Here is a 57524-nt window from a genome sequence, read left to right on the forward strand (position 1 = left end):
TGAGTACCAACCAAGTTTTTGCCGCGGTTTTCCTCAATGATTTCATTTATTTTTTCCTTTGAAATATCATATAGGGCAACAGAATACCCTTTGCTCTCAAAATTAAGTGCGAGGCTTTTTCCCATAACCCCCACACCAACAACTCCAATTTGTTGCTTTGGCATATCTCATCGTTCCTTTCTATGCATGTTACTCTGTCTATATTATAGTATATATACCTAAAGTGACACTTTAATCAAATAATCCATCTTATTCATTTCAATATACTCGCCAAGATACGTGCAAAAGGTCATATAGACACGGCACATCGCCATCATGTTAAAAAATACAGGGAAACTTCCATTCTTATCAATCAATTATGAAAAATCACATTAAACAACTTCCGTATCCCACTTATGATCTTGCTCTACAAACACAATACCTAATTCATGGTGTCCGTCTGCATATAATGCAGTTTGAGCAAGGCGAAGCTCCCCATTTGTATCAAGCACTTCCAATTTACAAAATGCCCCTGTCGTCTTAGACTGAAGTGCATCGTAAAATTCCTCTGCAGTTTTAGGAATGATACCATTCACTTTCGTAATAACCTCTCCAGGCTTCAAGTTTAGTTCTGTACCGACTGTATTCGGAATCGTGCCTAATACAATCAATCCATCATCACGCACTGCAAAGTACGCTGGACTCGTTTCATCAGCAATCCGCTCTCTCATTGCAATCGTAAAGCGTCCAAGCATTGCAACTCCCATTGCAACAATAGCTAAAACAGGCCACCAATAACTAACTACACCTAAAATAAGAACAAGAGTCGCTAGTCCAAATATACGTCTTCCTGTAAACAGCAATGCTTCTGTCGGTTCCTCACTTCTAATTGTTCGCATAAAGCCAAGTAAAAACGGAACAAGGAATAAGGAATACGTTTGTGAACCAACAGAAACGACTGGCCACCACGAAACAAACTGCGTAACAGCATCTCCAGGAACAAGAATAAAAATTGGAACGAGCCACAAACGCTTTGATTCATGTAATCCAATATTTAAACCGCGCTTTCCTTTTCGCATTTTTGGCGTTGAATATCGTACTGCATTTCTCGAAATTAATAGCCCTTCAACAACTAGCATCACGCCAAGTAAAATGGCAAGCGATACAATCGTATTTTCCTCTCCTTCCCCAAACTGTAGGAAAGAGATTGGTAGCTTAGAAGATAATAAAGCTGCTACAATCGCTATACCAAATGTATAAGCAGCAGATAAATATCTATACCCAGCAGTTAGTCCAAATACAAGTGTCCAAATTAAAATCATCCATATACTTGCTTGCGACAGAACTAACCCAGCTCCAACTGTTATGATGGATACAATAAATCCATATGCAACTCCTGCAAATAGGGATGTCCGTAATTCAAACCAAATATCATATACTTTAAAAGAAAAATCTTTTCGTTCTCGTAATATACGTAAGTATCCAACAAAAATGCTACTTATCAAAAACACATAGACAGCAGGGTGTAAGAAAAAACGCCCAACTGCTCGCATTATCTCAAAAGACCAAGCCTCCACGAACTGCTTCACCACCATTTATATCATTCTTTCTTTTTATCTTATCATAAAGTGAAACTTTAATCAGTGGGGTTTTCTTCAACATCCGTGTTCTTTTCTGGTATTACATTACAAATACATACAAAAAAATACAGGCAATAATATGCCTGTATTTTTTCTTACTTCGCCATTAATTTTAATGCAGCCTGCAGTTGCATGTCGTTTTCACCAGAGCGGATCTTTTCAATAATTTTATTTTGAAGGGCTTCAGCTGTCTTTTTATCAAGTTGGCCCGTTACTTCCATTTCATTTGCATTTTGGAAAGCTTTTAAAGCCGACTCAGTTTCTTTACTGAAGTATCCATCCTCACGCCCAGGAACATATCCTAAACTTTTCAACATTTCTTGTGCATGTTTTACTTGCACGTCATTCGCATTATAAGAAAGTGTTTTCTCAATTTGAATTGGTGTTGCATGATAATAATCTGGCTGTTTTACTTCCACAGTTGGGGCAATTCCTTTCTTATGAATCCAATTGCCATCTGGTGTTAGCCATTTAAACATTGTCAGCTTAATGTTACTGCCATCTTTAAATGGAACAGCTTGCTGAACAGTCCCTTTTCCAAACGTTGTTTCACCAATTAAATCATATCCTTCTCCTTCTTTTAATGCACCTGCTAAAATTTCAGAAGCAGAAGCACTTCCTTTATCAATTAATACTGAAATCGGATATGGTTTTCTCTCTTTTAATTCAGTTGAGAATTTCTTTTTCTCACCATTTCGCTGTTCAACTTGTAACATCGGTTTCTTATCGGTCATAATTGATCCTAATATCTCTTCTACACTATTTAAGTAGCCTCCAGGATTACCACGTACATCAATAATTAACCCTTTAATATCTTTCTTCTCAAGCTCTTTTAATTGATCTTTAAATTCTTTTGCTGTATTTTCAGAGAATGATGTAATTTGGATATAGCCAATATCCTTTTCATTCTCTTTCTTTACAGAACTAAAGACGGTAAAGATTGGAATCTTTTCACGTTTAATTTTAAATTCGATTGGATCAGCTACGCCAGGCCTTTTGATTTCAAGGGCAACGGTCGTTCCTTTCTTACCACGAATCTTTAAGACCGCTTCTTCACGTGATAAATCTTTTACACTGTTTCCATCTACTGATAAAATTTGATCATTTGGCTTAATGCCTGCTTTTTCTGCTGGTGATCCTTTAATAGGAGATACAATAATCAGTTTTCCATCCGTTTTGTTCACCTCAGCACCGATGCCTTCAAGCTCCGGATCAAGTGATTGTTCAAATTGCTTCGCCGTTTCTTTATCCATATACGTGGAATAAGGGTCCTTCAGCGTAGACAACATGCCTTGTATTGCACCTTCAACAAGCTTCTCATCCTTCACCTCTTCCACATAACGTGAATCAATCAGTGCATACGCCTCATTAATTTTAGCTAAATCTCCTTGCACTTTGCCAGCATTATCACTTGTTATCGTTTGCGCCACATATGATGGATTGATTCCAAACATATACATACCTGCAAACATTCCGCCAGCACCAATTAAAAATGCAACAACCATTCCAATAATCGCAACTCTACGTTTCAATGCGGAATTCCCCTTTCCAAAACACACAGGTGGTGTAGCAAAAGGCATCACACATTGTGTGATGCCTTTACCTATTTCTACTATATGATAAGCTTGTACGTATTATGTTTGCAACTTTTTATACTTTTAAGAAGCGACGAATTGACATTACGCTTCCCCACATACCAATTAATGCACCAATTAACACTAATAAACCGGACAATTGGAATACGAATGGGCTATATGGAAGCAATTCGAAAATCGTTCCTCCAAGCTCTTTGTTAAACATACCTTGAAGCGAATTATAAGTAGATACAATTACGATAATCGGAAGAATTGAACCGATTACCCCTAAGAATAAACCTTCTAGTAAGAACGGCCAACGAATAAACCAGTTTGTCGCACCTACAAGTTTCATAATTTCAATCTCTGTGCTTCGCGCATAAATTGTAATTTTGATTGTGTTAGAGATTAAGAACATTGCTGTAAATAATAGACCAGCGATTAACAGGATCCCAATATTACGGCCTGTGTTCACTGTATCAAATAGTTTTTCAACTTGGCCTTTACCATATTGAACTGTACTTACAAATTGCATTTTCTCAATTTTTTTCGCAATTGCAGCTGTATCTGTTGGTTCTTTCGCTTTTACAATAAATACGTTTTTAAGTGGATTATCTTGCTCAAATAGCTCGAACGTTTTCCCGCTGTCACCTAAGCTTTTAATCAAACGTTTTAACTCTTCTTCTTTAGAAGAATATTTAACAGAATCTACCTTTGCAATTCCACTAAGATCTTTTTCTAATTTCTTTTGATCCTCTTCTTTCGCTGCTGGATCAACGTGTACACGAATCTCTACATCTTGCTCCACTTTCGTTGCGAAGTGATTCATATTCATAATCGCTGTTAAAAAGACACCTACAAGTAATAATGTAACAGTTACTGCACTTACAGAAGCAAACGTCATCCATCCGTTACGGGATAGATTTTTTACACCTTCTCGTAAATGTCGACTAAGGGTTTTATTCTTCATATCCATATCCTCCCTCAATCTCATCTCGAACAATTTTTCCGCCTTCAATCGCAATTACACGATGACGGATTGTATTTACGATATCTGCATTATGCGTCGCCATAACAATTGTTGTACCACGCTCGTTAATACGTTTAAAGATATTCATAATATCAAGTGCTGTCTCAATATCTAAGTTTCCTGTTGGCTCATCGGCAATTACAACTTTGGGCCTGTTTACAATTGCTCTTGCAATCGCCACACGCTGTTGTTCTCCACCAGAAAGCTCATTTGGAAGTGCATCTGCACGATCATCAAGACCTACAAGACCTAATACTTCCGTAACACGCTCACGAATCACATCAGGTTCTTCCTCAATTACCTCTAAAGCAAACGCTACATTCTCATATACTGTTAATTTAGGTAATAATTTAAAGTCTTGGAAGATTACGCCTAGCTGACGACGAAAATATGGTACATCTCGCTCTGCTAACGTTTCAATTACAAGTCCATTCACATTGATAGATCCTGTCGATGGTTTTTCTTCACGATACATCATCTTAATAAATGTAGATTTCCCGGCTCCACTCGGTCCAACTACGTATACAAATTCACCTTGCTTAATGTTAACTGTGAGTCCATCGATGGCTTTCATACCATTTGGATACTCCTTATAAACATTCGTCATTTTTATCATTATTTATCACCCAATACTTAATGATTTTTTTCGACATACTTTCTCTGCCTATCTGAACATGAAAGTAAAAGTCTTCACTCTTACTCACACCCTGTTGTACTACAAACCAATAGATGTACTTCTGTTGTTTCAAAGAACAGTGAAAACATTCCAGTCTATCACTGCTGCTTATGTACATGTTTCAACAAAATTCTACAACCTACATTGTAACATCATTCGGTTTCCAATTCGGATACATTTTTGTTACAGTTATGTTACAACGGGACAAGGAACAAGAAAAAACAATCATCTATAGCTTCTTCTTACCAATAAAAGATTCATCCCCTACTACTTTATACCAATCTATAATGTTTTATAAATATTACCTATATAAACTTATACTCTAGCTTTTCATAAAGTGAGTGTAAAAACCAGTTAAAATTAAAGGTGACTTTCCTTCTTCCTCATGTTCTGAGCGAGCTGCTTCCGCTTTTCTTTTGTCCAGCTACAGCGGCTAGAATAGTCGGTGCCTTCGCTTCTTCCTACTAGGCAAACTGCGCCTCTTCGTCTGAAGCTCCATCCCCCTCCTATTCTGAAAGAGCCGCTTCCGCTTTTCTTTTGTCCAGCTACAGCGGCTAAAATAGTCGGTGCCTTCGCTTCTTCCTACTAGGCAAACTACGCCTCCTCGTCTGAAGCTCCATCCTCCTCCTATTCTGAACGAGCCGCTTTCGCTTTTCTTATTTATGCTCTGCTAGCCATTCTGATACTTTTTTTGCATCCTCACCTTGAATAATTCCTGGAGACATCATGCCGCGTCCTTTTTCAATAATTCCTTCAATAGCCGCTGCATCATATTTGCCGCCTACTTTTCGTAAATCTGGTCCAGTCGCACCTGATAAATCATTTGCATGACAACCTGCACAGCTTTTTTTGTAAATCTGTTCAGCACTATCTGTACTTGCAGATTGATTAGAAGACTTACTTTCTTCTTTCTTTCCACATGCTCCTACAGTAAGAGCTAATGATGTTCCTAACGCAATAGCCAACAATTTCTTTTTCACTTATATCGCTCCCCGTTATTGATGTCCTTTTCATTATGGATGCAGCTATACTTTTACACAGCCCTCACTAGCCATTATAATAATTTTCCTCTTACAGAAAAACCAACCTATAGAGGATATTTTTTACAAAATGGATGAGAATCCTACTGATACAAAGCTTCCAGCAATTGTTTCAATTCTGTGAACAAATACAAATTACTGCAAAGCACCTTTTTCTAAAAAACAGAATAAAAAAATCCTATATAATTTCCTCATCAATTACAGCTCAGTTCTTTTATTTTCTTCTTTTTACAAAACAATATGCGACCTTGTATGATAAAACCAAGCTCATCAAAAAGAGAAGTTGTCATCCAACTTCTCTTCCTCCTTCTCTCACCAATACAGACAAAGTATACCTCTTTATAACCCCTTATTTCTTCACCAGTACGCCAACATCCGTTGGCTTTTTTCTTAAGAAATACGGGAGCGTAAATATGCATCAATAAATGGATCAATTTCTCCATCCATAACGGCCTGCACATTACCAACTTCTGTATTTGTACGATGATCTTTTACTAAAGAGTATGGGTGGAATACGTAAGAACGAATTTGGCTACCCCAGCCAATTTCTTTTTGTTCCCCACGAATTTCATCTAACTCAGCTTGCTGTTCTTCTAATTTCTTTTGATATAATTTCGCTTTTAACATTTTCATCGCATGCTCACGGTTTTTAATTTGTGAACGTTCTGATTGACATGTTACAACTGTATTTGTTGGCGTATGCGTGATACGGACTGCAGAATCCGTCGTATTAACGTGCTGTCCACCTGCACCACTTGCGCGATACGTATCTATTTTCAAATCTTCTGTACGCACTTCAATTTCAACTTCGTCATTGAATTCAGGTACAACTTCACAAGATACAAACGATGTATGACGGCGGCCTGAAGAATCGAACGGCGAAATACGTACAAGACGATGCACACCCTTCTCAGCTTTCAAATAGCCATATGCGTTATGCCCTTTAATTAATAGTGTAACGCTCTTGATCCCAGCTTCATCACCTGGTAGATAATCAACCGTCTCCACTTTAAATCCGCGCTTTTCAGCCCATCTTGTGTACATACGTAATAGCATAGAACCCCAGTCTTGTGACTCTGTTCCACCTGCACCTGGATGCAGTTCTAAAATAGCATTATTTTTATCATACGGATCACTTAATAATAACTGAAGCTCATACTCATTCATTTCTTGAATTAAAGATTTCACTTCAGACTCTAGCTCTTCATGTAAATCCTCATCATATTCTTCTTTTAAAAGTTCATGAGTTACTTCTAAGTTTTCAAATGTTTCATCTAACTGTCGAAACTTCCCAACCATATCTTTTAGTGCATTCGCTTCATTAATAACTGTTTGTGCACCTTGTTGGTCATCCCAAAAGCCAGCGCCCATCATTGTTTCTTCTAAATCTGCAATACGTTTTTCCTTTACAGGGAGGTCAAAGAGACCCCCTAAAAGCCGCTAATCTCTTAGCCAATTTCTCTAATTCTTGCCTAATTTCTACTAATTCCATGCTCTTCACCTCTATGTAATTGCTCTCGCTTTTTATATAAAACAAGGGAAACTCTCTCCGCTTATTACAGAGAGAGTCTATCCCTTCTTATTATATGGATATTCTTAAAAATTTTCCATTTCGGAAGTGAATCTTTACTTGCTGAACAGCTCCAGCAGCTAGAATGTTCGGTGGCTTCGCGCCTTCCTCCGAGGCAAAAAACGCCTCTACGTCTGAAGCTCCATCCCCCTCACACTCTAAGCGAGCCGCCTCCACTTTTCTTTTGATCCAGTTCTGCCTCCTAGCCCCTCATGTCTAAAAACCTTCCGCACAAGAAAGTACAAATCACTTTTTGTGCGAAAGAACCTTAGCCAACAGGGCTAAACAGTCGGCGCCACTTTTCCTTATTTCCCAATACCACAGCAGTTTTTATATTTTTTGCCACTGCCACATTTGCATAGGTCGTTACGTCCGATTTGGTCACCCTTTGTGACTGGTTTCTTTTTCGCTTCTTCACCGTCATCTTTTGGATGAACTGCCTCACCTTGAGCTACTTCTTGGCGCTCTAGGTTTTGCTCGATTTCTGCTTTCATAATGTAACGAGAAATCTCTTCTTCAATGGCAGCAATCATTGATTCAAACATAGCGAATCCTTCCATTTGGTATTCACGCAGTGGATCAATTTGACCGTAAGCACGTAAATGAATACCTTCACGAAGATGATCCATCGCATCGATATGATCCATCCATTTCGTATCAACAACTCGGAATACAACAACCTTTTCAAATTCACGCATTTGTTCTTCTGGTAAAATCTTTTCTCTTTCATCATATCGCTCGATTAGCTTCGCGATGATTGGTTCACTCATTTCCTCTGGTGCAAGGCGGCGTAATTCCTCTTCTTTTACATCGCCTTCCATAAGAAGGTTTGTATTTAAATAGTCAATCAGACCTTTTATGTTCCAATCTTCTTCAATTTCCTCTTGCGTATGAAGAGCAACGGCACGGTCTACAGTAGATTTCATCATTCCTTCGATAATGCCTCGTAAGTTTTCAGATTCCATTACTTCTTGACGTTGTTTATAAATCACTTCACGTTGTTGGCGAAGTACATCGTCATATTGCAGAAGTTGTTTACGTGCATCATAGTTGTTTCCTTCTACACGTTTTTGTGCAGATTCTACAGCACGAGAAACCATTTTACTTTCAATTGGTTGTGAATCATCCATACCAAGTCGATCCATCATTGTTTTCATATTATCAGAACCAAAGCGGCGCATTAGTTCATCTTCCATTGATAAGTAGAACTGCGTCACACCAGGGTCCCCTTGACGACCAGAACGACCACGTAACTGATTATCAATACGACGACTTTCATGACGTTCTGTACCGATAACCGCTAGGCCACCAGCTTCTTTTACACCTTCGCCTAGTTTAATATCCGTACCACGACCAGCCATGTTTGTTGCAATCGTGACAGATCCTTTGAATCCTGCTTCTGTAATAATATCTGCTTCACGCGCATGGTTTTTCGCATTCAAGACGTTATGACGTACACCTTTACGTGTTAACATATTTGAAATCAACTCAGATGTTTCAATCGCAACTGTACCAACAAGAACTGGTTGTCCTTGCTTATGGCGTTTCACAATATCCTCAACAACTGCGTTGAATTTTCCTTCCATCGTTTTGAAAATCAAATCGGCACGGTCATCACGAACAATCGGTCTGTTCGTTGGAATTACAATAACATTCATATTATAAATGTTACGGAACTCCTCTTCTTCCGTTTTCGCAGTACCAGTCATACCTGATAACTTTTCATACATACGGAAGTAGTTTTGGAATGTAATTGTCGCAAGCGTCATGCTTTCATTTTGAATTTCTACGCCTTCTTTTGCTTCAATTGCTTGGTGTAAACCTTCACTATAGCGACGGCCTTTCATAAGACGACCAGTAAATTGGTCTACAATTACGATTTCATCATCTTGAACAACATAATCTGTATCACGGTGCATAACAACGTGTGCACGAAGCGCTTGATTAAGATGGTGAAGAAGTGCAACATGTTTTAAATCGAATAAATTTTCAATATGGAAAGCTTTCTCTGCCCTCGTAATTCCGTCTTCTGTCAACATGACATTTTTCGTTTTCACGTCAAATGAATAATCTTTCTCATTTTGTAGTGTACGAATAAACGCATTTGCAAACATATATAATTCTGTTGATTTTTGTGCTTGTCCAGAAATGATAAGCGGCGTACGCGCTTCATCGACTAAGATGGAATCGACTTCATCAATAATCGCAAAATGAAGCGGGCGTTGAACACGTTGCTCTTTATATAGCACCATGTTATCGCGCAAATAGTCAAAACCAAGTTCATTGTTTGTACTATATGTAATATCAGCAGCGTAAGCAGCCTGTTTTTCTTCACGTGACATACTATTTAAGTTCATTCCTACTGTTAAGCCAAGGAACTCATGTAATTGACCCATTTCACCTGCGTCACGTTGTGCTAAGTATTCATTGACTGTAACAACATGAACTCCTTTACCTGTTAAAGCATTTAAATAAACTGGTAAAGTAGAAGTTAACGTTTTACCTTCCCCTGTTTTCATCTCTGAGATATTCCCTTCATGTAAGGCAATACCACCCATTAATTGCACAGGATAAGGGCGCATACCAAGAACGCGTGTCGCTGCTTCACGAACAACGGCAAAAGCCTCTGGTAATAAATCGTCTACTGTTTCACCTTTTGCAAGACGCTCTTTAAATTCAATTGTTTTCCCTTTTAATTGTTCGTCAGTTAGCGGTTGAATCGATGATTCTAACGCCTCTATTTGATCCACAATTTTCTGCATACGTTTAATTTGGCGTTGGTTTACATCAAACACCTTTTTTAAAATACCGATCATAGGAAATACGCTCCTCTTTTATTAAAATAAAACTTCCGATCGTGATCTATATGACAGCCCACTAATCAGTCGTTATAAAACGTTAATTTATTTTCTACTATTTTTTCTTCTCATTCAAAAACAAAAAAGTATAAACCTAATAATAATTGTAACACTTGTTTTATAACTATGACAACAACTGGCCAAGAGCAGAGCCTAAATTAACTGAAACTTTAATTAGTGGAAGGGTCTTACTTCCCATTCACGCGGCATAAAGAATGAAAAACTTTCCTATCAAATAAAAAAACGCAGCCTTCTACGGCTGCGTTTTCTAACTTATTTATTTCGTTTCAATCAATCCATATTTTCCATCTTTGCGGCCATATACAACATTAGTTTCATTTGTATCCGCATTTGTGAAGACGAAGAAGTTATGACCTAACATATCCATTTGTAAAATAGCTTCTTCAACGTCCATTGGTTTTAAATCAAATCGTTTTGTACGTACTAACTCTAAATCATCTTCTTTTACCTCTTCCAAAGTTGCTGCTGATTCAGTAAGGATGAATGTAGTTTTCGGAGAACCTTTTTCACGTAGTTTACGATTTACTTTTGTTTTATGTTTACGAATTTGTCGCTCAATTTTATCAACCACTAAATCAATTGCAGCGTACATATCGCTATGAGTTTCTTCAGCGCGAAGTAATAAATCTGTAAATGGGATTGTTACTTCGACACGTTGTTTTTCAGAGTATACTTTTAAATTAACTTTAATCTCTGGAAATGTATCAAAATAGCGCTCTAATTTGCTAAGCTTTTTCTCCACATATTCCTTTAATGCTGGAGTTACTTCAATATTTTCACCACGAATGTTGAATTTCATAGATGAATTCCTCCTTTCAAGCCTTTAAGCCTATGTATATAATTTCGACACTAGCTTAAAAACTCCTTCTAACTTTATTAAAAAAGTTAGTGAACTTGCAATTTTTTATCATTTTTTGTTGAAAAGAAAAGATGCATCGTTTCTATTTACAGTTTACCCTATTTACATCGTAAATAACGAATATAAGTATGGACAATTCGTTACAGAAAAGAGACAACTTTTTGACAACGTTTTCAATGTTAATAATAAATTAAAACCATTCTTTTTAGGTGGGAGAGAGCATCCGTCCATGGATAGTAGCGGTCATGGCCTTTTTAGCCCCATGCCATACAAAAACAGAAGGAGATAATGGGCAGAAGTCTCTTTTTATCTTTCATAACCTTAATTTATGGGCTGTGCAATCATAGTAAGTTTATACATGGAAGGTTCGGCTGAATTCTACAACTACTCTTTTAGATGAAAGAGAGCATCCGCCCTTGCATAGAAGCGGTCAGCCCCTGTTTTAGCCCCATGCCATGCAAAAACAGAAGGAGATAATGAGCAGAAGTCTCTTTTTATCTTTCATAACCTTAATTTATAGGCCGTGCAATCATAATAGGTTTATAAATGGAAGGTGCAGCTGAATTTTACAACTGCTCTTTTTAGTGGGAGAGAGTGTACCTAGGACTTTTTCATCCCATGCCATGTAAAAAAACAGAAGGAGGCAATGAGCGGAAGCCTCCTTCTGTTTTTTATAGCCGTAATTTATATGTTGGAAGATCCAATTGAATATCTATATATATAAACTGTTACCACATACGCAGCTCTATGTTTCTCACAAAACGATTCATTCAGAATTATAATTTCACAACATTCGCTGCTTGTGGCCCACGCGCACCATCTACAATATCAAATTCTACTTTTTGTCCCTCTTCTAACGACTTATATCCATCCTGTTGAATTGCAGAAAAATGAACAAAAACATCATCACCATCTTCACGTTCAATAAAACCAAATCCTTTTTCTGCATTAAACCATTTTACTCTTCCTTGCATGTTCGTTCCATTCCCTTCACTCTAAAAATAAGGGCATTTACCCCGCATTTTGACTATAACGAATGACAACATATCAAGTCAAAGAAGTCTTGTCGTCTTTTTATTGTATCTTTCGACATACATATATACCCATTTTGATTTTTCAATATATTAGCTGCGGTTGTGAAAACAAAAACAGTTCTCCACTTATTTCCTCTTTTGGTTTTCACATGGCATGGGGCGAAAAAAGGCACTGACCGCTTCTATGCACGGCAGGATGCTCTCGCCCACCTAAAAGAATGATTTTGGTTTTTTCATTTGGATTTATATATTACCCGCGGCAAAGCGTCAGACTCGAGACTGTTTGAGCTCCTGCGTCGTACAAACATGCTGCAACTTGCCTAACCGTAATTCCTGTCGTATACACATCATCAATAAGTACAATATGCTGCCTAGCAAATCTTTCTTCTCTTTGAAAGTAAAAAGGATTCATTCCCCTCATTCTCTCAATACGGCTTTTTTTACTCTGTTTTTCTGTATCTTTTCTACTTAGAGATGTTTGCAACATACGACACGGTAAACAAGATGCTAACAATTCGGCTTGATTAAACCCACGCTCATATTCTCTCTCCTTACTAAGTGGAATCGGCATTACTGCATGGCACTCTGAAAAATACTCGTGAAATACAGTAACAAAGTTCGCGCGAAAAATTTGAAGAAGCTCAGCGTCTCCTCTGAATTTAAACTGCGCTAACACTTCCTTCATCCAATCATTATAGACGTAAACAGATCGATTTTTTATAGGTAGAAATTTCATCTCTTCCCTCCACCTTACACAATCTTTACAAAGGTTATCTTCTCTATATTCCTCTGAAAGAAGCAGAAAAGGTCTACCACAATCTTCGCAAACCTCTCCCTTAATATAGGAAAATTTTCGTTCACACCGTTCACATATATACTGTTTTTCAGACTGAATAAAAAAAGAATACCAGCTAATCCCCCCTGAAATATACTCATCACAAAGTAAGCAGTGCATTAATCTATCAACCCTTCTTGCTTAGCCCTCTTATTCATAGATTGAATATGTTTTTTCGCGCCCACCATCGCTTCTGTTTTCCCATAATGAAAATAAAAGATATCACCATCTGGCCTACGCTGACTTCTACCGACTCTGCCAGCAATTTGTACAAGTGCACGTTCTGAAAAAATCCCCTCTTCTGCCCCTAACACAGCTACTTGCAAGCCTTCTACTGTTACACCTCGCTCCAAAATTGTTGTCGTGACTAATAACGGAATATTCCCTTTCCGAAAAGCCACTACCTTTTCTTTACGCTTTGGATCCTCCGCATGAACACCTTCAATTCGATTATCTAACTCTTTTAATAATGTAACTATTTCATCGATATAATGTATATGGGGAACAAATAGAAAAATAGGAGATTGTTTGAGGAGATGAAACTGTAACCATTTCAAAACAACAGCTGGGATTTGTTTTCGCTTTAATATTTTTTTCCAATTACCGCACCACTGAAACTTTGGAATTGGCAAAGGATGACGGTGATAGCGCCCTGAAATGATTACACCTTGTTGTTTCTCATTCCATAACTTACGTTTCCATGCTTCCTCCGGAGTAGCAGTTAAATAAATTTTTGCTACACGATCTTTACTCGCTTGTTCTACCGCATACTGTAACATCTTGTCCATCACATATGGGAAAGCATCAATTTCATCCACAATCATAACATCGAATGCCTTGTAATAACGAAGTAACTGATGGGTTGTAGACACGAGAAGTCTTGCTTCCTTTTCACGCTCTAAACTCCCCCCATATAGTGCTGCAATTGATACATTTGGAAAAACAGTTCGCAGGCGGGGTGCTAACTCTAACACAACATCTGTCCGCGGCGTCGCAATACAAACACACTCTCCTTTTTTGAGTGCCTCTTCAATCCCATAAAAAAGCATCTCTGTCTTACCAGCTCCACATACTGCCCATATAAAAAAAGACTCTTTTCGCCGCACTGCTTCTATTACTCCTCTAGCTGCCCTAGCCTGCCCAGGCGATAGTTCACCTTCCCATTGTAAAGAATTTGGCAAAGCGTTCCATCCTATATCTTTTATACTTCGAACGAGTATTGTACATTCTCCGACTCGCCCCATTGTGATACACCTTCTGCAATACGTACACATTTGATTACATCTTTTACATAGAAACGATGCAAATAACCGTTGTTCTATATTTCCACAGCGTTGGCATATATAACGTGAAGATTTCTTGATTACACCTTTTACTAAAATGATATCTCCTTTCCTTTCCAAACGATCGAGTTCATCCTTCGACAACGAAAGCTCTTCTAGTAACATTTGCCTTCCAGCTAGTATGATTACCTCCTCCTCTATCAATCACAGCTACATCAAACAAAAGCAGAACTGCTCTTTTAAACATAGCACGGGGTTAAAAAGGGCACTGACCGCTCCTACCCATGGCTGGATCCTCTCTCCTACCTAAAAGAAATGGTTTTTATCTCTATACAGCTTCACTATATCTCCTTTCCTTTTTCTCGTAAAACGTCAAAAAAGCCGATAACCTACTCTTAAAATAGTAAGCTATCGACTTTATACACATGTTTTATTTAGTTGAAAATCTTATAATCTACCGTAACCTAAGAAATGTTTTTGGTTGTATGAGCTATTTACGCTACCGTAAGTAACACCAGTTGATTCATCAGCAGCGTGAATCATTTGACCGTTACCAATGTAAATTCCAACGTGTGATACACCTGCTCTGTAAGTACCTTGTAAGAAGATAAGATCTCCTGGTTGTGCTTCAGATGCGCTGATTTTTTGTACAGAACTCCATAAACTTCTTGTATCTTGGCGACCTAAACCATATACATAAGAAATTAATCCACTGCAGTCAAAACCGCCATTTGAAATATCGGCACTACCCCATACATATTTCAATCCAACTAACCCTTTTGCTTTTTCAACTACTCCAACATTTCCTCCACCATTATTGGAAGGAGCTGGTGCTGGTGCTGGTGCTGGCGCCGGTTTTGGAGCTGGTTTTACTTCTTCTTTTTTAGCTTGTCCACCATTATTTGCTGATGCAGCTTCTTGTGCTGGTGCGTCCTGTTGTGGAGCCGCTTGTTGCGCTGGTGCTGCAGCTTGCTCTGCTTGTTTTTGTGCAGCAGCTTCTTGTGCAGCTTTCTCTTGCGCTTCTTTTTCAGCTAATTGTTGTAAGTATAAAGCTTGTTGTTCAAGCTCTTTCAATTGACTTTCTGTACTTGTCATATTGCTTACAACTGTATCCATTTTACCGCTTAAATCGTTTACTGCTTCTTGTTTTTTCGCTTTTTCAGCGTCAAGTTCTTGCTTTGCAGCTTCGATTTTCACTTTTGCTTCTTTTAATTCTTTTTGTTTTTCTTTTACCGTTTCAACATCTTTTTTCACAGTTGCTTGATCTTCTTGTTGTGTTTTCATGATATCTTCATCAGATTCAAGAATTTTAGAAACAGAAGTTAAACGATCTACTAAATCTGCAATGTTTTTAGAGTTTACAACGACTTCTGTTACAACGTTCGTATTTGGTTGCTCTTGAAGTGCTACTAAACGTTTTCTTAATAATTCTTCACGTTTTGCAATTTTCGTTTGTAACTCTGCAATGTTTTGGTTTTTCTCTTCGATTAATTTCTCTGTTTCTTCAACTTGCTTCGTTGTTTCGTCTAGCTTCCCTGCATTTTCTTGAACAGACTTATCTAAATCTTGAACTGTTTTATTTAAGTCATTCATTTGTTTTTGAAGCTCATCACGTTCTTGTTGTTGTTTATGTAAAGTGTCATTTTGTGCGTTAATTTCTGTTTTTACGTCATCCATCTTTTCCGCAAATACATTTGGTGTTACTACTGAAAACATCATAAATCCTGCAGCTAGTGCGCAAGAGGCCATTTTTAGCTTTTTCATTTTGTTTTTACACCGCTTTCCTTTTTTCTTTTCCGTCTTTAATCTATTAAAATTTATACCATATTTCAGGAGATATTTTATCAATGTTACGCTTTTGTAAAATAAATGTAATATTGTGTTTGTCATTTTCTAGCATTATCCTTCTGATTCTGTATTTTCATGTAGAAAATTAAGAAAATCACACTATTTTTTTAGCTATTTGTCATCAACTTGTTACAAAAAGAAAAAACACAAGAAGGATTCCTTGTGTTTTTCCAAATCAGAAAACAGTCTATTATTTCACCCATTTTTCAGCCCAATTTTGGACTTCATTCATAACACTTTCTAACGCTTTTCCTTTTTCTGTTAAACCGTATTCGATTCTAACAGGTACTTCCGGATAAACATTACGTACAACTACCCCTTCGCTCTCTAATTCCTTTAAGCGTTCTGACAACATACGATCACTCATATTTGGGATAATATCCGCAATTTCTCGAAATCGTTTCGGCTCTTCTAACAATGATTTAATAATTAAACCTGTCCACTTTTTACTAAGTAATGTAAAAGCCGACTCAAACTTTGGACATAAACAAGAATTATGCTCCATATGTTTCACCTCCCCTTTATTATAAAATAGTTTCTTATAAAAAGTAAGCAATAAAACTTTCCTTATTTTTTGTAAATCTATTTTAATTTTCCAACATATATTGGAACTTTAACCCTCGGGAAGGCTCTACACCTCCCACTGATTATTATCCCTCACCAATAATGGGCTTTTACGGGCAGTTTCCCCCACCTACCTGCATTATTTCTTGAGGTATGGGCGTTACTGCCTGCAAATAGCGGGATAAATTACGGTTATGACGAACACAAGGAGACTTCCACTCATTTTCTCCTTCTGTTTTCACATGGCATGGGGCTAAAAATGCACTGTCCGCTTCTACCCATGAGCGGATCCTCTCGCTCGCCTAAAAGGAATGGTTTCTGCCCTTCTTTCCATTCGCATTTATCCCGCGTTCATTGAAGTTTCATTTTATATAAGTTAAATTTTACCACTACCGAATATTAACTTGTCAAACAAACCTACGTATACCCGTAAAAAAACCCTCTACAAAAAGAGAGCTTTTACAATTTTATTATTTTGTATACCAGCCTAGCCCTAGCGCTCCCTCTCCTAGATGCGTTCCAATTACAGCACCAAAATAACTGATGCGAATTGTAGCATGAGGGTACTTCTCTTCTAATTCTTTCTGCCATTCTTTCGCTTCCTCTTCACGATTCGCATGGATAATAACAAGCTCCATTGGCATACCTTTACTCGCTTGTTCATCTAAGATTTCAACGATTCGTTTCAGCGCCTTTTTGCGCGTACGAATTTTTTCAAACGGAATGATTACTTTATCTCTAAAATATAACACTGGCTTTACTTGTAGCAAGCTACCAATAAATGCTTGCGCGCTATTTAAACGACCACCACGTTGTAAATGATGCAAGTCATCTACAACAAAATAAGCATCCATTGTTTGTTTCATTTCTTCAAACCTAGCTAAGATTTCTTCTGGCGTCTTTCCTTCATTCGCCATTTTCGCACCTTCACGTACGTAAAATCCTTGTACTTCACAACTAATTTCAGAATCATACGTATATACGTCTATCCCTTGAACCATTTGTCCTGCTGTCGTTGCCGTTTGATACGTACCACTAATTCCACTTGAAAGATGGATACTAATAACCGCATCGTATTCTTTTGCTAACTCTTCAAATAGTTCCACAAATTCCCCAATTGCTGGTTGAGAAGTTTTTGGAAGTTCTTCATGTTCACGTACTTTCACATAAAAATCATCCGCTGTAATTTCCGCTTCTTCTTGGTAAGAGTTCGTCCCAAAAATCACATTTAGTGGAATCATATGTATATTGAGTTCTTCACGAATATGCTTCGGTATATATGCTGTACTATCCGTAACAATAGCTGTTCTCATTTTCGTACCTGCCTTATAAAAAAGTTTTTATTTCCTAATTTTACACGAAAACAGGAAAAGGTGCATTAATGTATGAAAAATGCCAGTTTAAGATTATAATCAACACTTGGGTAATTTACAACAAAAACGTTATATTTATAATATAATTTGCTATATTTCTACAAAAAATGTTTGAATCTGAAAACTAGCCCTTTTACAATAAAAAGTATTAGTCATTTTGAAAGATAGGAGCGTATACCCTTGCTATTACAATATTTAACAATAAAAGGCTGCGGTGAGCACGAAATTGTCATTCAAAAGTCACGGTTTATTTGCTATGTAAGCCGGGCGAGAACAGAAGAAGAAGCGCAAGAATTTATTCAAAAAATAAAAAAACAAAACTGGAATGCAACGCACAACTGCTCTGCCTATTTAATTGGTGAACGCGATCAAATTCAAAAGGCAAATGATGATGGTGAACCGAGCGGAACTGCTGGTGTGCCTATTTTAGAAGTATTAAAAAAACGTGGTCTAAAAGATACAGTCGTTGTCGTCACACGTTATTTTGGCGGTATCAAACTTGGTGCTGGCGGCTTAATTCGCGCATACGGAAAATGTACAAGTGAGGGCCTTAACCATGTAGGTGTTGTAGAACGAAAACTAATGCGTATTATGAAAACAGAAATTGACTATACGATGCTTGGTAAAGTTGAAAATGAACTACGTCAATCAGCCTACGCAATTAAAGAGATACATTACCTAGAAAATGTTACATTCGATACTTATGTTGAAGAAGATCAAAAACAAATTTTTACTGATTGGATGATTGAATTAACAAATGGGAAATGTACAATAAAAGAAGATGACATGCTGTATTTAGAACAAGACATTACGTAACAATAACATATAATTTAAAAGGAGATTATGTATGGAAGAGCGTTATCATCATCTCCAAAAGAGAAGAATTAAAAAAAAGCGTAGACGTAGATTTTTCACCTATCTCATTTTTTTAGGGCTAATCGGCAGCGTAGGGCTCTATATGCTTAATTCCTATTCTTCTCTCATGGAGATGTATAGTGGCTTCACTCGTGATAAATCGAAATTACGTGCGGAAGATGTTGAAATCACAAAAGAACCTTTCAGTGTCCTTATTATGGGAATTGAAGATTATGCAACCGATGGACAAAATGGTCGAACAGATTCGCTTATGTTCGCGACAATTAACCCGAAAACACAACATATTTCTCTCATGAGTATCCCGCGTGACTCACGCGTTACAATCGCTGGGAAAAACAAACAAGATAAAATTAATGCCGCACATGCTTACGGCGGAGAAAAAATGGCATTAGAAACGGTCGAGAACTTTTTACATGTTCCTGTTGACCATTATATTAAAATTGATTTCAAGGGCTTTAAAGGAATTGTTGACGCTGTTGGTGGTATTACAGTTGATGTTCCTTTTGATTTCGAGGAAAGGTCTGATATCGATTACTACAAGCTCATTCAATTTAAGCAAGGACCGCAAGCATTAAATGGTGAAGAAGCACTAGCTTATGTTCGCATGCGAAAACAAGATCCAAATGGAGATTATGGCCGTGCTGCAAGGCAACGACAAGTACTTGCTGCAGTTGTCCACAAACTAAATTCTGCTTCTACAGTCTTTAAAATTAAGGACTTGGCTGAGGTTGTTGGAAAATATGTAAAGACTGATGTACCTGTATCTGATGGACTTGCCTTATACAATAAATTATCTGGATTTGATCCTGCAAACATCCAAACCCTTAAATTAGAAGGTGAGGATAAAAAACTAAACGATATTTATTACTTTATCCCGGATGAGGCGAACCTTCAAACTGTTCGTAATGAACTCTTAAAGAACTTAGAACAAGATCAAACAAATACCAATACAGACTCAAATTCAAATTCAAGTTCTAACTCTGATACGAATACAACCAATTCATCTACTAATAAAAAAGAACAGGAGCCTCCTCCATCTACAAATGCGAATGCAGAGTGGCTCATGCGAAACCACGAGCAAAATTAAAGACAAAAAAGAAAAAAGCCACTCCCTCTATCACCAGATATGAGGGGTGGCTCTTTTTTCATTTACTTTTTATTAAAATGTTTTAAAATCGCTTCTACAATACGCTCTGAAGCAAGCCCGTCACCGTAAGGGTTAGATGCTTGCGCCATTTTGTCATGCGCTTCTTTGTTAGATAACAATTCATCTGCAAGTGTAAAGATTGTTTCTTCTTCTGTACCCGCTAATTTTAATGTTCCCGCTTCAATTCCTTCTGGGCGTTCTGTCGTATCACGAAGAACAAGAACCGGTACACCAAGAGAAGGTGCTTCCTCTTGTACACCACCAGAATCTGTTAACATTAAATACGAACGTGCTGCAACATTATGGAAATCAATTACATCAAGCGGTTCAATTAAATGAATGCGGCTATGATCTCCTAAAATATCGTTAGCTGTTTCACGTACAACAGGATTCATATGAACTGGATATACAACTTGTACATCTTCATATTTTTCAACAAGGCGTTTAATTGCACGGAACATATTGCGCATTGGTTCACCTAAATTTTCACGACGGTGCGCTGTCATTAGTACAAGTCGGTCATTGCCAAGTTTCTCTAGTACAGGGTGACTATACTCTTCTTTTACTGTTGTTTTCAGGGCATCAATTGCTGTATTTCCTGTTATGAAAATACGGGATTCATCTTTATTTTCTTGTTGCAAGTTCGTTGCCGATTTTGCTGTAGGAGAGAAATGAAGATCTGCCATTACACCTGTTAATTGACGGTTCATTTCTTCCGGATATGGAGAATATTTATCCCATGTACGAAGTCCAGCTTCCACATGGCCGATTGGAATTTGATTATAGAAAGCAGCAAGACTCGCAATAAAAGTAGTCGTTGTATCACCATGTACAAGAACGATATCCGGCTTTGCTTCCTGCATTACTTTGTTTAAGCCCTCTAAGCCACGCGTTGTAATATCAATTAATGTTTGACGGTCTTTCATAATATTTAAATCGAAATCCGGCGTGATCCCAAAGATATCCAAAACTTGATCTAGCATTTGACGATGCTGCGCTGTCACTGTCACAATGGATTCAATTTGTTCAGGATGCTTTTGCAACTCTAATACAAGAGGTGCCATTTTAATCGCTTCTGGACGTGTTCCAAAAATCGTCATTACTTTTAAACGTGCAGTCATTTCATTGCCTCTTTTCTTTCACTAGTTAAGAATAATATACAAATACAAGTTAAAAAACCACTAGAAATCCTTCTTTGGATGATAGAAAGCATCTATCGTGTGTAGACACAATCCAATCCTTTCTTAGCCCATACCAAATACAAACAACACGAGAAAACGAATGGAAATCTCTTGTTATTTTCATAACAGTAACGTATACGCCAACAAATCAACATCGATTTATATAGTATCGTTACCACTATTATATATGAGAATATCCAAGGGCAAAAGAAAGCGCTCTTAAGAAATGGTAGAAACTTCTCTATTACAGATGCTCTTTCTGCCAACAGAATAGTAATCCATTCTGTGTTTTTCAACATCTTCCCCATTATAGCAGTTTCTCCCATCAAATAAAATAGCCTCTCGCATCAGCTTCACATACCTTGCTAATGGATACGTTCGGATGCATTCCCAATCGGTTACAATAAACACCGCTTCCGCTTCTGTCACTGCCTTATCTAAATTTGTTGTATATGCCACTTCGTCTCCAAATAACTGTTGCAAATGTAAAATAGCCTGTGGATCGTATACAATTACGTCCGCTTCCATCTTTACTAATTCTTTTATAATGGGAAGAGACGGCGCTTCTCTAATATCATCTGTATTTGGCTTAAAGGACGCTCCTAATACCGCTACCCGTTTCCCCTTCATCTCCATTACATTTCTTGCTTTTCGAACAAGTAACATTTGTTGTTTGTTATTTACTTCAATTACTGCTTTTAACAAACTGAAATCATGTGCAACATTACCTGCAATTTGGACGAGAGCATTTGTATCTTTCGGGAAACACGAACCACCATAACCGATACCAGCCTGTAAAAAGTGCGGACCGATTCGCTGATCCATCCCCATGCCACCTGTCACTTCTAACACATCCGCCCCTACTTTCTCGCATATATTAGAAATTTCATTGATAAAACTAATTTTCGTAGCCAAAAAAGCATTCGAAGCATATTTAATCATTTCAGCGCTGCGAATATCTGTCACAAACGTTGCAATTCGTAACTTACTGTATAGCATCTCTATCTTTTTTGAAACTTCTTCCGTCTCCGCTCCTATTACAATGCGATCACCATGGAAAAAATCATGTATACCAGAGCCTTCACGTAAAAATTCCGGATTAGATACCATATGTATACGATGTCGTCCCTGTAGCTTCTCTTGAACCCATTCTTTCATTTGATCATTCGTACCTACAGGAACCGTACTTTTTGTAATTACAACTACATCTGAAGTTATATACATGCCAATTTCATAACAACTATTACGAATATATGTTAAATCTGCTGTTCCATCTGGTGAAGATGGGGTTCCTACCGCTACAAATATGAAATCTGCCTGTTCAAATGCTTCCGCTTGACTAGATGTAAATACCAACCTCTTTTTTTGCATCGCCACATCCACTAATTGCTCTAAACCAGGCTCATAAATCGGTATTTCACCTCGTTTCATTTTTACAATCTTTTCCTTATCTATATCATAACAAGTAACTGAATGCCCTAACGTAGCTAACCCTACTCCTGTAATTAATCCTACATATCCAGTACCTATCACCGTAATCTTCATTCGTTGTTCCGCACAGACTACTAAGCATGTTTTAAATAGTCTGCACTTCCCCCTTTCATACTCAAAGTGAATATAAGGCCAATCCCTACTGTAATCTTTTGGCACATATCAAGACATAAAGTGCAACGTTAATCAGTACGGACTTTCTTGAGTCCCTCTGAATGCGGAGGCTCTCATTCTTTATTATATGAGATGCTTGCTCTTTCTTTTTTAAGATTTTGTAAAATAAAAATCCTGTCTTTATATATTTTCTTTACAAAACGCTTTATTATTGGCACATTCTCCGTTTCCATATTTTAACGGGGAACGTACGTATTTTAACGTGTAACACTTATAATAAAGAAAATTGATGAACCCATACCTCTCCTACTAGAAAATTCTTATATGTAAACGCCATAATTTCGTAAAACAATGTAATACAAGTTCATGATAAAATATACCATAACCTACTCACGCGACATTGTGTGCATAATAAACTTGTCATATACTTTGCACATTTCCAATTACAGTAAAAAGAAAAAAACATTGAATTCTAGTCTTTTTGTGATACCATATGTTATGAGCCTGTAAACAAACATCATAATTTTTAAATAAACCAATTAGAAATTACGTTAAAATATAAAAGGTGGGGTATTAATGGACTCACAAGTGATTTATGCTGTTTTGGCATCTTTCATTACAGTATTAGTCGTTACTCCTTTGGTCATTAAATTAGCATTTAAAATTGGAGCGACTGATAGGCCAAATGCACGTAAAGTACACCAAAAAGTCATGCCTCGTCTAGGTGGACTGGCAATTTTTATTGGTGTAGTTGTAGGATTTCTTGTTAGTGGATTATATGAACAACGCATGCTAACAATTAGTTTAGGCGCTGTTATCATTGTCATTATCGGTATTTTAGATGACATGTATGAACTATCGGCAAAAGTAAAATTCGGTGGGCAACTTTTAGTTGCTGCACTTATTGTAAAAAGTGGATTATTAGTACAGGTGTTGTACATTCCAATCTTAGGAGACACTGAACTTGGCCTACTGGCATATCCAATTACAGTGTTTTGGATTGTAGGTATTACAAATGCCATCAATTTAATTGATGGATTAGATGGATTATCTGCTGGAATTTCATCCATCGTTCTTGCAACATTGGCTTATATGGCCTTTACTAGTCCAATGGGAACTGGCGCCGTTATCATCTTGCCACTTGCACTCATTGCACTTGCAAGTACACTTGGATTTTTATTCTATAACTTCCATCCAGCTAAGATTTTCATGGGAGATACAGGAGCATTATTCTTAGGATATTGTATTTCTGTTTTATCGTTACTTGGATTATACAAAAGCGTAACGTTATTTAGTTTCCTTGTCCCTATTATTATTTTAGGTGTACCTATATTCGACACACTGTTTGCAATTATTAGACGAGTTGTGAATAAAAAACCAATTTCGGCACCAGATAAATCGCACTTACACCATCGTCTATTAGCAATGGGCTTCTCTCATCGCACGACGGTACTCATCATTTACGCATTTGGTATTTTCTTTAGCGTAAATGCGATTATTTTCTCTAGTGCAACATTATGGTTATCCATTATCCTTCTTTTCGCTTTAATACTCTTTACTGAAATTGTAGCAGAGCTAATTGGCCTTGTTCACGAACGTTACAAACCAATTATTTCCTTCTATAAAAAAGTTAAAAAACGCGAAGAATAACTGTAGTATAACCTTTATTAGCAAAAAATATTCAAATGGCATCCTTTCTTTTTAAGATAGGATGCTATTTTTTATTTCCAAAATATAGTTTGTTTGAGAGTTCCTCTATTGGAGAAAGATATACATGTAAAGGGGATCATGAGACTACCGTCTGAACTCCTTCTCCATGACTGTTAGACTGAGGGTGAGTATTTTGATGAAGCAAATGTTTCAATGGATGATTATATTCCTAAGTATTACTACATGTTCGATATCTTATACTGAAGCAGCCACTAACTCCCCACTTATACATGACTCTATGATTCAGGATGCGGCTCTTCCGCAAAAGATTGCATACTTAACATTTGATGATGGACCAAACAAATACACATCACAAATTTTAAACATCTTAAAACAAAAGCAAGGAAAAGCAACCTTCTTTGTAATTGGCGGCAAAGCTTCACACTACCCACAAACAATGAAACGTCTCATAAAAGAAGGACATTATATCGGCCTCCATAGCATGTCTCATGACGTGAAACGTCTATACGCTGGTGATCCATCCACTTTAATTGCTGAAATGGAACAAACCCGTTCGATTGTCAACCGCATCACAAATTTGGATACACATCTTGTTCGTGTTCCATATGGTAGTATGCCTTATTTAAAAAAGAATTATCGCGATGCTCTTGTTTCTGCTCAGTACAAAATGTGGGATTGGACAATCGATACATACGACTGGAAAAGTTTTCATAATCCTTCTGCTATACTAGAGCGCGTTATGAACCAAAGCGATGAGCAGGTTGAAGTTATTTTAATGCATGATTCTAGCGTCACAGTGAAAATTCTTCCAAAGGTAATTGACTACCTTAAAGAAAAAGGATATACACTTCTTCCCTATAACCCTTCCTCCCATGTAAAAGTAAACTTCTGGAAGGACACAAGATTGTAACAGCTTTAGTATAATACTAGGGCTGTTTATACTTTCCTCTTCCCACACTTCCCATTTTTGTGTAAAATTTTAAATAGTGATGAAATTTCGAGGTGAAAAAAAAATGAAACGAATGGACCTCATTTATGATGCAATGCAAAAGGGGAATTACGCAGAAGGTGTAACAGCATCTGAACTCGCTACACTTCTACAGCTAGATCGTGCAAATGTAAGCAGCGATTTAAATAAACTTGTGAAAGATGGTCGTTTATCTAAAACTGGAACACGCCCTGTCCGTTTCTATTTAGGAGATAACCTCCCTATGGAAACGCCTTCACAAAATGACACTTCACTCGATGCCTTTGCAAAAGAAAATACAAGCCTCAAAATTGCGATTGAAAAAGCAAAGGCCGCTGTACTCTATCCTCCAAATGGTATGCATACTTTACTACTTGGGGAAACAGGTGTCGGGAAATCTATGTTTGCTTCTTTAATGCATGAATACGCAATTGAAGTCAATCAGCTCAAAAAAGATGCGCCCTTTATCGTTTTTAACTGTGCAGATTATGCAAATAATCCTCAGCTCCTACTCGGACAACTTTTCGGGATTAAAAAAGGAGCTTATACTGGCGCAAGTGATCAAAAAGGATTAATCGAAAAAGCTCATGAAGGAATTCTCTTTCTAGATGAAGTGCATCGCCTTCCTCCAGAAGGTCAAGAAATGCTATTCACCTTTATTGATCGCGGTGTATATCGTCGCCTTGGAGAGACAGAGAACGAGCGCCGAGCACACGTATTAATTATTACAGCAACAACAGAAGAACCAAATTCTTTTTTACTCAAAACATTTACAAGACGAATTCCGATGACCGTAACGCTTCCGCCACTTCGGGAGAGGACGCATCAAGAACGTTTCGCCTTGCTACAACTCTTTTTTACTAATGAAGCGATTCGTCTGCGAAAAGAAATTCATGTCAGCCCAAATGCAATGCGTGCATTCGTCTTTTATCAATGCCCAAATAACATTGGACAATTAAAAACAGACGTACAAATTGCCTGCGCGAAAGCCTATTCCGACTTCGTAACAAAGAAGCGAGACTATGTCCGCGTTTCGAGCACTGATTTACCTTGGTACATGAAGGAAGGCCTATTTATCGAAAGAAAAAGCCGTCATTTGTACCAAGTTCCAAACGAGACATTTGTGTTTACGGGGGACGAAGGATGGAGTAGACATAAAACAGAAGATACACGTTCTTCCATTTATGATTACATCGACCATAAATATGAAGAACTACAAGCACGCGGAATTGAAGAAGAAGAATTAGAATTATTAATAGACAATGATATACAAAGTTTTTTCGTTCATTATTTTAATCAAATATCAAAAAAGACAAATCATGAAAACGTCTTTAAAATTGTCGATCGTAATATTGTCTCTGTGTGCGAAAAAATCGCTGAACTAGCGGACAAACAGTTATCTAAGACATTCGATGAAAAAATGTTTCTCGCTTTAAGTTTACATGTACAGACAACTCTACAACGGCTGCACAGCGGGAAACAAATTCATCACCCACAACTTAATCAAATTCGCACGAAGTACAAAGAAGCCTTTTCGGTTGCTATGCAATGTATCCAACTCTTAGAAGAAGAACTGCAAATCACGATGCCTATTGATGAAGCTGGATTTTTAACGATGTTTTTCGTCGTTGATCCTATTCCCGCTTCTCAAACAGAAGTAAAAGTATTAATTTTAGCTCACGGTAATGGTATTGCAACAGAAATGGCAAATGTCGCGAATGAACTTCTCGGTATTGATGAAGTAACAGGTATTGATATGCCGCTTCATGAATCACCGAAAGATTTCTTAGAACGAGTAAAGGTGTACATGAAAACGCTAGAACATATAAATGGACTCCTCTTGCTTGTTGATATGGGTTCACTTGCCTATATCGGGGATATATTAGAGACGGAATTTCATATTCCTGTACGCGTTCTCTCTATGACAAGTACACCGCACGTACTAGAAGCAGCAAGAAAAGCACAACTTGGGTACTCATTAGACGCATTATATGAAACGGTGAAAAACTTAACACCATTTTATTTAAACGTACAAGAGGAAAAGAAAAAACCGCTCGCTCCAATGAAATCTGTCATTTTAACTGCTTGTTTAACAGGAGAAGGAAGCGCACTAGCTATTCAAAAAATGCTTGAAAACTATTTACGATTCGATAAAGATTTAATAGAAATTATTCCAATTAGTATCATTCATGAAAAAGATTTAACGAAAATGATCGAAAACATAAAGAAAGAACGCAATATGATTTGTATTGTCACAAACTTTGATGTACAAGTACCCTGTTTAACGTATCATTTCCAAGACATCGTAAACTATAAAGCCATTCAACCAATCCAAGAATTAATTATGTATGAAGAAACATACGCAAAAATGGCTGATATTCTCGGACAACAAATGCAGCGGAATGATGGGGCACTCATGATCAAAACAGTGCGTTATGCATTAAATACAATTCAAGAGGTCATCTCCTTACAGTTAAATCCTGATAGTTTAATGGGGGTTATTTTGCATATGAGCTGTATGGTTGATCGACTTCAAAAAGGAGAAAAACTCCTTCCTTACCCTGATAAAGAAACGCGTAGGCAAGATGAATATTGGATGTATATGAAAGTCAAAAAATCATTGCAACCAATTGAAAACACGTTTGACGTACAAATTCCAGATGATGAAGTTTTTTATGTAATGGACTTCTTCATAAAGAATCAATCAGAAAAAAAAGAATAAAGTAAACATACCCGTGAATATGAACATTCACGGGTATGTTTACTTATCGACTCATGGATCGACTATATTCCTTTATTTCCCCTCGAATTTCTCCTCTCGTACATGTCCTTGTATGAACATTTACATATGCATTCGCTTCATCAATTGCCTGCACAAGATTCTCAAACGTCTTCCCTTGCAAAGGCCCCTCTTCTAAATCTTTAGTAGATACCATGCCCGTTATTCTTCCTTCATTCACACTAATCCCATGCTTGACCGGTCCATATAAGAATAAAACCACCGGCCCACTCTGATTCTCTTTCCCTAAATGAATTTGACAAGATGTTACCTTCTCAATATTCTTCAATATGACCCTATAATGAAGTTTTGTAAAATCATCATTAAAAATAAGCTCTGCAACCCCATAAGCCTTTGTTTTTACAGGAGGTAGTTCATTACTGCCTTTCAGCTTAGCAACGAAATGTTTTGTCATACGAGCAACATTCTCCTTATATAAATTTCAAACTAATACTGACGTCTCCTTTAACTAATTTATTGTTAGGACACGATCAATTATGACTCTTTCAGGCACGCTTTTTATGAGAGATTTGATTCCTCTTTGTGAATCTTTACAAAAGCTTAACATCCTCCTCATTCCTCATGCTGCACGAGTTCCTGTATAATACACGTAGAATTATCATTTCTTAGGAGGTTGTCTTGAAAACAATAATAGAAATTTTTCTCGTATCACTTAAACTAGGACTTACTTCTTTTGGAGGACCTGTCGCTCACCTTGGTTACTTCCATCACGAATATGTCAAAAAACGAAAATGGATGGATGAGCGCAGTTATGGAGATTTAGTGGCACTCTGTCAATTTCTCCCCGGTCCTGCAAGTAGCCAAGTGGGAATTGGCATCGGTTTATCACGCGGAGGCTTTCTTGGAGCTATCGTTGCCTGGGTAGGCTTTACACTCCCATCTGTTCTTGTTCTTGTCTTTTTTGCTTCACTACTCCAGCAATTCCACGTAGAAAATGCTGGATGGATTCATGGATTAAAACTTGTAGCAGTCGCGATTGTAGCTCATGCAATATGGGGAATGGCGCAGAAGCTAACACCGGACCGGAACCGAGCAACCATCGCTATTACTACGGCGGCACTGGCATTACTATTTCCGAGTGCTTGGACGCAAGTTACGCTCATTCTACTCGCTGGCCTTATTGGCTGGCTCTTATATCGTAAACATGAAATTCCACCTGTTAGCAAAACCCATATTCCAGTTTCACGTATAGCAGGCATCATATGTCTCTTACTATTTTTTAGTTTATTATTCTTGCTACCAATATTACGCCCCTTCTCACACTGGATTGCCTTGTTTGATAGTTTCTATCGCTCTGGCTCACTTGTGTTTGGCGGAGGGCATGTCGTTCTTCCTCTTCTTGAAAACGAATTTGTGTTAAATGGCATGATGACAAAAGAGCAATTTCTAGCAGGATATGGATTAACGCAAGCCGTTCCAGGGCCACTCTTTACATTCGCTGCTTACATAGGAACGATACTAGGCGGAGCGCTAGGCGCTACACTTGCGACAATTGCTATCTTTCTCCCAGCATTCTTACTCGTCATCGGTGTGCTGCCATTTTGGTATCAAGTGAGACGCTTGTCTTACATACAAGGTGCACTCCTTGGCGTTAATGCTGCTGTTGTTGGCATTTTACTAGCAGCCTTTTACAATCCAATTTGGACAAGCTCCATCATAGGTACAGCTGACTTTGTCATCGCTTCTCTCCTATTTTGCCTATTAGCATTTTGGAAAACACCACCATGGATCATCGTTGTTCTCGGCGCTTGTAGCGGCTATGTTTTGTCTATCATCTAGCCATATAAGTTGTTGAAATTTGAATGGTGTGGATTAGTACGTGAAATTTTACCAGCGATTTTTCAAATATATCGACCATTTCTCACAATATATCGGCGATTCGACAAATTATGACAAAAAAACGGCCTCACTTTTTACGGTCACTTCATATGATTTTTGGAGCCCTTTTGATTGTAGTAGGCATTTGAATATGTAAAGAAACATTTCTCTTATAGGAGAAATGTTTTTGTTTGTAGAAATATATAACCTGATGGATTAAAGAAGAAAGAGTGAGAATGGAATGAATATAAGTTTACGAGATATTACGAATGAAAATTGGATAGAATGTATATTCTTAACGACAAACAAAGAAGACCAACACTTCATTTGTGAAGAATTTGTCGCTTCAAATGCTTTATCATTAGCACAGTCGAAAATTCAAAAAGGTTGGATTACGAAGGCAATATACAATGATGAAACAATGGTTGGATTTACAATGTATGGATATTGTGAGCAACATCATTTTTTTGAAATATGTAGACTCATGATAGATCATAAACACCAAGGAAAAGGGTACGGGAAAACGGCACTATTACATGTAATAGACGAACTGAGAAAAAATACGGATTGTCATGAAATTTTTCTATCTTTTGAACCGAAAAATATAGTTGCAAAGCAACTATATGAAGTTATTGGCTTTGAAGATACAGGAAGAATGATTGACGGGGAATGTTTGTATAAAGTAAAACTTCCATCATTAGGAGGAAAGACACCTTCCACTGATGGTTAGGCTTTCATAGGACACTTGTAAATATTTAGGAGGAACACTACTACATACATTTTAATTTTGAGGCACGTAAGTCACAGTTATAAACACAAAAGAAGACTTTCTCCTTTTAGTTTAACTCCGCATGGGGCTAAAAAAGGATCTGACCGCTTCTACCCTCGGCCGGATCCTCTCTTCCACCCTAAATATATCAACCTTTCAATTTTACTTTTCAAGCGTATAAGCTGCGGTTTCGAACACAAAAGAAGACTTCCTCTCACTTGCTCCTTTTGTTCTAACTTGGCATGGGGCTAAAAAAGGCCCTGACCGCTTCTACCCTCAGCCGGATCCTCTCTTCCTCCCTAAAAGCTTTATATCAACCTTTCAATTTTACTTTTCAAGCGTATAAGCTACGGTTTCGAACACAAAAGAAGACTTCCTCTCACTTGCTCCTTTTGTTCTAACTTGGCATGGGGCTAAAAAAGGCCCTGACCGCTCCTACCCTCGGCCGGATCCTCTCTCCCTCCCCAAAAAGGACGGTTTTAAGTCTTAAGTTTTCAGTTTTAAACCTTCACATATTAAAACCGCACAAGCTCTATTCCTTCTGGCAAAATACTTTCTGTTAAAATTCGTAGTTCCTTCACACGATCCATCACATAAGAAGAACGTTTTACAAGCTCTGGATCAATGTAAGCAGGATGCGCCATAACTTCTACTGTTTTTCCTGCCCCCACACGCTCTTTTAATGTAACAAAGTAATCTTCCTGCACGCCATCGCTATAGAAATCACTATAAAACACATCAGAAAACGGACGCACCGCTCTCTCTTGTTCACATCTGCGAATTGGCACATCATATTTTGTTGCTAATCGCTCAAGGACATCATGCAATATCGGCAAACTATGTACATGATGATGGCTATCTAAATGCGTTGGTGTTAACCCATAGGATAAAAATTTTTCTATTTGAGCAGTCCACTCTCTTTCCACCTCTTCAGGATTTATATTTCCTTCTCTTACAACACTTTGTTTATGAAAGAATCCATCTGCGCTTATAAGTGACGGAGCATCTGAAAGGAGCGGTTTTCCTGCCGTTAACACAAGATGCACCCCGACCCCGAGTGTCTTATGTTCTTTCGCTAAACGCACAGCATGCTCTACTCCTGGCATGTTCATCATCATTGTCGTAGAATTTACTATCCCGTTTACATGCCCTTCAATAATGCCATAGTTTGTACCTTCTGTAAGACCAAAATCATCTGCATTTACGATTAATCGAATCATCTTTTTCCCTCCTACTATATATCCATCTTGATTTACTACATATAATCCGCTACCATGAAAATCAAAAAGTGACCTACACCCATTTTCTCCTTTTGTTCTAACTTGACATGGGGCCAAAAAGGATCTGACCGCTTCTATCCATGGGCGGATGCTCTCTCCCCGCCTAAAAAGAAAGGTTTTATCTCGATTTTTTCAATTTATATAAATATAAATTGAAAAAAAGCGGGCTTTATAAGCGCCGCTTTTTATCTCTCTACTTTTTCGAAGAACTGCGGAAGATATTCTTTGTGAGCTTCCAACATTTCATCTAAAATTTGTTTTGCTACTTTATCTGATGGTACAAGTGGATTAATTGTCATAGCAAGCAGCGCTTTATAATAATCACCTGTAACAGCCGCTTCAATTGTCGTGCGCTCAAATGATTTAATTTGCTGAACTAAACCACGAACAGGAACTGGTAAGTCTCCTACCGCGATTGGTTTTGGACCATCCTTTGTGATGATACAGTTTACTTCAACAGCAGAATCATGTGGCAAGCTTGCAATTGTACCGTTATTTCTCGTATTAACAGGTTGAATATCACCTTTATTATTATAAATAGATGTAATTAAGCTACATGCTGCATCACTATAGTATGCTCCTCCGCGTTTTTCTAATTGCGGTGGCTTAATATCTAAATTCGGGTCTTTATATAACTCGAATAAGTCGTCTTCTAATTGTTTCACGACTTCTGCACGTGTGCCTTTTTCAATAGAAGCTTGTTTTTCTTCTTCTAGCATTTCACGTGTTTTATAGTAATAGCGATGGTATGGACATGGAATTGCACGAAGAGCGCGGATGAAATCTGGCTCCCAATCAAGCGCAGCGATGTTTTCCATCGTAATTTGGTTCTCTGGATCTGTTACAAGTTCTAACACGCGATCCATAACACTTACTCCATCTAAATACACATTTAATCCGTAGACCATGTGATTTAAACCAGCAAAATCAACATGAACGCGGCTTGCATCTACTTCAAGCAATTTTGCAAGTCCCATACGAATTCCAATTGGTACGTTACATAATCCTACTACTTTTTGAATACTTGTGTAGCGAAGTACAGCCTCTGTTACCATACCTGCTGGATTTGCAAAGTTAATAAGCCAAGCGTTTGGACAAAGCTCCTCCATGTCTTTACAAATATCCAAAATAACCGGAATCGTTCTCAATGCTTTGAATAAACCGCCAGGTCCATTTGTTTCCTGGCCAATTACATCATATTTCAACGGAATCGCTTCATCCTTCGCACGTGCTTCTAACAAACCAACACGAAGCTGCGTTGTTACAAAATCAGCATCTTTAAGTGCTGCGCGGCGATCAAGTGTTAAGTGAATATCAATTGGTAAACCAGCTTTTTTTACCATGCGTTTCGCTAAGCTACCAACGATTTCTAATTTTTCTTTCCCCGCTTCAACATCTACTAACCAAATTTCACGAACTGGTAGTTCATCATAGCGCTTAATAAATCCTTCAATTAATTCTGGTGTATAACTAGACCCACCGCCGATTGTAGCAATTTTAATCCCACTCATCACTTATTCTCCTTTCGCATCAAGCTTTTTATAAAGATCGATAAATTCTGCCGCTAATTCCTTTACAGTCATTGAATTCATCAAATGGTCTTGCGCATGAATTAAAAGGACACTAATTTCTGTTTTTTCTCCTCTTGCTTCTGCTTGGATAAGTTCTGTTTGGAAATGGTGAGCTTCATTAATCGCTTCTTTCGCTTTTCCCATCGCTTCATCTGCTTCTAGCAATTTCCCCTGTTTTGCATATTGCAATGCCTCCATCGCATAGCTTCTTGCGTTACCGCTGTGTAAAATTAATTGGAATGGAATTTGTTCTGCTGTAGTCATCATAAATACCGCCCTCTCTATTAAGTTCAACCGACTTGAAATACCCCTTCAGTTTGAACGTGTCTATTAAAATATTATTTTCTTAATTTTATTTTGATGTTCTTCTAGATGTGTGCCATCTTTCTGAACATGATATAAAGGTATTGTTCTCACGGGCTGGCTTCGCCCGTGAGAACAATCATATATTACATAGGTACAGATTGATCTTTTCCTTGTGTCGCAGCTTTTTCAGTGCGAATGACAGAACGGTCGCATGCTACAACGAATGGGAAGTAAATTGCCATCGCAAGTACAAAGTTGAATAACTGTAGAATTGCACCGGAAATGTGTCCACCTGTTACAAGGTAACCACTAATAATTGGTGGCATTGTCCAAGGAACCATCGCTACTGTTTTTGGTACTAGACCAAGAGAAATTGCTGTATAAGACGTAATAACTAATACAACTGGTGTTAACACAAATGGAATGAATAAAATTGGATTTAACACAATTGGTGTACCAAAGATTACTGGTTCGTTAATGTTAAACATACCAGGAGCTAAAGATAATCTTGATACACCGCGCATTTGTGCACTTTTTGCTACTAGGAATACAACAACTAAGAATGCTAATGTTGCACCAGATCCACCTAGATATACGAAAATATCAAAGAATGGTTTTGTAACAATGTTTGGAACATCAAATGGAGATGTTCCATTTTGGAATAAATCCATGTTTTTTTGTAATGCTGGTAAGTATAGCGGCTCGATAATACCACCGACAATATTTGGACCATGTAAACCAAAGAACCAAAGAAGATGTACAAGTAACGCGATAATAATTGCACTTGGTAATGTACCTGCTAAACCTTGTAATGGTACTTGAAGCGTATTAAAGATGAATTCATGAACGCTCGTTCCAGATAATTTCACTGCTAATTGAATACCTGCTACTACTGTTAAAATGATAAAAGCTGGAACTAATGCTGCGAAAGATCTCATAACAGCTGGTGGTACACCATCTGGCATTTTAAAAGTAATATCTTTTTGTACTAAGTAACGGAATACTTCTGTAACAAGAAGCGCTACAATTAAGGCTACGAATAAACCTTGTGCACCTGTCCAAGCTAAGTTCAATCCGCCTTCTTTCGGTGTTGTTGGTGTAAGAATGACTAACGCACCAAATGAAATAAGACCTGCTGACAATCCATCAACACCGTAAGATTTCGCTAAGTTATAACTCGTTGTAATTGCTACCATTAAAGCTAAAATCGCAAAGGATCCAGTCCACATATTTCCGCCGACCATTGTCCATGTATCGCCGAACATACTCTTCATAAAGTTTTGGAAGCCTTCAATTGGCAATCCATTAACAAGTACTGCCATTGAACCTACTAAGATAAGTGGCATTACTGCAATAAAACCATCACGAATTGCCGCTAAATGACGTTGCGACCCAATTCTACCAGCGACTGGAACAACATACTTTTCCATAAATGCAATAAATTTTTGCATTTTATTTCCCTCCCTAATTATTTTTTAAGTGTTAATGCGTGATCTAAAACTGCTTCTCCATTCATCATGCCGTAATGCATTGGATTAATAACATCGATTCCGACATTGTTCTCATCGGCAAGCGTTTTCAAAGAAGAAAGCATATAACGAACTTGTGGTCCTAGTAATAATACGTCTGCTTCATCAATGTTGTTTTTCACTGCATCCCCAGATACAGCCCAAATCTTTCCTTCTAGACCGCGAGCTTTTGCAGCCTCTTCCATTTTTGTAACTAGTAAGCTTGTAGACATTCCTGCTGAACAACAAAGTAAAATATTCATTAATAAGTCCCCCTATGCATGTAAACTATTTTTGTTATTTCTTTTTCTTTACGCCTTTTATTAATGCAATTAGCGTGCCAACTTTTTAAAACGCCTAAAATTAACGTTTTTTCTTATATTTTTATTGTGTGTTACCGCTTTCAAATAGTGTGTTACCCAAAATAACGATAGTGTGTTATAAAACAACACGCTTTTAACACATAACTGTATGAATATAGATTAGTGTTTAGTTGTCTAGTCTAGTATAAAAACAAATCAATGAAATATTTTTATAAATAAATTTTATTTTTTATCAAAATGGAAGCAAACTATCATTTCTTCTGCATATAAAAAGACAAGTAATCCACATTAAGGAGATAAATTGCTATAGCTATCTATATTCTCTACTCTTATAAGAATTGTCCAATCCAACTCTATTTCATTTACATAGAATAAAATAAACTTGATTTATACAAATGGAAAGGAGTTTATTTATGCCAAAACATAGAAGAAGACGAAAAAGTGCAGCATTCATTTATGACATGGATTTCTCAAAATATTTTTATGAGAAACGGAATATACCAAAAATAATGACACAGCCTGATCAGATAAATGCTCGTGATGAATTTAACAGCAAAAGATTAGAAGTACATTCGAGTAGTAAAAATATACAAAATACAGTTAGCAATGAAAAATTAGAGATGCATTCCAATAACGAAAAGCTAGCGGTATACTCTAACACATTAGATATATGGGATGAGATTGCACTGAAAGAAATACAAAGAGGAGAGCATACAAATTTAATTGATGCGAGAAGTAAATATCAAAATATTAATTTAGTACAAGTAAATGACTTAAGACTATACTTGGACAAACAATTACAATTTAGCTCTGTCGATGAACAAATTTATCATGAGGCGCTTGTTCATCCAATTATGTCACAAGTGGAGAATCCAAAACACATTCTTATTTTAGGAGGAGGCGATGCACTCGCTTTACGTGAGGTATTAAAGTATACAAGTGTCCTTCATGTAGACCTAGTTGATTTAGATGAAGAAATGATTAGAATGGCTCGCGAAGTTCCAGAAATTGTTTCTTTAAATAAACGTGCCCTTTTTGATGACCGTGTCACTGTGCATATATGCGATGCAAAAGAATTTCTTCAATCCCAATCCCTTCTATATGATGTCATTATTATTGATTTCCCCGATCCAGCGACCGAAGTTTTAAGCCAGCTTTATACGAAAGAATTTTTCACATATGTCTCTCATTTTCTTGCTGAAGGTGGTGCACTTGTTTGCCAATCCAATTCGCCTGCAGATGCACCTCTTGTATATTGGAGTATTGCTAAAACAATGAAAAGTGCTGAGTTAACTGTGAAAAGCTACCATACAATCGTTCCTTCTTTCGGAAATGACTGGGGATTTCATATCGCAACAAATCAGTCAGCTGTTCTGAAACGAATTGAAAAATTATCTGTGACAGTCCCTCACCAAACACTTCCGCCGACTCTTTCTCCTCTCTTCCAATTTAAAAGCGAACTGTTAGAACAACAAGATTTTGCTGTTTTAAATACGCAAGATAACCTAACATTACACGATTGTTACCGGAAAGATATGCAATTTTAACTCATATAGCAAGGGAGGTTCTCTTTAGGAGGTGCAATACAAAATATGGAATACTCAACATTTGGTAGACACATAATAGTAGATTTGTGGGAAACAGACTTTTCTCTATTAAATGATTGTGAACTTTTAAAGCATCATTTAGTCACTGCTTCTGCTATATGTGGTGCTACAGTCTTATCAGTAAGTGAAAAGATATTTCAACCAAATGGCGTTACTGTACTCGTTTTATTATCAGAAAGCCATATCTCTATTCACACGTACCCAGAAAAGGGCTTCGCTGCAATTGACTGTTATACATGCGGGACTGCGGTCGATCCCGAAAAGGCAATTAACTACATGTTAGGCATCTTAAAACCTGGGCGGTTTTATATAAACAAATTAGTTCGTGGTTTAGGGGAAATAGCTAGTATGAGTTAACGATTAAAGGAGGTTCTTGAAACCATAACAATACCATCAGTGGGGTACCACTGATGGTACGTATCCATACATACAGAAAAGAGTCACCTTATTATAATATCAGCGATTTTCACAATATATGGGTAGTTCAACACATCAACAAAATGGTACCTTCCTACAAACTTATTTTAATCCATTATTCAATTCCTCAATTTTTTTCTTCCAATATATCGCCATCGCAAACCATAGAACAAGGTAAATCAAGAGAAAGCTACCTATACAAACCAGTATTGGAACCGGACTCGCTGGAACCCAGCCCACCCAAATCGCAATCGGTAAAAATGTGCCTAGTAAAATGATACAGTGAATGATTGTTTGCTTTAACATACTCCATTCTTCTTTCTCAAACACTAAAGAAGCAAAAGAGAAAATTACCCCAACGATATTTGCTATCCCAAGATGAAAGAGCAATGTCTCTGTCTCTAATACATCTACTCCATTCGCATAACCAATCCCTAAAAACAATAAACTATAGATCATCGCCATCGCGATTCCTGTCAAGACTTTGGACCATACTTTATCAAACAATGTAACCATATTCCTTTAACCTCCTCCCATATTCAACACTTCTTTAATAAGTGGTACATATTTTCTTGAAACGTATTCTTTCATTCCATTTGAAAAGTGGGCACACATACTGCCGCTAAAAGACATTTCAAAGCTTGTTACATGCTGCAAGTTAGCTAATGTAGATTTTGAAAATCGTACAAATCGATCACCTTGTAGTTTTATCTCTAATTCATACAAACGTGATTTCACCTCAAGATTACCTTTCGTCGTTTGAGCCATTACCTTTCGGTTTTCTGCATAAAACCAATATATATCTTGTGGCTCTAACAAATAATATTTCTGTTCTAAAATTCCAACAATTTGTTTCACACTCCCTCCTTCTATCCTTTTTAAAAGTTGGTGAATTTCATCTGTTACTTCTTTTGTCTTTACAATAATCTCTATTTCATCTTGTGATGGATCTAATTCAAGGTGAACTTTCACTATCTTCCACCTCCCTTACACTTTTATTGTTACATATATTAAGGAAAAAGAAATAGATTGGTACATAAGTAGTACTGTTTTCATCATAAGCGACTCTTTTCCCGACATAAAAACCACCCTGTATACGCAAGGTGGTTAAAAAATATTCTCCTAAATATTTTATCAGCGATTCCTCCAATATATCGTCCGTTTCTCACAATATATCGGCGCAAAATGAAATATATCGGCGATTCATCAAGTAACGACAAAAGATGATAGTCTCACTCTTCTGCTAACATTTTCTTATATAACTCTACAAATTCAGTCGCTAATTCCTTCACTGTGATTGCATTCATTAAATGATCTTGCGCATGAACCATAAGAAGTGTAATTTCTGTTTTTTCTCCGCCAGCTTCTCTTTGGATTAAATCTGTTTGCAAGCAATGTGCCTCTTGTAATTCTTGCAGTGCATCCTGTAATTTAGCGTCCGCCTCTTCAAACTCTCCACGCTTTGCGTAATCGATTGCCTCCATCGCACAACTTCTTGCATTTCCTCCATGTAAAATCAAATGAAAAACTCGCGTCTCTATCGTATCCATTTTAACTTCCTACTCCCCTTTTCCACTTTTGCTTATCTCACATCATCAAAATGGTAAAAAAATAGAATGAACAGAAGTGACTTTAAAACCATCGGCATTCTAAATATAATCATCTCATTACCATAAAAGACATCTAGCACAATTGCTCATCGTCTCACACTTTTTAATTGTTAACTCCATGCAAATAATAATATCGCTACAACAAGTGTAATCTTATTTCATACACCTTCCCCACTTGAAAAACGACATATTTTTGTCCACTCTCATGAGACCGTCTACAGTAACCAAAACACTGTTAAAACACATCGCACATAATAACTGCTGCTCCTGTATCTATCTTATAGATATATCTGCCCTTAATCCTGTAAGCGATTTCAAAATTAACTACTAAAAATATTATATTAAATGTCAAACAAACTTGATACCCTAATACTTCATTCCATTTATCCTAATTTTGAATTTTAAGGTCTTACTGCCCGCGAATAGCGGGATAAAGTGAAACTTTAATCAGCCCGCACCAATCTTGCTTTTACGGGCAATTGATTCCCCCTATAACAAGCGGAAAAACAAAAATTTCTCGGTTTTCACGCTATTCCATCTATCCGCATTTTCCTAGTAAACTGCCCCATAAATCGCTATAATAATTCAGTATGACTTTTTAAATTATATAAATCCAACTTGATTTCCCAACATATATACCCATTTTGATTTTCAAGCACCTAAGTTGCGGCTATGAAAACAAAAGAAGATCTCCACTTGTTTTCTCCTTTTGTTCTCACTTGGCATGGGGCTAAAAAAGGCACTGACCGCTTCTATGCACGGCCGGATGCACTCTCCCATCTAAAAAGAATGGTTTAATGTTCGTTTTTTAATTTGGATTTATATAGATAGGAGGAGATATGATGAAGGCTTATCGCTTTCCAATTATTTTATTATCTTCCATCCTAATTGGTGGTTTCATTGGTTATTTCATGGGTACCGATGCAGTTGTTTTAAAACCGCTTGGTGACATTTTCTTAAACTTAATGTTTACGATTGTTGTGCCACTTGTGTTCTTTAGCATTGCTTCATCTATTGCCAATATGGATGGTTTAAAACGTTTCGGAAAAATTATGTCTAGCATGGCAGGAACTTTCTTATTTACAAGTATTATTGCTGCAATTTTTATGATTATTGTCGTGAAAGTATTCCCGCCCGCACAAGGTGTTGTATTAGAATTAACAAAACCTGATAATGTTGAAAAAAGCATGAGTGTTGCTGATCAAATTGTCGGCATCCTTACAGTATCAGATTTCTCGAAGTTACTATCTCGTGAAAATATGTTAGCTCTTATTTTCTTCTCTATTTTAATGGGGGTAGCAACCTCAGCAGTTGGAGAAAAAGGACAACCATTTGCTGCATTTTTACAAGCTGGTGCAGAAATTTCAATGAAAGTTGTATCTTTCATTATGTACTATGCTCCAATTGGACTCGCTGCTTACTTCGCAGCTTTAGTAGGAGAATTTGGACCACAACTTCTTGGAACATATTTCCGAGCAGCAATGGTATACTATCCTGCTTCTATCATATACTTCTTTATCTTTTTCACATTTTACGCTTATCTTGCAGGACGCAAGCAAGGTGTACAAATCTTTTGGAAAAACATGGTCTCTCCTACAGTTACATCCCTTGCGACTTGTAGTAGTGCCGCTAGTATTCCGGCAAACTTAGAAGCAACGAAAAAGATGGGCATCTCTTCTGACGTTCGTGAAACAGTTGTCCTTCTTGGTTCTACACTTCATAAAGATGGATCTGTTTTAGGTGGCGTTTTAAAAATCGCTTTCTTATTTGGGATTTTCAATATGGATTTCTCAGGTCCAAAAACATTAGCAATCGCTCTTGTTGTATCTCTATTAGTTGGTACAGTAATGGGGGCTATTCCTGGTGGTGGAATGATTGGTGAAATGTTAATCGTTTCTTTATACGGATTCCCGCCAGAGGCATTACCAATTATCGCAGCTATTAGTACAATCATTGATCCACCTGCAACGATGTTAAACGTAACAGCGGATAACGCTTGTGCTGTCATGACAGCTCGCCTTGTTGAAGGTAAGAACTGGGTTAAGAATAAATTTGCATAATATAAAGTAAGAAAAAACAGGGGTAGCTCATTCAAGCAAGCCCCTGTTTTTTTGTCGTTGTTTATTGGAATATCGATATATTTAAATTTACACCGACATAATTTCATCTACTAATTCTCCATCTCGCCACAAATTTGTTATAACTTTCACAAAGTTTCCACAGTCCTTTCCCTTCCTTCGTACTATAATCATGTATGAAAAAGGAGATGGAAACTATGACACAACATGCACCAGAATTTAAAGTATTGCAAAGCATCGCGTTTCTCGCTGTTGTTTTGCAAAGTTCCTTACTATATACAATGAATCAAGGAAATATCACATTAGAACACTCTCTCATTATCGGCATGCTCTTTAATCTTGCAAAGTTTTCAGCACCCGCATTCATCTTTATCGTTGGCTTTCATTTAATTCGACAATATACAAAACAAATGGTTTATACAGAATACATCTATGAAAAAACAGCACACTTGCTTGCTCCTTACTTCTTTTGGTCCATTGTGTACCTATTTACAACAAACCAATTCGTTACAGTGCAAAGCGGGATAAAAAGCCTATTACTCGGAACAGCTGCACCCCATCTTTGGTACGTCATCATGATGTTCCAAATCCATTTGTTGTTCCCACTGCTATGCGGATTTTTCTATTGGTTTCAAAAACGAACACACAATCAGCAAGATATATATAGATACATGGCCGTTTTCACTAGTATTTATTTTCTCTTAATGTGGTATTCTTCTCACTATATTTTTAATGGAGAAAAAATAACAACTTCAACCGTTTTACAATATACAGACCGGTCCTTCTTCTTCTATTCGTTCTATTTTGTCATGGGAGGAATTGCCGCTGTCGCGTTAAAGGCTTGGCGTACATTCGTCATGAAACATATACCTCTTTTTACGATTTCTTTTTTTATTTTATTCTTATATATCAACTACGAGTTATTTAGCTTTTATGGCGTAGATTCCATTCACCTTACTGTATCTACCTATTTAAAGCCATCCATGTTTTTATACATTGTATGTGAAATTTTAATACTGTATGTATTATCTATCATGATTGTACAGCAGCGAGGATCCTTATATAAAACATTACGTTTTATTGGAAATTATACGTACGGGGCTTATTTAGCACACTTTTTCTTCTTACAACTACTTACAAAATTACTATCTCTATTTACAATACAGACTAATACCATTCTCTATAGTCTATTACTATTTCTTTTGACAGCAACATTCTCTATTATCACAATGGTTGTCTGTAGCGCGATTCCATTCCATACATGGGTCACAGGTCCTTCTCCTACTCCGGCAGTAAAATGGCCTACACTCATGCCTTTCCTGCCATTATTGAGAAGTAAAAAGTAAAAAAAGCTGCTCAAAAATAATAGCGCTTCACATAACCTGTTTTGGTTAAGCGAAGCGCTATTACTTTATACTTTTCAAACACAGAAGTTTCAAAAGAGGTTTTTTCTTATTCAGAAGCTTCTTCCTCTTTCTTTTTCTTTCTTCTCTTATATATCGCAAATAAAAATGTACTCGCAAATAGTAGGATAAAATAAAAACTGCCATCCGATTTAGATGACAGCTTTTATTTCTTATCTCGATTCAATTCCGTCTCAGCTAATAGCGGCAACAAATTATCAAAGATATGTGTATTTTTCTCTTCCCCCGTTACATATCCACCATAAAATCTGCTGAATGCATCATCATTCCGAAACTTGCTCATCCGCTCATATAATTCCTGAGCAAACTTCACATCTCCTTCTTGTAATACATATAGAATCGTTATCCCATAGGCTGATGGTGATTCAAAATCTACCACTGGTTTTCCTGTTTCTAAATCATAACGGCCATATAGCTTTCCATCTTTTCGAAATGTCTTTTTAATAAAATCTAAATATGCTTCTGAAGTAATTCCACCTAAACTACGATGATAGGCAACATACGACTGATCAATCATATTCACCTGTTTTTCATATGTGAAGGTGCCATCTTCTTTATATTCTTTCGGAAATGCCCAGCCCTTCCTTGGATAATCCGCTAAAAATTGAACCACTTCTTGATACTGCGTTTCTGAAAGTTTTCCGTACTTCTTCATATAAGAGAATGCATTTGGATTTATGTAAGATGTCGTTAATATGTTATTCTTTATTCCCTTATCGGCGTCATAATAATCAACATAGTTTTTCCCTTTCTTATTATAACGAAGTACAGCATCACTCAATTGATCAGCAAGATGTTTATACCGTTCCTCTTTATACATGTCATAGGCACGATAGAGTTGTTCGATAATGCGAAGATCATCAACAAGAGCATTCGTTCCACCCTGCTTGTCTCCTGTTTCAGAAATCTTCCATAACACAATATGAGTTGGGTGGATGAAATAATTTTGTATAGCCTTTACTTGTTCATCAAACAATGATTGATCTTCCATATCAAGCGTATGTTGTAACCACAATCCTGCTGATTCTGACAAAGCTTCACGGCCGGTTGCTTCATTCGTTCCTACCTTTGAATCGGCTATTCGATACGTTGCGAGCGTATTATTCTCGTTCATCATATGTCTCATAATAAAATATTCTGTTCGGTTTCCTTGTAACGCAGTCCAAAAAACAATTCCACCTAAAATCAAAAATAAAGTTAACGCAATCCATATATACAAACGTCTCCGCACATTTCTTCACCTCTATAATAAGACTAACCGTAATCTTAGTAGAACATACAGAAACATGAAAAAGACAACCTATTAGATTGCCTCTTACTCCCTATCTTTTACACACGTTAATTGGCCTCTTTCGTAGGACGATACAGTGATTGCACGAGATGATCATATTCACGCCGCGTAATTTCTTTATTGTATAACTTTAATAACAAATCTTTATGCTCTTTTGAAAACGCCATTTTTCTAATGACTTCAGGATACATACTAACATCCCCTTCCGTTTCACGTGAAATTCCTGCTTGTCCTTCTACAAAAAATGAAAATCTAAACAGAACTAACGTTCGCATAAGAATTATAAAAGATTTTGTTCTAAAACACAACTGAAATATTTTTCTCTCTTTTTTATTTTTCTGAAGATTTCAAAATCATAATATCACATTAACTTTTTAAAATACATATATATTTTTGGAAGTTTTTTGAATAAATTTTCCAGTCCAATCAGAAAATAATGGCAAAAATGAAGAGGAGTAGAGTTATGGATACTGTTACATTGTCACGGGCTTTCTTTGGGTCCTCACTAGCATTCCACATTATTTTTGCAACCCTTGGAATCGGACTATCTTTAATGATTTTTATAAGCGAAGTACTATACCACTGGAAGAAGGATTCGGATTATGCTGTTATGGCAAAAAGGTGGACAAAGGCTTTCGCCATCCTCCTTGGCGTCGCAATTCCTACCGGAACAATCGTCGGTGTACAAATTTCACTTCTTTGGCCGGGCTTTGCCAAAATTGTTGGTCAAGTCATCTCTGTTCCGTTCCAAATTGAAATTTTCGCCTTCTTCTTAGAAGCGTTATTTATGTCCATTTACGTATATGCAGCAGATAAATTGCCGCCATTTATGAGATTAATTTCTCTCTTTTTTGTCATGCTGGGTGCTACGGCATCCGCCGTGTTAATTACTTCAGCAAACACATGGATGAATACACCTGCGGGCTTTTCTATGAATCCTGATGGCTCTGTCTTTAACGTAGACCCATGGAAAGCATTCTTTAATCCAAGCTTTTTTACAAGTTCCCTCCATGTTGTCATTACCGCTTATGCAACAGGGGCAGCTGTCATTGCTTCTATTGCTGGATTCAAACTATTGAAACGAAATTTAGATGCAAGAGAAATTGCTTATCATAAAAAAGGGCTTTTTTTAGGCCTTGTCGTTACATGTATTACAGGTGCAATTATGTGGCTGTCTGGACATGAATCAGCTATCGCCTTACACGAACATTCTCCAGAAAAGTTAGCATCAGCTGAAGCATTATTCGATACGACATCACACGCTCCCTTATCTATCGGCGGCGTCGTTGATCCTGCAACACTTGAGTTAAACTATGCACTTGAAATTCCAAACATGCTTAGCTTACTCGTTGGCTTAGATCCTAATACCGTTGTCAAAGGACTGAATGAATTCCCAAGAGAAACGTGGCCACCATTTTATACACATACATTGTTTAACTTAATGGTAGGTACGGCTACATTCACATTCGCTGTCGCAGTAATTTCTCTTTTATATTGGTACTTTATTTATCGAAAAAAAGGAGCAGCATTACCAAAGTGGCTTCTTTGGGGAGCTGCTGCATGTGGTCCAGTAATGATGCTTGGTATTGAGTTCGGGTGGATTTTTAGTTGTAGCGGTCGCCAACCATGGACCATTTATGGGATGCAGCGCACAACGGATGCTGCGACGCGTGCTGATTTCGTCGGACCGTTATTTATTTTATTCATCATTTTATATATCGGTCTTGGCGTTTTAACAATTTTCGTGCTAAGGACGTTCTTTAAAAGGCATCCATTGAAAAATGATCTAAGGCCGCAAGGAGGCGATTCTCGTGCATGAGGAAAGTATTGCGATTATCATTTTATGGGCTCTTATTTTCGTGTATAGCATTTTAGGGTCCATTGATTTTGGAGCCGGCTTTTGGGGCATGGTGTATGCAAAACATCCAACACTTGCTGCTAAACTTGCCAACCGGTACTTATCACCGACTTGGGAAATAACAAATACATTTCTTGTCTTTGTTGTTGTTGCTTTTCTCGGTTTCTTTCCAAAAGCGGCCTTCACCCTCGCAACAGTGATGTTCGTACCCGTTATGTTAATTTTAGTGCTCGTTGCCATTCGTAGTACATTTATGGTATTCGCCTATTCTGTCCCAAAATATGAACATCTGCTTCGTCTTATTTCAGGTATTACTGGACTCTTAATTCCAGCTTTATTAATTACCGTTTTACCTGTAACGGAAGGCGCTTATATTACAACTACTGGCGGAAAAGAAGTTCTCCTATATGGAAAGCTTTTGTCCAGTCCTGTTATATACTGCTATATGCTATTCGGATTAACTTCTGAATTGTTTTTATCCTCTCTATTTCTAGCTGACTTTGCGAGAGAACAAGGATCAGAAGATTCGTATCGGCTTTACAGACGCAACGCCATCATACTTGGCCCCGCAACGCTCGTTACAGCCATCATCGCTCTTGTTGTGATGGATCCAGAAACACATTGGCTCATGCAAGGCTTAATTAAACAATTTCCATGGTTTACTGTTTCTATTATTTTATTTGTCATCGGATATTCTTCGCTTTGGTGGACAAATAAAAAATATAGTGCACTCGGTTGGCCACGGATTGCTGTTTTAGCAGTTGTTGCACAGTATGCATTTGCAAGCTACGCTTATGGCGTCGCACATTTACCGTATATCATTTATCCGGACGTTACTGTATTCACAAGCTTTACAACGAAAGAAACATTCTATGCGCTGCTCATTCTCTATGCAATCGGCATCGCCATCTTACTTCCAGGCTTTATCTTCTTCTGGAATTTATTCTTAAAGGATCGAACATTCCTCAAAGAAAAATAACAACGAAATGAGAAGCTACTCCAAACATTTACTGAGAAGAAGTGTGCAAAGAGTAGCTTCTTTTTTATGATAATGAAGACACATGATGCACGACCGCCCCTACGTTCCAGAAAATCGGAAGGTTTTTTGTTTTGATCTAGGCCTTTCTCTCTATCCAAAACCACTAGTTATTTCTCTCACATCTATATTTGCCTTCTATCATCAAATACACATATTCACTAGATTCAGATATATGCCTAGTTCCTCTTTCTTTTTTTTGAATATAATGCCATATAAACTTGAGACAAGCTTAATATTGGTCAAGTAAACAAGAAAGGTAGGCTAAAAATGAGTACTGAAATATTGATTACTATCATCGTCTTTTTCTTAACCATGATCGTCATTTTTTGGCGGCCACGAGGTTTGAATGAAGCATGGCCCGCAGCAATTGGCGCGGGCATCATTCTACTTACAGGACTTGTATCCAAACCAGATGTTATGGATATTATTAGTAAAATAGGAGGCGCCTCCATTACCATCTTAGCAACGATCGTTATGGCTGTTATATTAGAAAGCTTCGGTTTCTTCCATTGGTCAGCTGCAAAACTTGCAAATCTAGCAAAGGGTTCTGGTCGCCGTTTATACTGGTACATTCAATTATTATGTTTCCTTATGACGCTTCTCTTTAACAATGACGGCAGTATTTTAATTACAACGCCAATTTTAATTTTACTTCTTAAAAACCTTCAACTAAAACCACACCAACAAATCCCCTATTTACTAAGTGGTGCTTTAATTGCTACTGCTTCAAGTGCACCAATTGGTGTAAGTAACATTGTAAACTTAATCGCATTAAATATCGTAAATATGACGCTTTATATGCACACAGCAATGATGTTCGTACCTGCAACACTAGGATTACTCTTTATGTCATGGCTCATGTACACCGTTTTAAAGAGAAAATTGCCAGAAAAACTGCCTGTTTCTTCTTATGATATTGAAGAAATTTTCTTCACGAAAAACTTCCATCCTTTAAAAGGAAAAAATTCCGTTGATACAAAACAAAAGCGGACAAAATTCATGTTAAGAGTATTGCTTTTCGTATTCCTTATGCGCTGTCTTCTCTTCGTCGCTTCCTTCTTATCTATACCAATTGAAATTGTAGCTGTACTGGGCTCACTCATTCTTCTTGTTTGGAGATGGTACTATTTACGCACAAACCCTATCGATATCTTAAAAAAGACACCTTGGCATATTCTAATCTTCGCCTTCTCCATGTATGTTATCATTTACGGTCTGCACAATGCAGGATTGACAGAATTGCTTGTAAGATGGCTTGAACCAGTTGTTAACCAACATCTACTATATGCGAGCTTTACAATGGGCGGATTAGTTTCTATCCTATCTAACGTCTTTAACAATCACCCTGCACTCATGATCGGTACCATTACATTAACTGAAATGGGACTTGATCCAGTTACGCTAAAAACAATTTATCTCGCAAATATTATTGGTAGTGATATGGGATCGCTATTATTACCAATCGGTACACTCGCTTCCCTCATTTGGATGTACATCTTAAAACAAAATAAAATTAAAGTGAAATGGAAAGATTATTTAAGTGTATCTTTAATTGTTATCCCGCTCTCAACAGTCGTAACATTATTCCTATTATTCTACTGGGTACAACTCTTCTTCTCGCTCTAAAAACAAAAGCCCCCTTTGCTACCGTCTTAGCAAAGGGGGCTTCTTCTATATTTAAGTTAGGTACACGTGATCAATCAAGTAAAGAGGTGTTTTGGGAGCATTACATATCTCCCGCAATTTGCGGGCATTTACCCCTCCTTCTTAATTGAACGAGGGGGCAAATACCCTGAAAAAACCTTACATTGCATTACTGATATAAATGACTGCCAGTTTCTTTAAATTCTGCCGCTTTCTCTTTCATACCTTTTTCAATTGCTTCTGTTGTTTCTAAATCATTTTCTTTTGCATATTCACGAATGTCATGCGAAATTCTCATACTACAGAACTTCGGACCACACATGGAACAGAAATGAGCTGTTTTTGCCCCTTCTGCTGGCAATGTCTCATCGTGGAAATCCATCGCACGTTCAGGATCTAGAGATAAGTTAAATTGATCGCGCCAACGGAATTCAAAACGAGCTTTTGAAAGTGCATCGTCACGTTGTTGCGCTGTTTTGTGTCCTTTTGCAAGATCCGCTGCATGTGCCGCAATTTTATACGTAATAACTCCTTCACGAACGTCGTCTTTGTTCGGCAAGCCTAAGTGTTCTTTCGGCGTTACATAGCAAAGCATTGCGGTACCAAACCAGCCAATCATCGCTGCACCAATCGCCGATGTAATATGGTCATATCCAGGTGCGATATCCGTTGTTAAAGGTCCAAGCGTATAGAACGGTGCACCTTGGCAAATATCAAGTTCTTTATCCATATTTTCTTTAATTAAATGCATTGGCACATGTCCTGGTCCTTCAATCATGACTTGAACATCATGCTTCCATGCAATCTTCGTTAATTCACCAAGCGTTTCAAGCTCAGAGAATTGCGCTTCATCGTTTGCATCTGCAATCGAACCTGGACGTAATCCATCTCCCAAAGAGAACGAAACATCATACTGTTTCATAATTTCACAAATTTCTTCAAAGTGCGTATATAGGAAGTTTTCTTTATGATGGAATAAACACCACTGCGCCATAATCGAACCACCGCGGGAAACAATACCTGTTGTACGTTTTGCTGTAATTGGAATGTAACGAAGTAGTACGCCAGCATGAATTGTAAAATAGTCAACGCCTTGCTCTGCCTGTTCGATTAACGTGTCACGGTACACTTCCCACGTTAAATCTTCAGCAATGCCATTTACTTTTTCTAACGCTTGATAAATCGGCACTGTTCCAACTGGTACAGGGGCATTACGGATAATCCACTCACGAGTTGTATGAATATTTTTCCCTGTCGATAAATCCATAATGGTATCTGCGCCCCAGCGCGTTGCCCATGTCATCTTCTCTACTTCTTCCGCGATAGAAGAAGAAACCGCAGAATTCCCGATATTCGCATTTACTTTCACGTGAAAATTGCGTCCGATAATCATTGGTTCTGCTTCTGGGTGGTTAATATTTGCTGGCAGGATAGCGCGTCCTTCAGCAATTTCTTTACGTACAAACTCCGGCTCTACCCCTTCACGAATCGCAACATATTCCATCTCAGATGTAATAATACCTTGGCGTGCATAATGCATTTGCGTTACATTTGCGCCTTTTTTTGCACGAAGTGGTTTACGATCCATTTGCGGAAACACAGGCGTATGATTAGATGCAGCTTTCACACCATCATCTTCCGGCTTAATTTCACGCCCTTCATACGCTTCCACATCTCCACGCTCAACAATCCAGCCGCGGCGCGGAGTTGGAATCCCTTTTTCTAGCTCCACTTTGTATTCTGGATCTGTATATGGACCACTTGTATCATACACACGAATTGCTGGATTAGGCACACCGTTTGTATCGCTTTGCTCGATCTCGCGCATCGGCACTTTCATACCTTCACGTGGGCCATCCACATAGACTTTCTTACTCCCTGGTAAACTCGACTTCAATTCGATTTGCTCAGCTGAAACAGATTGCTTCATAATTTTTGTTTCCTCCCCTTTATCATTTCAGACGAATCGAACTTACTTGGAACCTTGTGTCAACTTCCAAACAATTCGATCCTAGCGTGATGAGGACAAGAACTAGTGGCCAGCGCATGCCAAAATAAAAAGAGCCAGGTCCATAGTAAAACAAGGACCTGGCTCATAAAGACATAATTATGTAAAGCCGTTAACTTCCCTACGCTGGTACGAGCCAGATCAGGTCCAAAGGGTTAAGAAGTTATTGCGCTTCTCTCTCAGCCCACGCTTTGCTTGGGCACCCCTAGTTTATCACTGATTTAATTTTCAATACTTTCCCATCATACACGATAATCTGAAAAATGCAAAGGCATGGATTCTAATTTTTACATATCGTTTTTTGTCGGTTGGTCGATATCCTTTGTCGAATAGTCGATATGTTAGTAGTTTCCGCCGATATATTAAGAGAAATGGTCGATATATTTTAAAAAAGATGCCCGCATGCGCTGGGCATCTTTTTCTTATTTACGGTATCATCCACGTTAAATAGTAGGCTTGTACATATGTCATAATCCCAACAATGATGACGAAGAATAAGCTATGTTTCACTGTAAAGCGGAATAAATCGGATTCTTTTCCAGCTAGACCTACTGCTGCGCACGCAATTGCAATCGATTGCGGAGAAATCATTTTACCCGTTACACCACCTGTTGTATTGGCAGCAACAAGCAATACTTCTGATACACCAATCTGCTGTGCGGTAATCGCTTGTAAGTTCGAGAATAACGCGTTTGCTGATGTATCTGATCCTGTTAAGAATACACCAATCCAACCAAGGAATGGTGAGAAGAATGGGAATAATCCACCTGTTCCAGCTAGCGCTAATGCAAGCGTTGATGATAAGCCAGAATAGTTTGCGATAAATGCGAATCCTAATACGAAACCGATAGATAGAATTGGCATTTTCAATTCTTGCAATGTTTCTTTAAATGTTTCAACTGCTTGTTTTGCACTCATTTTAAGGACAAAAATTGAGATAATACATGCAATTAAAATCGCCGTTCCTGTTGCTGATAAAATATCAAATTTTAATATCGCCTCATAAGGTGTTGGTTTGTTTACAATTGGTTCTGCTTTCATTACTAAATTGTGCAAACCTGGTACTTCAAACTTCAATACGAAGCTCTCTAAAGCCCCACCCGGAGCAAATAATGCTTTGAAGAACCCTTGACTCCAAATGACAACCATAACTGTCAAAATAATAAACGGTGACCAAGCCTTTACAACTTTTCCAACTGTTAATTTCGGCATAGATGAAGCTGTCGTTGCCGCTGCCACTTCGGCGTTCGCTTGATTAGATTGATAAATTTCTTTCGGTTGCCATACTTTTAGGAATAACGATAAGCATATTAAGCTGACAAGTGCTGATGTAATATCCGGAAGTTCCGGCCCTAAAAACGTTGCTGTAATAAACTGTGTAATCGCAAATGAACTACCTGCTACAAATAATGCAGGCCATGTTTGTTTTATACCTTTAAAGCCATCCATTAAAAATACGATAAAGAATGGAACAAATAATGATAAGAACGGTAATTGGTGCCCTGCCATTTGTCCGATTTTATGGGCATCAATACCCGTTACTTGCCCCGCAACTGTAATTGGGATTCCCATTGCTCCGAACGCTACCGGCGCTGTATTTGCAATTAAGCAAAGCCCAGCTGCATATAACGGATTTAAACCAAGGCCAGCAAGAAGCGCTGCTGTAATTGCTACCGGTGCCCCGAACCCTGCTGCGCCTTCTAAAAATGCGCCAAATGAAAAACCAATTAAAATAACGAGTAAACGATGATCATTCGTAATCGATAGTACCGATGCACGAATCACATCAAATTGACCTGTCTTAACAGAAATCTTATATAAAAATACCGACATCACAATAATCCATGCGATTGGCCATAACCCATATAAGAAGCCGTATCCAGTTGCAGCCATCGCCATTGTAAACGGCATGTCATACGCAAATAGTGCAACTAAAATTGTTAATACAACTGTAATAAAGCCTGCCACGTACCCCTTCATACGAAACACTGCTAAAGCCAAGAAAAAAAAGATAATTGGAATAAGTGCTACCGCTGCGGAAACCCAAATGTTACCGAACGGATCGTAAACTTGTGTCCATGTCCCCATTGTCCTCTCCCTTTCTGTAATCCCCTGTTTTCCCCAAAAAGCCTATCAATAGACTACCAGGTCATCATACCTTTAAGGTAAAAATAAAAACGTTTCCAGAAAACGTTTTCAAATATTTGTATTTATACTTTACCATATCATTTTTATTTAAAAAAGATTTTTTGAGTTAATTTTCTAATTTTTTCGTTAAATAACATTTTCGGATAAGTCCTATAAATAGGAAAAAAGTCTATTTCATCCCTCCCCCATTATTTTAAACAAACGTTTGATTAAAACTCACATGAACATTTGACGCATAAAAAAGCACTTGCAATTCGCAAGTGCCCTATCTTCTTCTCTTTTTCTTTCGTCTCATCAGCCTTTTTCGGCGTGTATTTAATCGATCCGCTATAATATGGAGTGTACTCGCAGCAATGACTCCCATTACAAATGTTGTTAAAGCAACATCATGTTCCTTTGCAATCTCAAGTAATCTTCCTTCTAATAACGTTTTATTTAATATGTATAAGAATGGAGAAAAGACAAGAAGCATATACAGTATACGAATGAGATCCCCGATTATAATTGTATGTGTTAAAAAAGAACGATGCGGCATTACACATTGATACGGATACCAAAAAATACGAAGCAAACCCCACTTGTTATAAGCATTACTATGAATATCTAAATCGGGCGTTAAGAAGAATGTACCGACTAGAAATCCTATCGCAAAAGTGAGTAAAAAATCAAAATTTGTTAATCCATACGAAACAAGCATAAACAAAACAATTGGAAGAGAAAGTAAGTTTATTTTCGTATGTGTTTTTCCTGATGGCATAGTACACTACCTCGCTTATATTCGCCCTGTCATTTGTGACAGTTCTCACCTATTGACCTAATTTTCGATCGATAAACGACGTGTCTATATCCGAACCAAACCAATCCGCTAATTTCGCCCGTGCTTTTTCTTTTACATCTTCATTTACGTACATCGACACTTGCACAAGCGCGGCTGTTAATGCGCCTAAATCATCCGTATAACCAATTCCAGCTAAAAAGTCTGGGATTGCATCAATTGGAGCAATGAAGTAAGCAAGCGCTCCAATAATAATTGCCTTTACCCGTTTGGGAACATCCGGTCTTTGCATAACGTAAAACAGCAATAAGCTTGCATAAATAACCGATTGTCCTGCTTGCTTCGCCACATGTTTCACCTTATTCCAAAAAGCTTCAACTGAAAATTTTCGTTCCATATAAAAGGCCTCCATATTTTGTTTTTTTCATTATACGAAAAAAGTAGATATACCTTCAAAACTAAAGAACTAGCTTCATTAGTTAATTGAGTGTTCATCAAATATACACATAACTTATCAATAAAAACTTATTGTAACAGAGAAAAAAGAAAAGAACAAGCGTTCGCCATTGCTTCCCGCTCATATATATTTTTTTTCAACATATATATTAAGGTTATAAAAACAAAAAGCCTACTCCCTTTGTTTTAACACAGCATGGGAACAAAACGATTCTACCCTTCGGCGGACGCTCTCTCCCCTCTAAAAAGAGAGGGTTTATATATTTCCTCTCAATATTTCTCAACATAAAATGTTCTATTTCTCTTACTATTCTTTATTGTCTTTGTTATATTTTCTAGTTGACGAGCATATAAACCAATGTTAAAGTTTTCTCTGGCAGCAACAATAAAAAATACAAAAACTGTAAAATGTTATAGTGTTTCTAAGAATTGAATTTTGTTGTATAATACAGAAATGACGTTATGCTTGTGAATCAACAAAAGAAATAACAGGAAACCAAAAGGGTATGCATAGTTAAAGTCGTATATGAGGATACAGAAACCTCTACTCATGGCCAAGAAAACTATGTATTTTTTATTTTAGCTTTTTTCGCTCCAAAATCGACCAAGCCTGATAGAGAAAGGGTGGAATGGATGAAGGAATCTTTAAAATCACAATTTCTAAATGTACGTTTTACTTTGTTCGTTGCTTTGGCTGTATGGCTAAAAACTTACATCATAACGCGTACGAGTTTTGATTTAAAACTTGAATCTTTCATGCAAGAATTTATTTTATTTATTAGCCCATTAGCAACATCATTACTGTTTGTGGGTCTTGCATTATTTGCAAAAGGAAAGAAACGAAACTATATAGCACTTGGAATTGACTTTGTTTTAACAATCATTCTTGTTGGTAACGTAATGTTCTACGGATTCTACAATGACTTCGTTACTTTACCAGTACTTGGGCAAACATCCAACTTTGGACAACTAGGATCCAGTGTGAAAGAATTGCTTAACTACAAAATCATCGTCGCATTTGCTGATATTATCTTTTTCTTTGTACTATTAAAGAAAAAGAAAGACTTTGCACAAACTGAGCGCGTATCACGTCCAATGCGTTCTTTATACTTCGTATCAACGGTTGCTATTTTCTTTGCAAACTTAGGACTTGCAGAAACTGAGCGTCCAGAATTATTAACACGTTCATTCGACCGTGTTATGCTCGTGAAAAACTTAGGTCTATATACACACCAAATATATGATCTTGGCTTGCAAGCAAAATCAAGTTCACAAAAAGCATTCGCTGATAGTAGTAAATTACAAGAAGCAGAAAACTACGTAAAAACAACGCAAAGTAAACCAGACCCAAATATGTATGGCACAGCAAAAGGGAAAAACGTAATTGTCGTTTCTCTTGAGTCCTTGCAAACATTCTTAATCGGTGCAACTGTAAACGGGCAAGAAGTTACACCATTCTTAAACCAATTTGCAAAAGAAAGTTATTACTTCGATAACTTCTTCCACCAAACTGGACAAGGAAAAACATCTGATGCTGAGTTCTTAGTAGATACATCATTGTATCCATTAGATCGCGGTGCTGTATTCTTTACACACGGTAATAATGAATATACTGCAACTCCAGAAATTCTGCGTCAGCAAGGATATTACACAGCTGTATTCCACGCTAATAACGCAACGTTCTGGAACCGTAATATCATGTATCCTGCACTTGGTTACGATCGTTACTATAACGAACTTGACTATACAATTACTCCAGAGACAAAATTGAACTGGGGATTAAAAGATATCGAGTACTTTAATCAATCAATCGATATGTTAAAAGAAGTGAAACAACCATTCTATACTCGTTTCCTTACTTTAACCAATCACTATCCATTTACTTATGATGATGGCACAAAATTAATTGAACCTTACAACTCCGGTGATCGCGTATTCGATGATTACATGGTAACAGCTCGTTACTTAGACGAAGCAATGAAAAACTTTATTGAACGTCTAAAAGCGGAAGGACTTTATGACAATTCTGTTATCGTCTTCTATGGTGACCACTACGGTATTTCTGAAAATCATAACCGTGCAATGGCTCAATTCTTAGGAAAAGAAGAAATTACAGAATTTGATCAGATGAACTTACAAAAAACACCTATGTTCATTCACGTTCCAGGTCAAAAAGAAGGTAAAACAATTTCAAAACCAACTGGTGAAATTGATATTAAACCAACAATTTTAAACTTACTTGGTGTTGATTCAAGCAATGACATTCACTTTGGTCATGACGTATTCTCACCAGATAATAAAGGATTCGTTGTTCTTCGTGACGGTAGTTTTGTTACAGACAAGTATATGTATACAAACAGCAAATTCTATGACCGTGCAACTGGTGAAGTCGTAGAAGTACCAAAAGAAGAAGCTCAAGCGATGATCGATCGTGCTCAAAATGAACTGCGCATGTCTGATAAGCTCATCGAGGGAGATTTACTTCGTTTCTCTGAAAGCAACAAAATAAAAACAGGCGAAGTAAAAACCGCTATTAAAGAAGAAAAAAAAGACGCTGAGTAACACCAGCGTCTTTTTTTTATAAACAATATGATAAAGTGAAACTTTAATCAGTGGGGGGGCTTCATCCCCCACNNCCACCTATCTTCCTCGTTTCCCTCTGAATCTTGAGGTGTGGGTCTTACTGCCCGTTAATGCGGGATAAAATTACACAATCTTCACCAAATATTTACATGAAATTCATGAAACATCTCTATAATAAAATTTGTAAACAATGTTCTGCTTACTCTCACTTATCACTTCACCATTTTGTGATAGGTCCCTGTGAGGGCTACAGAATCATTTGTAAACAATTTTTCTGATGTTACTAGGAAGTAACATCCATTGTCTTAGTAAAACTAGCCTTTTAACAAATCACCATTCTAGGCTATACAAGGACAATATCCCTATGAAACAAGCTACCCTCCTTATGCAACATTGTTGCAAGCAACGTTCTATATGAATGTTGCCTTTTTTTTATGATTAAAAAGCAGGATTCTTATTTCTCACTTGCGAATTTGTATATGCGAAATACAATAAAGTGAAACTTTAATCAGTGGGGGTTTTCCTCATCCCCCACTGATTATTAGCCTTCACCAATCGGGCCTTTACGGGCAGTTTATCT

47 protein-coding genes and 1 riboswitch are annotated in these 57524 nt (G+C 37.4%); of the genes, 15 read left to right on the forward strand and 32 right to left on the reverse strand.

What is annotated here, in order from left to right; translation table 11 throughout:
- From CN373_RS17715 to CN373_RS17805, 15 genes are all read right to left on the reverse strand, one after another.
- On the reverse strand, positions 1 to 164 hold a 164-nt coding region (locus tag CN373_RS17715; protein ID WP_240519085.1), incomplete at its 3' end, for an NAD(P)-binding domain-containing protein.
- Between the two features lie 207 nt (positions 165 to 371).
- On the reverse strand, positions 372 to 1574 hold the full coding sequence (locus CN373_RS17720; protein ID WP_098359820.1) for a hypothetical protein: 1203 nt from the start codon (positions 1572 to 1574) through the stop codon (positions 372 to 374).
- A gap of 140 nt (positions 1575 to 1714) precedes the next feature.
- Positions 1715 to 3199, reverse strand: coding sequence for a S41 family peptidase (locus CN373_RS17725; protein WP_002058434.1), 1485 nt, complete (start codon positions 3197 to 3199; stop codon positions 1715 to 1717).
- Between the two features lie 70 nt (positions 3200 to 3269).
- Positions 3270 to 4163 (reverse strand): permease-like cell division protein FtsX, encoded by an 894-nt coding sequence (gene ftsX / locus CN373_RS17730; RefSeq protein ID WP_000792399.1) that lies wholly within the window; start codon positions 4161 to 4163, stop codon positions 3270 to 3272.
- Positions 4153 to 4839 carry a cell division ATP-binding protein FtsE gene (gene ftsE / locus CN373_RS17735; protein WP_000594332.1) on the reverse strand — a complete coding sequence of 229 codons (687 nt, stop codon included), beginning with the start codon at positions 4837 to 4839 and terminating at the stop codon, positions 4153 to 4155. The genes ftsX and ftsE overlap by 11 nt, the downstream gene beginning before the upstream one ends.
- A 716-nt stretch (positions 4840 to 5555) precedes the next feature.
- Positions 5556 to 5879: a cytochrome c551 gene (gene cccB / locus CN373_RS17750; protein WP_000727962.1), complete on the reverse strand. Its 324-nt coding sequence runs from the start codon at positions 5877 to 5879 to the stop codon at positions 5556 to 5558.
- A 450-nt stretch (positions 5880 to 6329) separates the two neighbouring features.
- Positions 6330 to 7431, reverse strand: a protein-coding gene (prfB, locus tag CN373_RS17760) for a peptide chain release factor 2 (RefSeq protein WP_098359822.1) whose coding sequence is annotated in 2 segments (ribosomal slippage) — positions 6330 to 7358 and positions 7360 to 7431 — 1101 coding nt in all. Because the reading frame shifts where the segments join, the coding sequence is not laid out codon by codon here.
- A 383-nt stretch (positions 7432 to 7814) separates the two neighbouring features.
- Positions 7815 to 10325: a preprotein translocase subunit SecA gene (gene secA, locus CN373_RS17765; RefSeq protein ID WP_000579363.1), complete on the reverse strand. Its 2511-nt coding sequence runs from the start codon at positions 10323 to 10325 to the stop codon at positions 7815 to 7817.
- Positions 10326 to 10644: 319 nt separating this feature from the next.
- The gene (gene hpf / locus CN373_RS17770; protein ID WP_000671194.1) at positions 10645 to 11187 is read right to left on the reverse strand and encodes a ribosome hibernation-promoting factor, HPF/YfiA family; all 543 of its coding nucleotides are present in this window, start codon (positions 11185 to 11187) and stop codon (positions 10645 to 10647) included.
- Between the two features lie 836 nt (positions 11188 to 12023).
- Entirely contained in the window at positions 12024 to 12221 is a 198-nt protein-coding gene (cspC, locus tag CN373_RS17780) for a cold shock protein CspC (RefSeq protein WP_001162040.1), read from the reverse strand.
- Positions 12222 to 12531: 310 nt separating this feature from the next.
- Positions 12532 to 13236, reverse strand: coding sequence for a ComF family protein (locus CN373_RS17785; RefSeq protein WP_098359823.1), 705 nt, complete (start codon positions 13234 to 13236; stop codon positions 12532 to 12534).
- Complete coding sequence (locus tag CN373_RS17790) at positions 13236 to 14582, reverse strand: DEAD/DEAH box helicase (protein WP_033664839.1); 1347 nt, start codon at positions 14580 to 14582, stop codon at positions 13236 to 13238. The genes CN373_RS17785 and CN373_RS17790 overlap by 1 nt, the downstream gene beginning before the upstream one ends.
- Positions 14583 to 14846: 264 nt before the next feature.
- A complete protein-coding gene (locus CN373_RS17795; RefSeq protein WP_113745334.1) occupies positions 14847 to 16289 on the reverse strand; it encodes an NlpC/P60 family protein in 1443 nt (480 codons plus the stop codon).
- 148 nt (positions 16290 to 16437) lie between these two features.
- Positions 16438 to 16752, reverse strand: coding sequence for a winged helix-turn-helix transcriptional regulator (locus CN373_RS17800; RefSeq protein WP_000400853.1), 315 nt, complete (start codon positions 16750 to 16752; stop codon positions 16438 to 16440).
- Positions 16753 to 17281: 529 nt separating this feature from the next.
- Positions 17282 to 18124, reverse strand: a complete 843-nt coding sequence (locus tag CN373_RS17805) for a DegV family protein (RefSeq protein ID WP_001258308.1) — start codon at positions 18122 to 18124, stop codon at positions 17282 to 17284.
- Positions 18125 to 18364: 240 nt separating this feature from the next.
- Between CN373_RS17805 and CN373_RS17810 the strand changes: the two genes are divergently transcribed.
- Both CN373_RS17810 and CN373_RS17815 read left to right on the forward strand, forming a co-directional pair.
- Positions 18365 to 19000 carry a YigZ family protein gene (locus CN373_RS17810; RefSeq protein WP_000926687.1) on the forward strand — a complete coding sequence of 212 codons (636 nt, stop codon included), beginning with the start codon at positions 18365 to 18367 and terminating at the stop codon, positions 18998 to 19000.
- A gap of 31 nt (positions 19001 to 19031) precedes the next feature.
- On the forward strand, positions 19032 to 20147 hold the full coding sequence (locus tag CN373_RS17815; RefSeq protein ID WP_000392745.1) for an LCP family protein: 1116 nt from the start codon (positions 19032 to 19034) through the stop codon (positions 20145 to 20147).
- Positions 20148 to 20209: 62 nt separating this feature from the next.
- Here the strand turns inward: CN373_RS17815 and wecB are convergent, their stop codons facing one another.
- Positions 20210 to 21328, reverse strand: a complete 1119-nt coding sequence (gene wecB, locus CN373_RS17820) for a non-hydrolyzing UDP-N-acetylglucosamine 2-epimerase (RefSeq protein WP_000126980.1) — start codon at positions 21326 to 21328, stop codon at positions 20210 to 20212.
- A 279-nt stretch (positions 21329 to 21607) separates the two neighbouring features.
- Positions 21608 to 22933, reverse strand: a complete 1326-nt coding sequence (locus CN373_RS17825) for a UDP-glucose dehydrogenase family protein (RefSeq protein WP_098359824.1) — start codon at positions 22931 to 22933, stop codon at positions 21608 to 21610.
- A 636-nt stretch (positions 22934 to 23569) separates the two neighbouring features.
- Here CN373_RS17825 and CN373_RS17830 point away from each other — a divergent pair.
- The 3 genes from CN373_RS17830 to CN373_RS17840 all read left to right on the forward strand — a co-directional run bounded on the left by CN373_RS17830 (position 23570) and on the right by CN373_RS17840 (position 28353).
- Complete coding sequence (locus CN373_RS17830; RefSeq protein WP_000378322.1) at positions 23570 to 24643, forward strand: glycosyltransferase family 4 protein; 1074 nt, start codon at positions 23570 to 23572, stop codon at positions 24641 to 24643.
- A 196-nt stretch (positions 24644 to 24839) separates the two neighbouring features.
- Positions 24840 to 25574 (forward strand): polysaccharide deacetylase family protein, encoded by a 735-nt coding sequence (locus CN373_RS17835; protein WP_425290442.1) that lies wholly within the window; start codon positions 24840 to 24842, stop codon positions 25572 to 25574.
- A 103-nt stretch (positions 25575 to 25677) separates the two neighbouring features.
- Entirely contained in the window at positions 25678 to 28353 is a 2676-nt protein-coding gene (locus tag CN373_RS17840; protein WP_098359826.1) for a sigma 54-interacting transcriptional regulator, read from the forward strand.
- Positions 28354 to 28396: 43 nt separating this feature from the next.
- Here the strand turns inward: CN373_RS17840 and CN373_RS17845 are convergent, their stop codons facing one another.
- Positions 28397 to 28825 carry a CHRD domain-containing protein gene (locus tag CN373_RS17845; RefSeq protein WP_000160438.1) on the reverse strand — a complete coding sequence of 143 codons (429 nt, stop codon included), beginning with the start codon at positions 28823 to 28825 and terminating at the stop codon, positions 28397 to 28399.
- Positions 28826 to 29049: 224 nt separating this feature from the next.
- Between CN373_RS17845 and CN373_RS17850 the strand changes: the two genes are divergently transcribed.
- The gene (locus tag CN373_RS17850; RefSeq protein ID WP_098359827.1) at positions 29050 to 30210 is read left to right on the forward strand and encodes a chromate transporter; all 1161 of its coding nucleotides are present in this window, start codon (positions 29050 to 29052) and stop codon (positions 30208 to 30210) included.
- A 280-nt stretch (positions 30211 to 30490) separates the two neighbouring features.
- A complete protein-coding gene (locus tag CN373_RS17855) occupies positions 30491 to 30979 on the forward strand; it encodes a GNAT family N-acetyltransferase (protein ID WP_098359828.1) in 489 nt (162 codons plus the stop codon).
- A gap of 554 nt (positions 30980 to 31533) precedes the next feature.
- Here CN373_RS17855 and chbG read toward each other — a convergent pair.
- The 5 genes from chbG to CN373_RS17880 all read right to left on the reverse strand — a co-directional run bounded on the left by chbG (position 31534) and on the right by CN373_RS17880 (position 35946).
- Entirely contained in the window at positions 31534 to 32238 is a 705-nt protein-coding gene (gene chbG, locus CN373_RS17860; RefSeq protein WP_000620277.1) for a chitin disaccharide deacetylase, read from the reverse strand.
- A 245-nt stretch (positions 32239 to 32483) separates the two neighbouring features.
- Positions 32484 to 33809 (reverse strand): 6-phospho-beta-glucosidase, encoded by a 1326-nt coding sequence (gene celF / locus CN373_RS17865; RefSeq protein WP_000014280.1) that lies wholly within the window; start codon positions 33807 to 33809, stop codon positions 32484 to 32486.
- Positions 33810 to 33812: 3 nt separating this feature from the next.
- The gene (locus tag CN373_RS17870; protein ID WP_000989045.1) at positions 33813 to 34136 is read right to left on the reverse strand and encodes a PTS lactose/cellobiose transporter subunit IIA; all 324 of its coding nucleotides are present in this window, start codon (positions 34134 to 34136) and stop codon (positions 33813 to 33815) included.
- 182 nt (positions 34137 to 34318) lie between these two features.
- Positions 34319 to 35626, reverse strand: a complete 1308-nt coding sequence (gene celB / locus CN373_RS17875; RefSeq protein ID WP_001168861.1) for a PTS cellobiose transporter subunit IIC — start codon at positions 35624 to 35626, stop codon at positions 34319 to 34321.
- Positions 35627 to 35643: 17 nt separating this feature from the next.
- Entirely contained in the window at positions 35644 to 35946 is a 303-nt protein-coding gene (locus tag CN373_RS17880) for a PTS sugar transporter subunit IIB (protein ID WP_001023570.1), read from the reverse strand.
- Between the two features lie 473 nt (positions 35947 to 36419).
- Here CN373_RS17880 and CN373_RS17885 point away from each other — a divergent pair, with 473 nt between their 5' ends.
- Both CN373_RS17885 and speD read left to right on the forward strand, forming a co-directional pair.
- Positions 36420 to 37553 (forward strand): polyamine aminopropyltransferase, encoded by a 1134-nt coding sequence (locus tag CN373_RS17885; protein ID WP_425290443.1) that lies wholly within the window; start codon positions 36420 to 36422, stop codon positions 37551 to 37553.
- Positions 37554 to 37598: 45 nt separating this feature from the next.
- On the forward strand, positions 37599 to 37970 hold the full coding sequence (gene speD / locus CN373_RS17890; RefSeq protein WP_000456842.1) for an adenosylmethionine decarboxylase: 372 nt from the start codon (positions 37599 to 37601) through the stop codon (positions 37968 to 37970).
- 162 nt (positions 37971 to 38132) lie between these two features.
- On the opposite strand, the gene CN373_RS17895 is transcribed toward speD, so the two are convergent.
- From CN373_RS17895 to CN373_RS17905, 3 genes are all read right to left on the reverse strand, one after another.
- On the reverse strand, positions 38133 to 38546 hold the full coding sequence (locus CN373_RS17895; protein WP_000256988.1) for a DUF3021 domain-containing protein: 414 nt from the start codon (positions 38544 to 38546) through the stop codon (positions 38133 to 38135).
- A 6-nt stretch (positions 38547 to 38552) separates the two neighbouring features.
- A complete protein-coding gene (locus CN373_RS17900) occupies positions 38553 to 39002 on the reverse strand; it encodes a LytTR family DNA-binding domain-containing protein (RefSeq protein WP_000862867.1) in 450 nt (149 codons plus the stop codon).
- A 260-nt stretch (positions 39003 to 39262) separates the two neighbouring features.
- Positions 39263 to 39580, reverse strand: a complete 318-nt coding sequence (locus CN373_RS17905; RefSeq protein WP_000379660.1) for a PTS lactose/cellobiose transporter subunit IIA — start codon at positions 39578 to 39580, stop codon at positions 39263 to 39265.
- Positions 39581 to 40482: 902 nt separating this feature from the next.
- Here CN373_RS17905 and CN373_RS17910 point away from each other — a divergent pair.
- Both CN373_RS17910 and CN373_RS17915 read left to right on the forward strand, forming a co-directional pair.
- Positions 40483 to 41700, forward strand: a complete 1218-nt coding sequence (locus CN373_RS17910) for a dicarboxylate/amino acid:cation symporter (RefSeq protein WP_098359829.1) — start codon at positions 40483 to 40485, stop codon at positions 41698 to 41700.
- A gap of 194 nt (positions 41701 to 41894) precedes the next feature.
- Positions 41895 to 43064 (forward strand): acyltransferase family protein, encoded by a 1170-nt coding sequence (locus tag CN373_RS17915; protein ID WP_113745335.1) that lies wholly within the window; start codon positions 41895 to 41897, stop codon positions 43062 to 43064.
- Between the two features lie 223 nt (positions 43065 to 43287).
- Here CN373_RS17915 and CN373_RS17920 read toward each other — a convergent pair whose 3' ends face one another.
- Positions 43288 to 44373: a transcriptional regulator gene (locus CN373_RS17920; RefSeq protein WP_098359831.1), complete on the reverse strand. Its 1086-nt coding sequence runs from the start codon at positions 44371 to 44373 to the stop codon at positions 43288 to 43290.
- A gap of 107 nt (positions 44374 to 44480) precedes the next feature.
- Positions 44481 to 44624, reverse strand: coding sequence for a hypothetical protein (locus tag CN373_RS25625; protein WP_033664840.1), 144 nt, complete (start codon positions 44622 to 44624; stop codon positions 44481 to 44483).
- Between the two features lie 272 nt (positions 44625 to 44896).
- On the opposite strand from CN373_RS25625, the gene CN373_RS17930 reads away from it, so the two are divergent.
- From CN373_RS17930 to CN373_RS17940, 3 genes are all read left to right on the forward strand, one after another.
- Positions 44897 to 46252, forward strand: coding sequence for a cytochrome ubiquinol oxidase subunit I (locus CN373_RS17930; RefSeq protein WP_000381991.1), 1356 nt, complete (start codon positions 44897 to 44899; stop codon positions 46250 to 46252).
- Positions 46245 to 47270 (forward strand): cytochrome d ubiquinol oxidase subunit II, encoded by a 1026-nt coding sequence (locus CN373_RS17935; protein WP_000544163.1) that lies wholly within the window; start codon positions 46245 to 46247, stop codon positions 47268 to 47270. The genes CN373_RS17930 and CN373_RS17935 overlap by 8 nt, the downstream gene beginning before the upstream one ends.
- Before the next feature lie 327 nt (positions 47271 to 47597).
- A complete protein-coding gene (locus CN373_RS17940; protein WP_000102494.1) occupies positions 47598 to 48956 on the forward strand; it encodes an arsenic transporter in 1359 nt (452 codons plus the stop codon).
- Between the two features lie 187 nt (positions 48957 to 49143).
- Here the strand turns inward: CN373_RS17940 and thiC are convergent, their stop codons facing one another.
- The 4 genes from thiC to CN373_RS17960 all read right to left on the reverse strand — a co-directional run bounded on the left by thiC (position 49144) and on the right by CN373_RS17960 (position 54302).
- The gene (gene thiC / locus CN373_RS17945; RefSeq protein WP_098359832.1) at positions 49144 to 50904 is read right to left on the reverse strand and encodes a phosphomethylpyrimidine synthase ThiC; all 1761 of its coding nucleotides are present in this window, start codon (positions 50902 to 50904) and stop codon (positions 49144 to 49146) included.
- 179 nt (positions 50905 to 51083) lie between these two features.
- Positions 51084 to 51199, reverse strand: a riboswitch (TPP riboswitch).
- Between the two features lie 209 nt (positions 51200 to 51408).
- On the reverse strand, positions 51409 to 53070 hold the full coding sequence (gene lldP, locus CN373_RS17950) for an L-lactate permease (RefSeq protein ID WP_000537626.1): 1662 nt from the start codon (positions 53068 to 53070) through the stop codon (positions 51409 to 51411).
- Between the two features lie 325 nt (positions 53071 to 53395).
- Positions 53396 to 53887 carry a metal-binding protein gene (locus tag CN373_RS17955; protein WP_098359833.1) on the reverse strand — a complete coding sequence of 164 codons (492 nt, stop codon included), beginning with the start codon at positions 53885 to 53887 and terminating at the stop codon, positions 53396 to 53398.
- Between the two features lie 49 nt (positions 53888 to 53936).
- Complete coding sequence (locus CN373_RS17960) at positions 53937 to 54302, reverse strand: YkvA family protein (RefSeq protein ID WP_000439973.1); 366 nt, start codon at positions 54300 to 54302, stop codon at positions 53937 to 53939.
- Positions 54303 to 54994: 692 nt separating this feature from the next.
- Between CN373_RS17960 and CN373_RS17965 the strand changes: the two genes are divergently transcribed.
- Entirely contained in the window at positions 54995 to 56923 is a 1929-nt protein-coding gene (locus CN373_RS17965; protein ID WP_000665064.1) for an LTA synthase family protein, read from the forward strand.
- Positions 56924 to 57524 lie beyond the last annotated feature (601 nt).

Origin of the sequence: Bacillus cereus (assembly GCF_002561295.1) — a bacterium.
Lineage (GTDB): Bacteria > Bacillota > Bacilli > Bacillales > Bacillaceae_G > Bacillus_A > Bacillus_A cereus_S.

Bases quoted from the DNA above. Each gene is read 5' to 3' on its own strand.
- CN373_RS17720 (WP_098359820.1), bottom strand. From the start codon at position 1,574: ATGGTGGTGAAGCAGTTCGTGGAGGCTTGGTCTTTTGAGATAATGCGA.
- CN373_RS17725 (WP_002058434.1), bottom strand. From the start codon at position 3,199: ATGCCTTTTGCTACACCACCTGTGTGTTTTGGAAAGGGGAATTCCGCA.
- ftsX (WP_000792399.1), bottom strand. From the start codon at position 4,163: ATGAAGAATAAAACCCTTAGTCGACATTTACGAGAAGGTGTAAAAAAT.
- ftsE (WP_000594332.1), bottom strand. From the start codon at position 4,839: ATGATAAAAATGACGAATGTTTATAAGGAGTATCCAAATGGTATGAAA.
- secA (WP_000579363.1), bottom strand. From the start codon at position 10,325: ATGATCGGTATTTTAAAAAAGGTGTTTGATGTAAACCAACGCCAAATT.
- hpf (WP_000671194.1), bottom strand. From the start codon at position 11,187: ATGAAATTCAACATTCGTGGTGAAAATATTGAAGTAACTCCAGCATTA.
- cspC (WP_001162040.1), bottom strand. From the start codon at position 12,221: ATGCAAGGAAGAGTAAAATGGTTTAATGCAGAAAAAGGATTTGGTTTT.
- CN373_RS17785 (WP_098359823.1), bottom strand. From the start codon at position 13,236: ATGCACTGCTTACTTTGTGATGAGTATATTTCAGGGGGGATTAGCTGG.
- CN373_RS17795 (WP_113745334.1), bottom strand. From the start codon at position 16,289: ATGACAAACACAATATTACATTTATTTTACAAAAGCGTAACATTGATA.
- CN373_RS17800 (WP_000400853.1), bottom strand. From the start codon at position 16,752: ATGGAGCATAATTCTTGTTTATGTCCAAAGTTTGAGTCGGCTTTTACA.
- CN373_RS17805 (WP_001258308.1), bottom strand. From the start codon at position 18,124: ATGAGAACAGCTATTGTTACGGATAGTACAGCATATATACCGAAGCAT.
- CN373_RS17815 (WP_000392745.1), top strand. From the start codon at position 19,032: ATGGAAGAGCGTTATCATCATCTCCAAAAGAGAAGAATTAAAAAAAAG.
- wecB (WP_000126980.1), bottom strand. From the start codon at position 21,328: ATGACTGCACGTTTAAAAGTAATGACGATTTTTGGAACACGTCCAGAA.
- CN373_RS17825 (WP_098359824.1), bottom strand. From the start codon at position 22,933: ATGAAGATTACGGTGATAGGTACTGGATATGTAGGATTAATTACAGGA.
- CN373_RS17830 (WP_000378322.1), top strand. From the start codon at position 23,570: ATGGACTCACAAGTGATTTATGCTGTTTTGGCATCTTTCATTACAGTA.
- CN373_RS17835 (WP_425290442.1), top strand. From the start codon at position 24,840: ATGAAGCAAATGTTTCAATGGATGATTATATTCCTAAGTATTACTACA.
- CN373_RS17840 (WP_098359826.1), top strand. From the start codon at position 25,678: ATGAAACGAATGGACCTCATTTATGATGCAATGCAAAAGGGGAATTAC.
- CN373_RS17845 (WP_000160438.1), bottom strand. From the start codon at position 28,825: ATGACAAAACATTTCGTTGCTAAGCTGAAAGGCAGTAATGAACTACCT.
- CN373_RS17855 (WP_098359828.1), top strand. From the start codon at position 30,491: ATGAATATAAGTTTACGAGATATTACGAATGAAAATTGGATAGAATGT.
- chbG (WP_000620277.1), bottom strand. From the start codon at position 32,238: ATGATTCGATTAATCGTAAATGCAGATGATTTTGGTCTTACAGAAGGT.
- celF (WP_000014280.1), bottom strand. From the start codon at position 33,809: ATGAGTGGGATTAAAATTGCTACAATCGGCGGTGGGTCTAGTTATACA.
- CN373_RS17870 (WP_000989045.1), bottom strand. From the start codon at position 34,136: ATGATGACTACAGCAGAACAAATTCCATTCCAATTAATTTTACACAGC.
- celB (WP_001168861.1), bottom strand. From the start codon at position 35,626: ATGCAAAAATTTATTGCATTTATGGAAAAGTATGTTGTTCCAGTCGCT.
- CN373_RS17880 (WP_001023570.1), bottom strand. From the start codon at position 35,946: ATGAATATTTTACTTTGTTGTTCAGCAGGAATGTCTACAAGCTTACTA.
- CN373_RS17885 (WP_425290443.1), top strand. From the start codon at position 36,420: ATGCCAAAACATAGAAGAAGACGAAAAAGTGCAGCATTCATTTATGAC.
- speD (WP_000456842.1), top strand. From the start codon at position 37,599: ATGGAATACTCAACATTTGGTAGACACATAATAGTAGATTTGTGGGAA.
- CN373_RS17895 (WP_000256988.1), bottom strand. From the start codon at position 38,546: ATGGTTACATTGTTTGATAAAGTATGGTCCAAAGTCTTGACAGGAATC.
- CN373_RS17905 (WP_000379660.1), bottom strand. From the start codon at position 39,580: ATGGATACGATAGAGACGCGAGTTTTTCATTTGATTTTACATGGAGGA.
- CN373_RS17910 (WP_098359829.1), top strand. From the start codon at position 40,483: ATGAAGGCTTATCGCTTTCCAATTATTTTATTATCTTCCATCCTAATT.
- CN373_RS17915 (WP_113745335.1), top strand. From the start codon at position 41,895: ATGAAAAAGGAGATGGAAACTATGACACAACATGCACCAGAATTTAAA.
- CN373_RS25625 (WP_033664840.1), bottom strand. From the start codon at position 44,624: ATGTATCCTGAAGTCATTAGAAAAATGGCGTTTTCAAAAGAGCATAAA.
- CN373_RS17930 (WP_000381991.1), top strand. From the start codon at position 44,897: ATGGATACTGTTACATTGTCACGGGCTTTCTTTGGGTCCTCACTAGCA.
- CN373_RS17940 (WP_000102494.1), top strand. From the start codon at position 47,598: ATGAGTACTGAAATATTGATTACTATCATCGTCTTTTTCTTAACCATG.
- thiC (WP_098359832.1), bottom strand. From the start codon at position 50,904: ATGAAGCAATCTGTTTCAGCTGAGCAAATCGAATTGAAGTCGAGTTTA.
- lldP (WP_000537626.1), bottom strand. From the start codon at position 53,070: ATGGGGACATGGACACAAGTTTACGATCCGTTCGGTAACATTTGGGTT.
- CN373_RS17955 (WP_098359833.1), bottom strand. From the start codon at position 53,887: ATGCCATCAGGAAAAACACATACGAAAATAAACTTACTTTCTCTTCCA.
- CN373_RS17960 (WP_000439973.1), bottom strand. From the start codon at position 54,302: ATGGAACGAAAATTTTCAGTTGAAGCTTTTTGGAATAAGGTGAAACAT.
- CN373_RS17965 (WP_000665064.1), top strand. From the start codon at position 54,995: ATGAAGGAATCTTTAAAATCACAATTTCTAAATGTACGTTTTACTTTG.